The 55805-nt window shown below is 64.4% G+C and carries 51 protein-coding genes, 1 tRNA gene and 1 riboswitch (2 of these 53 running past the window's edge); of the genes, 24 read left to right on the top strand and 28 right to left on the bottom strand.

Annotated elements, in window-relative coordinates; genetic code table 11:
- On the top strand, positions 1 to 1126 hold the 3' portion of the coding sequence (locus tag DN388_RS06970; protein ID WP_058540628.1) for an amidase. It extends 230 nt beyond the left edge of the window; only the last 1126 of its 1356 coding nucleotides appear in the window; its start codon lies off the left edge, out of view; its stop codon occupies positions 1124 to 1126.
- Positions 1127 to 1133: 7 nt separating this feature from the next.
- On the opposite strand, the gene DN388_RS06965 is transcribed toward DN388_RS06970, so the two are convergent.
- The 5 genes from DN388_RS06965 to DN388_RS06945 all read right to left on the bottom strand — a co-directional run bounded on the left by DN388_RS06965 (position 1134) and on the right by DN388_RS06945 (position 7746).
- On the bottom strand, positions 1134 to 3524 hold the full coding sequence (locus DN388_RS06965; RefSeq protein WP_043864319.1) for a TonB-dependent receptor: 2391 nt from the start codon (positions 3522 to 3524) through the stop codon (positions 1134 to 1136).
- An 85-nt stretch (positions 3525 to 3609) separates the two neighbouring features.
- Positions 3610 to 4578 (bottom strand): FecR domain-containing protein, encoded by a 969-nt coding sequence (locus DN388_RS06960; RefSeq protein ID WP_235384416.1) that lies wholly within the window; start codon positions 4576 to 4578, stop codon positions 3610 to 3612.
- Positions 4575 to 5105, bottom strand: a complete 531-nt coding sequence (locus DN388_RS06955) for a sigma-70 family RNA polymerase sigma factor (RefSeq protein WP_043864320.1) — start codon at positions 5103 to 5105, stop codon at positions 4575 to 4577. The genes DN388_RS06960 and DN388_RS06955 overlap by 4 nt, the downstream gene beginning before the upstream one ends.
- A 101-nt stretch (positions 5106 to 5206) precedes the next feature.
- Positions 5207 to 6373, bottom strand: a complete 1167-nt coding sequence (locus DN388_RS06950; protein WP_254997960.1) for a PLP-dependent aspartate aminotransferase family protein — start codon at positions 6371 to 6373, stop codon at positions 5207 to 5209.
- Entirely contained in the window at positions 6370 to 7746 is a 1377-nt protein-coding gene (locus DN388_RS06945; protein WP_043864322.1) for a cystathionine beta-synthase, read from the bottom strand. Before DN388_RS06945 ends, DN388_RS06950 begins: the two co-directional genes overlap by 4 nt.
- A 208-nt stretch (positions 7747 to 7954) precedes the next feature.
- Between DN388_RS06945 and metE the strand changes: the two genes are divergently transcribed.
- Positions 7955 to 10243 carry a 5-methyltetrahydropteroyltriglutamate--homocysteine S-methyltransferase gene (gene metE / locus DN388_RS06940; protein WP_254997957.1) on the top strand — a complete coding sequence of 763 codons (2289 nt, stop codon included), beginning with the start codon at positions 7955 to 7957 and terminating at the stop codon, positions 10241 to 10243.
- A 99-nt stretch (positions 10244 to 10342) separates the two neighbouring features.
- Here metE and DN388_RS06935 read toward each other — a convergent pair whose 3' ends face one another.
- From DN388_RS06935 to DN388_RS06895, 9 genes are all read right to left on the bottom strand, one after another.
- Entirely contained in the window at positions 10343 to 12547 is a 2205-nt protein-coding gene (locus DN388_RS06935; RefSeq protein ID WP_058540633.1) for an OsmC domain/YcaO domain-containing protein, read from the bottom strand.
- A gap of 179 nt (positions 12548 to 12726) precedes the next feature.
- The gene (gene ychF, locus DN388_RS06930) at positions 12727 to 13827 is read right to left on the bottom strand and encodes a redox-regulated ATPase YchF (RefSeq protein ID WP_254997952.1); all 1101 of its coding nucleotides are present in this window, start codon (positions 13825 to 13827) and stop codon (positions 12727 to 12729) included.
- A 21-nt stretch (positions 13828 to 13848) separates the two neighbouring features.
- On the bottom strand, positions 13849 to 14433 hold the full coding sequence (gene pth, locus DN388_RS06925) for an aminoacyl-tRNA hydrolase (RefSeq protein WP_043864326.1): 585 nt from the start codon (positions 14431 to 14433) through the stop codon (positions 13849 to 13851).
- A gap of 75 nt (positions 14434 to 14508) precedes the next feature.
- A complete protein-coding gene (locus DN388_RS06920) occupies positions 14509 to 15105 on the bottom strand; it encodes a 50S ribosomal protein L25/general stress protein Ctc (protein ID WP_043864327.1) in 597 nt (198 codons plus the stop codon).
- A gap of 138 nt (positions 15106 to 15243) precedes the next feature.
- A complete protein-coding gene (locus tag DN388_RS06915) occupies positions 15244 to 16185 on the bottom strand; it encodes a ribose-phosphate pyrophosphokinase (RefSeq protein ID WP_010225730.1) in 942 nt (313 codons plus the stop codon).
- A gap of 47 nt (positions 16186 to 16232) precedes the next feature.
- Positions 16233 to 16307 (bottom strand) — tRNA-Gln (locus tag DN388_RS06910).
- A gap of 34 nt (positions 16308 to 16341) precedes the next feature.
- Positions 16342 to 17190, bottom strand: coding sequence for a 4-(cytidine 5'-diphospho)-2-C-methyl-D-erythritol kinase (ispE, locus tag DN388_RS06905; RefSeq protein WP_254998175.1), 849 nt, complete (start codon positions 17188 to 17190; stop codon positions 16342 to 16344).
- On the bottom strand, positions 17190 to 17807 hold the full coding sequence (gene lolB, locus DN388_RS06900) for a lipoprotein insertase outer membrane protein LolB (protein ID WP_043864329.1): 618 nt from the start codon (positions 17805 to 17807) through the stop codon (positions 17190 to 17192). Before lolB ends, ispE begins: the two co-directional genes overlap by 1 nt.
- Positions 17808 to 17811: 4 nt before the next feature.
- Positions 17812 to 19542, bottom strand: a complete 1731-nt coding sequence (locus DN388_RS06895) for a tetratricopeptide repeat protein (protein ID WP_054916245.1) — start codon at positions 19540 to 19542, stop codon at positions 17812 to 17814.
- Positions 19543 to 19719: 177 nt separating this feature from the next.
- Here DN388_RS06895 and hemA point away from each other — a divergent pair, with 177 nt between their 5' ends.
- From hemA to DN388_RS06865, 6 genes are all read left to right on the top strand, one after another.
- On the top strand, positions 19720 to 20997 hold the full coding sequence (gene hemA, locus DN388_RS06890; RefSeq protein ID WP_043864331.1) for a glutamyl-tRNA reductase: 1278 nt from the start codon (positions 19720 to 19722) through the stop codon (positions 20995 to 20997).
- Positions 20994 to 22076, top strand: a complete 1083-nt coding sequence (gene prfA, locus DN388_RS06885; protein ID WP_054916244.1) for a peptide chain release factor 1 — start codon at positions 20994 to 20996, stop codon at positions 22074 to 22076. Before hemA ends, prfA begins: the two co-directional genes overlap by 4 nt.
- Entirely contained in the window at positions 22077 to 22907 is an 831-nt protein-coding gene (gene prmC / locus DN388_RS06880) for a peptide chain release factor N(5)-glutamine methyltransferase (protein WP_254997931.1), read from the top strand.
- Positions 22901 to 23656, top strand: coding sequence for a molybdopterin-synthase adenylyltransferase MoeB (locus tag DN388_RS06875; RefSeq protein ID WP_078481516.1), 756 nt, complete (start codon positions 22901 to 22903; stop codon positions 23654 to 23656). The genes prmC and DN388_RS06875 overlap by 7 nt, the downstream gene beginning before the upstream one ends.
- Positions 23649 to 24440, top strand: coding sequence for a glutamate racemase (murI, locus tag DN388_RS06870; protein WP_043864474.1), 792 nt, complete (start codon positions 23649 to 23651; stop codon positions 24438 to 24440). The genes DN388_RS06875 and murI overlap by 8 nt, the downstream gene beginning before the upstream one ends.
- A gap of 114 nt (positions 24441 to 24554) precedes the next feature.
- Positions 24555 to 25073: an acyloxyacyl hydrolase gene (locus tag DN388_RS06865; protein WP_043864335.1), complete on the top strand. Its 519-nt coding sequence runs from the start codon at positions 24555 to 24557 to the stop codon at positions 25071 to 25073.
- A gap of 57 nt (positions 25074 to 25130) precedes the next feature.
- On the opposite strand, the gene DN388_RS06860 is transcribed toward DN388_RS06865, so the two are convergent.
- The 5 genes from DN388_RS06860 to DN388_RS06840 all read right to left on the bottom strand — a co-directional run bounded on the left by DN388_RS06860 (position 25131) and on the right by DN388_RS06840 (position 30234).
- Complete coding sequence (locus DN388_RS06860) at positions 25131 to 25832, bottom strand: SDR family oxidoreductase (RefSeq protein WP_160296671.1); 702 nt, start codon at positions 25830 to 25832, stop codon at positions 25131 to 25133.
- A 10-nt stretch (positions 25833 to 25842) separates the two neighbouring features.
- Positions 25843 to 27270 carry a deoxyribodipyrimidine photo-lyase gene (gene phrB / locus DN388_RS06855; protein WP_123752285.1) on the bottom strand — a complete coding sequence of 476 codons (1428 nt, stop codon included), beginning with the start codon at positions 27268 to 27270 and terminating at the stop codon, positions 25843 to 25845.
- A gap of 28 nt (positions 27271 to 27298) precedes the next feature.
- Positions 27299 to 28189, bottom strand: a complete 891-nt coding sequence (locus DN388_RS06850; protein ID WP_254997913.1) for a MerR family transcriptional regulator — start codon at positions 28187 to 28189, stop codon at positions 27299 to 27301.
- Positions 28179 to 29135 carry a DUF523 and DUF1722 domain-containing protein gene (locus DN388_RS06845; protein ID WP_054916238.1) on the bottom strand — a complete coding sequence of 319 codons (957 nt, stop codon included), beginning with the start codon at positions 29133 to 29135 and terminating at the stop codon, positions 28179 to 28181. Before DN388_RS06845 ends, DN388_RS06850 begins: the two co-directional genes overlap by 11 nt.
- 112 nt (positions 29136 to 29247) lie before the next feature.
- Positions 29248 to 30234 carry an NAD(P)/FAD-dependent oxidoreductase gene (locus DN388_RS06840; RefSeq protein WP_043864339.1) on the bottom strand — a complete coding sequence of 329 codons (987 nt, stop codon included), beginning with the start codon at positions 30232 to 30234 and terminating at the stop codon, positions 29248 to 29250.
- Positions 30235 to 30419: 185 nt separating this feature from the next.
- Here DN388_RS06840 and DN388_RS06835 point away from each other — a divergent pair, with 185 nt between their 5' ends.
- Both DN388_RS06835 and hemH read left to right on the top strand, forming a co-directional pair.
- Positions 30420 to 31322 (top strand): TIGR01777 family oxidoreductase, encoded by a 903-nt coding sequence (locus DN388_RS06835; RefSeq protein ID WP_043864340.1) that lies wholly within the window; start codon positions 30420 to 30422, stop codon positions 31320 to 31322.
- A gap of 12 nt (positions 31323 to 31334) precedes the next feature.
- Positions 31335 to 32351 (top strand): ferrochelatase, encoded by a 1017-nt coding sequence (gene hemH / locus DN388_RS06830; RefSeq protein ID WP_043864341.1) that lies wholly within the window; start codon positions 31335 to 31337, stop codon positions 32349 to 32351.
- An 87-nt stretch (positions 32352 to 32438) separates the two neighbouring features.
- Here hemH and DN388_RS06825 read toward each other — a convergent pair whose 3' ends face one another.
- Both DN388_RS06825 and upp read right to left on the bottom strand, forming a co-directional pair.
- A complete protein-coding gene (locus tag DN388_RS06825; RefSeq protein WP_043864342.1) occupies positions 32439 to 33713 on the bottom strand; it encodes a uracil-xanthine permease family protein in 1275 nt (424 codons plus the stop codon).
- A gap of 2 nt (positions 33714 to 33715) precedes the next feature.
- Entirely contained in the window at positions 33716 to 34354 is a 639-nt protein-coding gene (gene upp, locus DN388_RS06820) for a uracil phosphoribosyltransferase (RefSeq protein ID WP_054916236.1), read from the bottom strand.
- Positions 34355 to 34519: 165 nt separating this feature from the next.
- On the opposite strand from upp, the gene DN388_RS06815 reads away from it, so the two are divergent.
- The 3 genes from DN388_RS06815 to DN388_RS06805 all read left to right on the top strand — a co-directional run bounded on the left by DN388_RS06815 (position 34520) and on the right by DN388_RS06805 (position 36058).
- Entirely contained in the window at positions 34520 to 35077 is a 558-nt protein-coding gene (locus DN388_RS06815; protein ID WP_043864344.1) for a hypoxanthine-guanine phosphoribosyltransferase, read from the top strand.
- A 154-nt stretch (positions 35078 to 35231) separates the two neighbouring features.
- Positions 35232 to 35699: a hypothetical protein gene (locus DN388_RS06810; protein ID WP_054916235.1), complete on the top strand. Its 468-nt coding sequence runs from the start codon at positions 35232 to 35234 to the stop codon at positions 35697 to 35699.
- Positions 35700 to 35770: 71 nt separating this feature from the next.
- Positions 35771 to 36058, top strand: a complete 288-nt coding sequence (locus DN388_RS06805; RefSeq protein WP_054916234.1) for a PA4642 family protein — start codon at positions 35771 to 35773, stop codon at positions 36056 to 36058.
- 54 nt (positions 36059 to 36112) lie between these two features.
- Here the strand turns inward: DN388_RS06805 and mqo are convergent, their stop codons facing one another.
- Positions 36113 to 37618: a malate dehydrogenase (quinone) gene (gene mqo, locus DN388_RS06800; RefSeq protein WP_043864347.1), complete on the bottom strand. Its 1506-nt coding sequence runs from the start codon at positions 37616 to 37618 to the stop codon at positions 36113 to 36115.
- A 791-nt stretch (positions 37619 to 38409) separates the two neighbouring features.
- Here mqo and DN388_RS06795 point away from each other — a divergent pair.
- Positions 38410 to 38994: a YajG family lipoprotein gene (locus DN388_RS06795; protein ID WP_043864348.1), complete on the top strand. Its 585-nt coding sequence runs from the start codon at positions 38410 to 38412 to the stop codon at positions 38992 to 38994.
- Between the two features lie 72 nt (positions 38995 to 39066).
- On the opposite strand, the gene DN388_RS06790 is transcribed toward DN388_RS06795, so the two are convergent.
- Positions 39067 to 39273, bottom strand: coding sequence for a hypothetical protein (locus tag DN388_RS06790; protein WP_043864349.1), 207 nt, complete (start codon positions 39271 to 39273; stop codon positions 39067 to 39069).
- A 162-nt stretch (positions 39274 to 39435) separates the two neighbouring features.
- Here DN388_RS06790 and DN388_RS06785 point away from each other — a divergent pair, with 162 nt between their 5' ends.
- Entirely contained in the window at positions 39436 to 39696 is a 261-nt protein-coding gene (locus DN388_RS06785) for a hypothetical protein (protein WP_054916233.1), read from the top strand.
- Between the two features lie 107 nt (positions 39697 to 39803).
- Here the strand turns inward: DN388_RS06785 and DN388_RS06780 are convergent, their stop codons facing one another.
- Complete coding sequence (locus DN388_RS06780) at positions 39804 to 40967, bottom strand: 1-acyl-sn-glycerol-3-phosphate acyltransferase (protein WP_043864351.1); 1164 nt, start codon at positions 40965 to 40967, stop codon at positions 39804 to 39806.
- A gap of 123 nt (positions 40968 to 41090) precedes the next feature.
- Here DN388_RS06780 and DN388_RS06775 point away from each other — a divergent pair, with 123 nt between their 5' ends.
- The 3 genes from DN388_RS06775 to DN388_RS06765 are packed head-to-tail and all read left to right on the top strand — an operon-like array spanning position 41091 to position 42163.
- The gene (locus DN388_RS06775) at positions 41091 to 41273 is read left to right on the top strand and encodes a CPXCG motif-containing cysteine-rich protein (protein ID WP_043864352.1); all 183 of its coding nucleotides are present in this window, start codon (positions 41091 to 41093) and stop codon (positions 41271 to 41273) included.
- On the top strand, positions 41273 to 41533 hold the full coding sequence (locus DN388_RS06770) for a DUF2007 domain-containing protein (protein ID WP_043864353.1): 261 nt from the start codon (positions 41273 to 41275) through the stop codon (positions 41531 to 41533). The genes DN388_RS06775 and DN388_RS06770 overlap by 1 nt, the downstream gene beginning before the upstream one ends.
- Before the next feature lie 9 nt (positions 41534 to 41542).
- A complete protein-coding gene (locus DN388_RS06765) occupies positions 41543 to 42163 on the top strand; it encodes an SOS response-associated peptidase (protein WP_043864354.1) in 621 nt (206 codons plus the stop codon).
- An 85-nt stretch (positions 42164 to 42248) separates the two neighbouring features.
- Here DN388_RS06765 and DN388_RS06760 read toward each other — a convergent pair whose 3' ends face one another.
- Entirely contained in the window at positions 42249 to 44390 is a 2142-nt protein-coding gene (locus DN388_RS06760; RefSeq protein WP_254997878.1) for a methyl-accepting chemotaxis protein, read from the bottom strand.
- 154 nt (positions 44391 to 44544) lie between these two features.
- Here DN388_RS06760 and DN388_RS06755 point away from each other — a divergent pair, with 154 nt between their 5' ends.
- Positions 44545 to 45360 carry a M48 family metallopeptidase gene (locus tag DN388_RS06755; RefSeq protein WP_043864476.1) on the top strand — a complete coding sequence of 272 codons (816 nt, stop codon included), beginning with the start codon at positions 44545 to 44547 and terminating at the stop codon, positions 45358 to 45360.
- Between the two features lie 87 nt (positions 45361 to 45447).
- On the opposite strand, the gene DN388_RS06750 is transcribed toward DN388_RS06755, so the two are convergent.
- From DN388_RS06750 to DN388_RS06740, 3 genes are all read right to left on the bottom strand, one after another.
- The gene (locus DN388_RS06750; protein WP_043864356.1) at positions 45448 to 46035 is read right to left on the bottom strand and encodes a TMEM165/GDT1 family protein; all 588 of its coding nucleotides are present in this window, start codon (positions 46033 to 46035) and stop codon (positions 45448 to 45450) included.
- A gap of 88 nt (positions 46036 to 46123) precedes the next feature.
- A riboswitch (yybP-ykoY riboswitch) is annotated at positions 46124 to 46243 on the bottom strand.
- A 39-nt stretch (positions 46244 to 46282) separates the two neighbouring features.
- A complete protein-coding gene (locus tag DN388_RS06745) occupies positions 46283 to 47281 on the bottom strand; it encodes a class I SAM-dependent methyltransferase (RefSeq protein ID WP_236177027.1) in 999 nt (332 codons plus the stop codon).
- A 42-nt stretch (positions 47282 to 47323) separates the two neighbouring features.
- Positions 47324 to 48286 (bottom strand): 2-hydroxyacid dehydrogenase, encoded by a 963-nt coding sequence (locus DN388_RS06740; RefSeq protein WP_054916229.1) that lies wholly within the window; start codon positions 48284 to 48286, stop codon positions 47324 to 47326.
- 188 nt (positions 48287 to 48474) lie between these two features.
- Here DN388_RS06740 and DN388_RS06735 point away from each other — a divergent pair, with 188 nt between their 5' ends.
- From DN388_RS06735 to DN388_RS06715, 5 genes are all read left to right on the top strand, one after another.
- On the top strand, positions 48475 to 49104 hold the full coding sequence (locus DN388_RS06735; protein ID WP_043864359.1) for a LysE family transporter: 630 nt from the start codon (positions 48475 to 48477) through the stop codon (positions 49102 to 49104).
- A gap of 132 nt (positions 49105 to 49236) precedes the next feature.
- Complete coding sequence (locus tag DN388_RS06730; protein ID WP_254997870.1) at positions 49237 to 50919, top strand: fatty acid--CoA ligase; 1683 nt, start codon at positions 49237 to 49239, stop codon at positions 50917 to 50919.
- A 337-nt stretch (positions 50920 to 51256) separates the two neighbouring features.
- Positions 51257 to 53140: a DUF1302 domain-containing protein gene (locus DN388_RS06725; protein WP_088515274.1), complete on the top strand. Its 1884-nt coding sequence runs from the start codon at positions 51257 to 51259 to the stop codon at positions 53138 to 53140.
- A 25-nt stretch (positions 53141 to 53165) separates the two neighbouring features.
- Complete coding sequence (locus tag DN388_RS06720; RefSeq protein ID WP_043864362.1) at positions 53166 to 54530, top strand: DUF1329 domain-containing protein; 1365 nt, start codon at positions 53166 to 53168, stop codon at positions 54528 to 54530.
- 252 nt (positions 54531 to 54782) lie between these two features.
- Positions 54783 to 55805: the start of a LuxR C-terminal-related transcriptional regulator gene (locus DN388_RS06715; protein ID WP_054916227.1), read on the top strand. It continues 1698 nt past the right edge of the window; only the first 1023 of its 2721 coding nucleotides appear in the window; its start codon is at positions 54783 to 54785; the stop codon falls past the right edge of the window.

Here is a 55805-nt window from a genome sequence, read left to right as displayed (position 1 = left end):
GGGCCCGCTGCACGGCATACCGGTAGCGATCAAAGACAACATCGACACCTTCGACCACGTGACCACCTATGGTTCGGCGCACTTCGAAGGCTTTCGCCCCACGCAGGACGCCCTGTGCGTGCAGCGCCTGCGCGAGGGCGGCGCGGTAATCGTGGGCAAGACCCTGACCCACGAGTTTGCCTATGGCCCCACCGGCGACCGCTCGCTGCAGGGCGCGGCGCGCAACCCGTGGGATGCGCGCTGCATCACCGGCGGTTCGAGCGCCGGCAGTGCAGCGGCGGTGGCCAGCGGCATGGTGCCGCTGGCGCTGGGTACCGACACCGGCGGCTCGATCCGCATTCCGGCGGCGTTGTGCGGCGCGGTCGGCTTCAAGCCGTCGTTCGCTGCCGTGCCGCTGGACGGGGTGTTCCCGCTGTCGTCGAGCCTCGACCACGTGGGCCCGATTGCCAACCATGTGGACGATGCCCGGGTAGTGTTCGAAGTGATCGCCGCGCGTACCTGCGCGCCGGCCACGCTGCGTCGCCCGCTGCGTGTAGGCTGGATCGAGCCGGGCACTTTCGGGCCATTGGACGCCGACGTTCAGGGGCAGGTGTACCAGGCTGCGCAGCAGCTGTTTGGCGATGCACTGGAGCAGACCGGCGAGCTGGAACCGTTGGTGGCGCAGCTCAAGGACACCTTGCTCACCCTGCAGCGCGCCGAGGCCTACGACGTGCATGCCGAGCGCATGCAGACGGCGCCGCAGCTGTTCGAGCAGGAGGTGCGCGAACGCCTTGAGCTGTCACGCGAGGTCAGGGGCTGGCAGTACATTCGCGCCCAGGCCGGCCAGGCTCGGCTCAAGGCGGCGATGGCGCGGCTGTTCGAGCGTTATGACTTCCTGGTCTCGGCCAGCGTGCCGATCACCGCGACGCCGGTGGATGCGCGCGAGGTACAGGTGGGTGAGCAATGTATCGACGTGCGTGCTGCAGTGCTCAGTTACACCAGTGCCTGGAACCTCACCGGCCTGCCGGCCATCAGCCTGCCGGCAGGGCAGGTGCGGGGCATGCCGGTGGGGCTGCAGGTGATCGGTGCGGCGGGTGCCGACGATCAGCTGCTGCAGTTGCTGGCGCAGCGCTACGTTCGCACTTGATGCAGCCTCAGAACGTCCACTTGGCATTCACCATGGCATTGCGCGGTTCGCCGTAGGAGCCTGAGTTGAAGGTGCCCAGGCCGTCGTAGTAATGGGTGTCGAACAGGTTGTTGAGGTTCAGGCCGACCGTGAGGTGTTCATCCACCGCATAGTTGGCCAGCAACCCGACCACCCCGTAGTCACCCTGGTGTGCCTTGGTGCCGTAGGTGCCGTTGACCGCGTAGATGTCGCTCTGCCAGACCAGGTTGCCGCCCACGGTCAGGCGGTTCAGCTGCCCCGGCAGGCGGTAGGTGGTGCCGAGCTTGAACAGGTTCATCGGTTGGTTGGTTTCGACCCGATTGCCGTCCTTGTCGTGGGATTCACGGTAGGTATAGCCGCCGATGATGTTCCAGCCCGGCAGCACTTCGCCGGACACTTCGGTTTCGATGCCGCGCGTGGTGGTACCGGCAATGGCCCGGTAGATTTCGCGCCCTTGGGGCGACTCGCCAACGTACTGCGGGGTGTTCTTCTGCTGCACTTCGAACAGTGCCAGGCTCGCATTCAGCGCACCGTCGTAGAACTCGCCCTTGATGCCCAGTTCGTAGTTGTCGCCTTGCAGCGGCTCCAGCGAGGTGTTGCTGGCAGTCTTGTAGTAGGTCTGCGGCTGGAAGATGTTGGTGTAGCTGGCGTACACCGAGAAGGTGTCGTTCAGGTCCAGCACCACACCGGCATACGGGGTGACCACGCCGGATTTTCTGGTACGGTCGCGGCTGGTGCTGGCGCCGGTCAGTTCGTCGCTGCTGTCGTCTTTCTGATCCCACCAACTGACCCGGGTGCCGAGGATGATCGACAGCGGGTCATAGGGTTTGAGGCGCAGGGCCGTGTAGGTGCCCGACTGGCTCAGGCGGGTCAGGCTTTCTTCGGTCTTGGACAGGTGCGGCTTGCCGCCCGGGTTGCCATCCCACTGGTTGATATCGTCGACCGCCGGGTTGGCACGTTGATAGGTCGGGTAGTTGAGGTGGGTGTAGGCGATGTTGGCACCCACCACCAGTTCATGCTCGCGCCCACCCAGCTCGAACGGGCCGCTGGCGTACAGGTCGGCGTTGTCCTGGGTCTGGTAGCTGTCCAGGCGGTTGATGTACATCGACACGCCGGCGCCGGTCTGCGGGTCGGGCGCCCCGGCACTGGCCGAACCGGTCACGCCGCGGCGGTAGGCGTACTGGTGGCTGTAGGACGCCTTGAGGCTCCAGTCGTTGGCGAGTTTCTGCTCCAGCACGCTGGTGAAGTTGTACTGGGTGTTGTCCAGGTAGCTCCAGCGGGCTCCGGGGTTGAACGAGCGGGAAAAGTTCGTCGCGCTGCCATTGTTGTTGAACAGCGGAATGTGCCCGAAGCTGACCCCGTCGGAGTTGTTGTTCTGGTAGTCCAGGCTCACGCGCAGCAGGGTGCTTTCGCTCAGGTCGAAATCCAGTGCGCCGTAGATCACGCGCTTGTCGGTCTTGTACCAGTCGACGAACGAGTTGGCGGTTTCATAGGCGCTGACCAGGCGGCCGCGCACCGCACCCGAGTCGGTCAGCGGGCCGGCGACGTCGAATTCGCCCCGGTAGCGGTCCCAGGCCCCGGCCTCTCCCGAGACGTAGCCCTGGAAGTCCGCCGTGGGCCGCTTGCGCACCAGGTTCAGGGTGGCCGAGGGCGAGCCCGCACCGCTGAGCAGGCCGGTGGCACCGCGCACCACTTCGACACGGTCGTAGATCGCCATGTCCGACAGGGTGCTGGTGAATTGCTGCGACTCGTTGGCCACCTGGGTCGGGATGCCGTCGTACTGTATGTTCTGGATCTGGAAACCGCGCGAGTAGAAGGTATAGCGGTCGCTGTCGCGGTGGTTGCTCGACAGGCCGGGGGTGAACTTGACCACATCGTCGAGCGAGGCAAGCTTGTGGTCGTCCAGTACCTGGCGCGGGATCACGGTGACCGACTGCGGGGTTTGGCGCAATGACAGGCCGAGCTTGGTTGCGGTGCGGGTCTGGCCGGTGGTGTAGGCGCCGGTGTTCTCGGTGGTCTCGCCCAGGCCTGCGCCGTTGATGCTGGTGGCGCCCAGTTCCACGGCGTTGCCGGTGGGGGCGGTGATCAGCTGGTAGCGGTTTTCGCCAGTGCGCACCACGCTCAGGCCCGTGCCGGCAAGCATGCCGTGCAGGGCCTGCTCAGGGGTACTTGCACCGGTCACGGGCCGGCTCTGTTTGCCGGCGGTCAGGGCGGCGTCGCTGGCCAGGTAGATACCGGCCTGGCTTGCCAGCTGGTTCAACTGGCTGGCCAGGGGGCCGGCGGGGATGTCCAGTGGCGCGGCGGTGGCGGCGCCGCTGGCGAGTGCAATGAGCAGGGCCAGGGGGCGTTTCAACAGGGCAGGGGCAGAGGCGAGTGGCATGCAGAATCCTTCGGGCGCGCAGGGGTGAAAGGGTGTTCTCCTCTAATTCGAATGAGCCGCAAAAACCGGAAGCACCTGACGCTTTTTATTTTTCGGCAGGCTCCAGGGTCACCCACCAGTCGAAGCGTCGCGACACTCGCACCGGCAAGGCGCTTTCGAGCATGGCAAGCACCTGGTCGGTATCGTTGAGCGGGTAGGTGCCCATGACCCTTAACGATGCGATCAGCGGGTTCACCGCCAGGTGCCCGCGTCGATGGTCGGCCAGCTCTGCAATGAAATCCCCCAGTGGCATGTCCTGCGCCACCAGCAGGCCTTGGCTCCAGGCCTGGCGTTGGGCGCAGGCCGGCGTGGTGGCGGCCATGGTGCTGGCATCGAAGCCCAGGCCCTGCCCCGCATTGGCCACCCGCTGAATTGCGCTGGCGGCACAGGTGGCGCGTACCGCGCCGTCGTACACGTTGAGCAGGGTGCGGGCGCCCTGCTGGCGCACACTGAAGCGCGTACCCAGGGGCACCAGGCTGCCGGCCCGGGTCTGCACCTGGAAGGGCCGCGCCTCAGCGGCGGTCTCGATCAGCACTTCACCGCTGTACAGGGTCAGCAGCCGGCGCTGCCCGTCCAGTTGTACATCCAGGGCGGTGGCGCTGTTGAGCCACAGGAGGGTGCCGTCGGCCAGCACCTGGCGACGTACCTCGCCCACTGCGGTGGTGGTGCTGGCAGTGAGCGCTTGCAGGTCGTCCACCCAGTGGCGTTGCCAGCCCAGCCAGCCCAGCGTCGCCCCACCGCTGAGCACGCACAGGCTGCTTAGCACCTGGCGGCGGGAGCGTTGCATGCGCCGCAGGCTGGCGAGCGTCTGATGCGCCGCCCCGGCTTGCGGTTGCAGGCTGTCGAAGCGCTGGCTGATGCGCTCCACGTAGGTCCAGGCGATACGGTGCTGTTCCTGTTGTTCCAGCCACTGTTGCCACTGGCCCCGCAAGGCCGCATCGGCTGGCGCGGCGCGCAGGCGTGCGAACCAGTCGGCGGCCTGCTCCAGGGTGGCAGAGTCCAGGGCCGCGCTCACAGCAAGGCCCCGTCCAGTTCCACTTCCAGCAGCAGGCACTGGAGCATGGCCTGGGCCATGTACTTGGTGACCGTGCGTTCGCTTACACCCAGCTGCGTGGCGATCTGGCGATAGTTCAGGCCCTGCAGTTGCGCCAGGCAAAAGGCTTCGGCCACAGGTGCCGGCAAGCGTTCGAGCATGGCCTGCAATTGGCCCAGGGTCTCCAGGATCAACGCCTGGTGCTCTTCGGAGGGGGCGATGCGTTGCGGCTGGTTGGCCAGCGTCTGCTGCCACGCACGCTCGACCTGCTTGCGGCGCTGGAAATCCACATACAGGTGTTTGGACACCGTACTCAGGTAGGCCCGCGCATGCCCGTCGCTACTGAACTCGCGCGGTTGCGCGAGCAGGCGCAGGAATACGTCGTGGGCCAGCTCTGCGGCATCGTGCACGTTGCCCAGACGCCGCGCCAGCCACTGCTGGATCCAGCCGTGATTGTCGCTGTAGAGGCTGGCCACGTTGGTACGGTAGCCGCAAGGAGGGGAGGTCATCGTGTGGCGCCCGTACCGAATGAGAATAGTTATCAAGTATATTCAGCCGGCGGGCATTGAGCAATCAGCGCAAGCAAGGGGCTGGCTTGCGCTGATGGGGGTCAGATACGTGCGAGTGCCTGGGCCAGGTCTGCGCGCAGGTCATCGAGGTCTTCCACGCCTACCGACAGGCGCACCAGGGCGTCGCCAATGCCCAGTTGCGCGCGCGTCTGCTCGGGGATGGTGGCATGGGTCATGATCGCCGGGTGCTCGATCAGGCTTTCCACACCGCCCAGGCTTTCGGCCAGGGCAAAGATCTGTACCTGCTCCAGGAAGCGTCGGGCACCGGCCAGGTCGGTAGCCAGGTCGAGCGAGATCATCCCGCCAAAACCGTGCATCTGCTGGCGCGCCAGGGCGTGCTGCGGGTGCGAGGGCAAGCCGGGGTAGTACACACGCGCCACCTGCGGTTGCTGTTCGAGCCACTGCGCCAGCGCCAGGGCATTGCTGCAGTGGCGCTCCATGCGCAGGGCCAGGGTCTTGACCCCGCGCAAGGTGAGGAAGGCATCGAACGGGCCGGCGATGGCGCCCACCGCGTTCTGTATGAAGCCCAGGTGCTCGGCCAGCTCGGCGTTGTCACCCACCACGGCAATGCCGCCGATCACGTCCGAATGCCCGTTGAGGTACTTGGTGCTCGAGTGCACCACGATGTCGAAACCCAGTTCCAGCGGGCGCTGGATCCATGGGCTGGCAAAGGTGTTGTCGGCCACGCAGAGGATGCCGCGTGCGCGGCAGAGGCGTGCGATGGCCGCCAGGTCGCTCAGGCGCAGCAGCGGGTTGCTCGGGGTTTCGATGCACACCATGCGCGTGTCGTCCTGCAACGCTGCCTCGAACGCGGCAAGGTCGGACAGGTCGACGAAGCTGAAGCGGTGCCCGGCGCTGCGCCGACGCACCCGTTCGAACAGGCGGAAGGTGCCGCCGTACAGGTCATTGCCCGAAACGATGTGGGAGCCGGCATCCAGCAGTTCGAGCACCGCCGAGATCGCCGCCAGCCCGGAGGCGAAGGCGAACGCCTGGGTGCCGCCCTCCAGATCGGCCACGCAGCGCTCCAGTGCCCAGCGCGTGGGGTTGTGCGAGCGCCCGTAGTCCAGGCCCTTGTGCACGCCGGGGCTCTGCTGGATGTAGGTGGAGTTGGCATAGATCGGCGGCATCAGCGCGCCGGTGGACGGGTCGGGCGATTGCCCTGCATGGATCACGCGGGTGGCGAAGGCGGTCTTGTCGTGCTGGGTCATGGGAGTGCTCTGCGCAAGTGGTTAAGCATATCGACACGGGTGATCAGGCCGTGAAAGCCCGAGGCGTCGGCAATGATCGCCACCAGGCCACGGTCCAGTTCGGCCTGCAGCGCCGCCAGGCTGGCAGACGGCGGCAGGGTTTCCAGCTGGTCGGTCATGGCGCTGGCCACGCTCAGGGAGAAGTGCGACGGGTCTTCGTGCATGCCCAGCAGGATGTCGGATTCATCGATCACGCCCACCAGGCGCTGGCCGTCGACCAGCACCGGCAATTGCGACACGTCGGCCAGGCGCATGCGCTGGAAGGCAGTGAGCAGGGTGTCGTCGGGGCGCACGCTGATCACCCGGCCATCCTCGAAGCGCCGCGCGATGAGGTCGCGCAGGTCGCCGTAGCGGGTGCGCTGCAGCAGGCCCTGGTCGGTCATCCACTGGTCGTTGTAGACCTTGGACAGGTAGCGCGTGCCGGTGTCGCACACAAAGCTGACCACCCGCTTGGGTTCGGTCTGCTCGCGGCAGTAGCGCAGCGCGGCGGCCAGCAGGGTGCCGGTGGAGGAGCCGCCCGGAATGCCTTCGGCGCGCAGCAGCTGACGCGCATGCTCGAAGCTTTCTTCGTCGCTGATCGAGTAGGCCTGGCGCACGCTGGAGAGGTCGGCGATCGAGGGCACGAAGTCCTCGCCGATGCCTTCCACTGCCCACGCCCCAGGCGTGATCAGGGTGCCGCTGCGGCTGTACTCGGCCATCACCGAGCCCACCGGGTCGGCCAGCACCATGGCCAGGCCCGGCTGCACGCGCTTGAAGAAACGGGTCAGCCCGGTAAGGGTGCCGGCCGAGCCCACGCCGACCACGATGGCGTCCACATCGTGCTGGGTCTGCGCCCAGATTTCCGGGGCGGTGCTGGTCTCGTGGGCCAGCGGGTTGGCGGGGTTGTTGAACTGGTCGGCGAAGAACGCATCGGGGATGTCCGCCGCCAGCCGTGCGGCCACGTCCTGGTAATAGTCGGGGTGGCCCTTGCCGACGTCGGAGCGGGTGATGTGCACCTCGGCGCCCATGGCCTTGAGGTGCAGCACCTTCTCGGTGGACATCTTGTCGGGCACCACCAGCACCACCCGGTAGCCCTTGGCCCGCCCGACCAGCGCCAGGCCCAGGCCGGTGTTGCCGGCGGTGGCCTCGACGATGGTGCCGCCGGGGCGCAGGCGCCCGTCGCGCTCGGCGGCATCGATCATGGCCAGGCCGATGCGGTCCTTGATCGAGCCGCCGGGGTTCTGTGATTCGAGTTTGAGGAACAATGTGCAGGGGCCGGTATCGAAGCGGCTCACCTGCACCATCGGGGTGTTGCCGATCAGGGCAAGTACGGCGGGGTTCGAGGCGTTGGGCATGACGTCATCTCGCTTCGGGGTCGTTTGACCTTAGGCGCAGATCAGGGGCCTCGCAACCCTGGCCGGCCAGCCGGTTGCGCCTCCAGGCGCAGCGCTGTCGATGTCTTTACATGAGCAGAACTTGATTTGATGTGAAATTAAATGAGTTTGTCTCATTCTGCGGCCCTGCCGACAATGGCTGGCATCACCCCCTAAGGAGAGCATTGTCATGGCATTGGCCCACTCACTCGGATTCCCCCGTATCGGTCGCGACCGCGAACTGAAAAAGGCGCAGGAAGCGTTCTGGAAAGGCGAGCTGGACGAGGCGGGCCTGCGTGCTGTGGGCAGCGAACTGCGCAAGGCCCACTGGGCCCTGCAGCGCCAGGCCGGCATCCAGTTGCTGCCGGTGGGCGATTTTGCCTGGTACGACCAGGTACTGACCCATTCGCTGATGTTCGGCGTGGTGCCCGAGCGCTTTCGCCCGCAGCACGGCAAGGCCACCCTGCAGACCCTGTTCGGCATGGCGCGTGGCGTCAGCGAAAGCTGTTGTGGTGGTGCGCATGCCCAGGAGATGACCAAGTGGTTCGACACCAACTACCACTACCTGGTGCCTGAATTCAGCGCCGACCAGCAGTTCGGCCTGGGCTGGGAACAATTGTTCGAGGAAGTGGCCGAGGCCAGGGCCCTGGGCCACGACGTCAAGCCGGTGGTGATCGGCCCGCTGACCTACCTGTGGCTGGGCAAGACCAAGGGCGGCGACTTCGACAAGCTCGAGCTGCTCGAGCGCCTGCTGCCGCTGTACGGCGAGATTTTCCAGCGCCTGGCGGCACAGGGTGTGGAGTGGGTGCAGATCGACGAGCCGATCCTGGCGCTGGACCTGCCGCAGGCGTGGAAGAACGCCTTCGAGCGTGCCTACAACCTGATCCAGCGCGACCCGCTGAAAAAGCTGGTTGCCACCTACTTCGGTGGCCTGGAGGAGAACCTGGGGCTGGCGGCCAACCTGCCGGTCGACGGATTGCACATCGACCTGGTGCGCGCCCCCGAGCAGTACCCGACCATTCTCGACCGCCTGCCGGCCTACAAGGTGCTGTCGCTGGGTGTGGTCAACGGCCGCAACGTGTGGCGCTGCGACCTGGACAAGGCCCTGGCCGTGCTGCAGCACGCCCATGAACGCCTGGGCGAGCGTCTGTGGGTGGCGCCGTCGTGCTCGCTGCTGCACAGCCCGGTAGACCTGGGCCGTGAAGACGCCCTCGATGCCGAGCTCAAGAGCTGGCTGGCCTTTGCCGTGCAGAAGTGCGAGGAAGTCGCGCTCCTGGCCCATGCCCTCGACCAGCCCGAGGCGGCCCCGGTGGTGCAGGCCCTGGCCCGCAGCCGTGCAGTGCAGGCCAGCCGCGCTGCCTCCACGCGCATCCACAAGCCGGCGGTGCAGGCCCGTGTGGCAGCCATCAGCGAGAAGGACAGCCAGCGCCACTCGCCCTTTGCCACGCGCATTGCCCGCCAGCGTGCCCGCCTGAACCTGCCGCTGTTGCCGACCACCACTATCGGTTCGTTCCCGCAGACCGGTTCCATTCGCCTGGCACGCCAGTCGTTCAGGCAGGGCAAGCTGAGCGAGGGCCAATACGTGGAGGCGATGCACAGCGAGATTCGCCACGCCGTGCAGGTGCAGGAGCGCCTGGGCCTGGACGTGCTGGTGCACGGTGAAGCCGAGCGCAACGACATGGTCGAGTACTTTGCCGAGCAGCTCGATGGGTACGTGTTCACCCGCTTCGGCTGGGTGCAGAGCTACGGTTCGCGCTGTGTGAAACCGGCGGTGATCTTCGGCGACCTGAGTCGACCGCATGCCATGACGGTGGAGTGGATCCGCTACGCACAGGGCCTGACCGACAAGGTGATGAAGGGCATGCTGACAGGGCCGGTGACCCTGCTGATGTGGTCGTTCCCGCGTGAAGATGTGTCGCGCGAGGTGCAGGCGCGACAACTGGCGCTGGCCATCCGCGATGAAGTGGTGGACCTGGAGGCGGCCGGCATCAAGATCGTGCAGATCGACGAGGCGGCGTTTCGCGAGGGCCTGCCGCTGCGCCGGGCGCAGTGGCAGCAGTACCTGGACTGGGCTACCGAAGTGTTTCGCCTGTGCGCCTCGGGCGTGCGCGACGAAACCCAGATCCACACCCACATGTGCTACAGCGAGTTCAACGATGTGATCGAATCGATTGCCGCCATGGATGCCGACGTGATCACCCTCGAAACCTCGCGTTCGGACATGGAACTGCTGGAGGCATTCGAAGCCTTCCACTACCCGAACGAGATCGGCCCGGGGGTTTACGACATCCACTCGCCCCGGGTGCCGGAGGCTTCGGAAATGGCCGAGCTGCTGCGCCAGGCTGCCCGGCGCATTCCGGTCGAGCGCCTGTGGGTCAACCCGGACTGCGGCCTGAAGACCCGCGGCTGGCCGGAAACCGAGGCGGCGCTGGCGAACATGGTGAGTGCTGCCCGCTTGTTGCGCAACGAGCTGGGGTGATCGCTTGAGGCTTGTTGGCCGCCACCACGACCTGTTGGCGAACGAACAAGCCTGGCAATGCCGATCCTGCAGGCCATGGCCTGCAGGATCGGCGTTGTATCAGCGTGTGCCCGCTACCGCACGGGCACGTGCCGCGTGCAGCTTCTTGTAGCTGTCGATCAGGCGCAGGTGACGGTCCAGACCTTCGAGCTTCATGCTGGTGGGGGTCAGGCCGTAGAAACGCACGCTGCCATCCACCGAGCCCAGTACGGCATCCATGCGCTCGTCCCCGAACATGCGCCGGAAGTTGACGGCGTAGTCTTCAAGCGCCATCTCGTCGTCCAGCACCACCTCCAGCACCACGTTCAACGCCTGGTAGAACAACCCGCGCTCGACGGTGTTGTCGTTGTACTGCAGGAAGGTCTCCACCAGCTCCTTGGCCTCCTCGAAACGCTCCAGCGCCAGGTGAATCAGCAGCTTGAGCTCCAGGATGGTCAACTGACCCCACACCGTGTTGTCGTCGAACTCGATGCCGATCAGCGTGGTGATGTCGGTGTAGTCGTCCAGTTCGCTGTCTTCTAGGCGCTCGACCAGCGCTTGCAGGGCGTCATCGTCCAGGCGGTGCAGGTTGAGGATGTCGGCACGGAACAGCAGCGCCTTGTTGGTGTTGTCCCACACCAGGTCGTCGACCGGGTAGATCTCCGAGTAGCCCGGTACCAGGATGCGGCAGGCGGTGGCACCCAGGTGCTCGTACACCGCCATGTACACTTCCTTGTCCATGCCTTCGAGGATGCCGAACAGGGTGGCAGCTTCTTCGGCGTTGGAGTTTTCACCCTGGCCGGAGAAGTCCCACTCGACGAACTCGAAGTCGGCCCTGGCACTGAAGAAGCGCCACGACACCACGCCGCTGGAGTCGATGAAGTGCTCGACGAAGTTGTTCGGCTCGGTCACCGCCTGGCTTTCGAAGGTCGGCTGCGGCAGGTCATTCAGACCCTCGAAGCTGCGCCCTTGCAGCAGCTCGGTGAGGCTGCGCTCCAGCGCCACTTCAAGGCTTGGGTGCGCGCCGAACGAGGCGAACACGCCGCCGGTGCGCGGGTTCATCAGGGTCACGCACATTACCGGGAACTCACCGCCCAGCGACGCATCCTTGACCAGCACCGGGAAGCCCTGGGCCTCCAGGCCCTGGATGCCGGCGAGGATGCCGGGGTACTTGGCGATGACGTCCTGCGGCACGTCGGGCAGGGCCAGCTCGCCTTCGAGGATCTCGCGCTTGACCGCGCGCTCGAAGATCTCCGACAGGCACTGCACCTGCGCCTCGGCCAGCGTGTTGCCGGCGCTCATGCCGTTGCTCAGGTACAGGTTTTCGATCAGGTTGGACGGGAAGTACACCACCTCGCCATCGGACTGGCGCACGAAGGGCAGGGCGCAGATGCCACGCTCGGTGTTGCCCGAGTTGGTGTCGTACAGGTGCGAGCCACGCAGTTCGCCGTCGGGGTTGTAGATGTCGCGGCAGTGGGCGTCGAGGATTTCGGCCGGCAGCGCGTCCTTGCGGCCCGGCTTGAACCAGCGCTCGTCGGGGTAGTGCACGAAGTCGGCGTTGGCAATGTCTTCGCCCCAGAACTGGTCGTTGTAGAAGAAGTTGCAGTTCAGGCGTTCGATGAACTCGCCCAGTGCCGAGGCCAGTGCGCCTTCCTTGGTTGCGCCCTTGCCGTTGGTGAAGCACATGGGCGAATGCGCATCGCGGATGTGCAGCGACCAGACGTTGGGCACGATGTTGCGCCACGAGGCGATCTCGATCTTCATCCCCAGCCTGGCGAGGATGCCCGACATGTTGGCGATGGTCTGTTCCAGCGGCAGGTCCTTGCCGGCGATCACGGTGCGCGTCTGCGCCTGGGCGTCCAGCATCAGCAGGGCCTGGGCGTCGGCATCGAGGTTGTCGACTTCCTCGATCACGAACTCGGGACCGGTCTGCACCACCTTCTTCACGGTGCAGCGGTCGATGGAACGCAGGATGCCCTGGCGGTCCTTGGCCGAGATGTCGGCCGGCAGCTCGACCTGGATCTTGAAGATCTGGTTGTAGCGGTTTTCCGGGTCGACGATGTTGTTCTGCGACAGGCGAATGTTGTCGGTGGGGATGTTGCGCGTTTCGCAGTACAGCTTGACGAAGTAGGCCGCGCACAGGGCCGAAGAGGCCAGGAAATAGTCGAACGGGCCGGGTGCCGAACCATCGCCCTTGTAGCGGATGGGTTGGTCGGCCACCACCGTGAAGTCATCGAACTTGGCTTCAAGTCGAAGGTTGTCGAGAAAATTGACCTTGATTTCCATGCGGGAATACCGTGCTGAAAGTGCGAAACGAATTGGCCGCCATTATCCGGCTTTTTGCCTGGAAGTCTTGGCATGTCACCCGAAGGCGTGACCGACACCGGTAAAAACAAAACCCCCTGAGGCGTAAACGCTCAAGGGGTTTGGTGTGCGTCGGGCGTCGTGGCGACCCGGCTCGGGGCTTAGACGTTGAAGCGGAAGTGCATCACGTCGCCATCCTTGACGATGTAGTCCTTGCCTTCCAGACGCCATTTGCCGGCTTCCTTCGCGCCGCTTTCACCGTTGTACTGGATGAAGTCGTCGTAGGCGACCACTTCGGCACGGATGAAGCCCTTTTCGAAGTCGGTGTGGATCACGCCGGCCGCCTGAGGCGCGGTGGCACCCACGCGAACGGTCCAGGCCCGCACTTCCTGCACGCCGGCCGTGAAGTAGGTCTGCAGGTTGAGCAGCGAGTAACCGGCACGGATCACGCGGTTCAGGCCTGGCTCTTCGAGGCCCAGGGCTTCGAGGAACATGTCCTTCTCTTCACCGTCGTCCAGCTCGGCGATCTCGGCTTCGATCTTGTTGCAGACCGGTACCACGATCGCGCCCTCTTCCTCGGCAATGGCCTTGACCACGTCCAGGTGCGGGTTGTCTTCGAAGCCGTCTTCGGCAACGTTGGCGATGTACATCACCGGCTTGCTGGTCAGCAGGTGGAAACCGCGTACCAGCGCCTTCTCGTCGTCGGCCATGGTCTTCATCAGGCTGCGCGCCGGCTTGCCTTCAGTGAAGTGCGCAATCAACTTCTCGAGGATGGCCTTTTGTGCCAGGGCATCCTTGTCGCCGCCCTTGGCGTTGCGCGCGACCTTCTGCAGTTGCTTCTCGCAGCTGTCCAGGTCGGCGAAGATCAGTTCCAGGTCGATGATCTCGATGTCGCGCTTGGGGTCGACGCTGTTGGAGACGTGAATCACGTTCTCGTCTTCGAAGCAGCGGACCACGTGGGCGATGGCATCGGTTTCACGGATGTTGGCCAGGAACTTGTTGCCCAGGCCTTCACCCTTGGACGCACCTGCCACCAGGCCGGCGATGTCGACGAACTCCATGGTGGTCGGCAGCACGCGGTTGGGCTTGACGATCGCAGCCAGGGCATCCAGACGTGGGTCGGGCATCGGCACGATGCCGCTGTTCGGCTCGATGGTGCAGAAGGGGAAGTTTTCTGCCGCGATGCCGGATTTGGTCAAGGCGTTGAACAGGGTGGACTTGCCGACGTTGGGCAGGCCGACGATGCCGCAATTGAAACCCATGGTGAATCCCTCTTCGTGGAGTCAGGCCTTTTGGCTGTGCAGCTCTCTCATCGCACGCGTCCAATCGCCGGCGAGGATGTCCGGCAGCACGCCGAGGGCAAAATCGATACTGGCATCGAGTTTTTCCTGCTCGGCGCGGGGCGCCTTGCCAAGGACAAAACCGGACACCTTGGTGCTGTCACCCGGGTGGCCGATGCCAAGCCGCAGACGGTGAAAGTCTTTGTTGTTGCCCAGCTGCGCGATGATGTCGCGCAGGCCGTTGTGCCCGCCATGGCCGCCGCCTTTCTTGAGCTTGGCGACGCCGGGGGGCAGGTCGAGTTCGTCGTGGGCCACCAGGATGGCATCTGGCGGGATGCGGAAGAAGTTCGCCAGTGCAGCAACGGCCTGGCCGCTGCGGTTCATGTAGGTGGTGGGGATCAGCAGACGAACGTCCTGGCCCTGATGGCTGAATTTAGCCGTCAGGCCGAAATACTTGCGGTCAGCGGTCAGGTTGACGCGCTGGGCGCTGGCAATGCGTTCCACGAAAAGAGCCCCTGCGTTATGCCGGGTCTGTTCGTATTCGGGGCCGGGGTTTCCCAGGCCGACGATCAGTTGGATGGCGGTCACGTCAGGGGCTCTTCCTTGGAGTTGTGGGTTGCAGCGCGGGGCTGCAACCCGGTCAACGCCGGCGTGTCGAGTGGATTACTCGGCAGCGCCTTCTGCTTCAGGCGCAACACGCGGAGCGTGAACGTTTGCAACAGCCTTGTCATCACCGTGGGCCAGAGCGACGAACTCTACGCCTTTCGGAGCTTTGAGGTCCGACAGGTGGATGATGGTGCCGATTTCGGCCTTGGCCAGGTCGACTTCGATGAACTCAGGCAGGTCTTTGGCTTCGCAGGAAACTTCGATCTCCGACACTACGTGGGAGATTTCGCCGCCTTTCTTGACCGGTGCTTCTTCGTTGACGAAGTGCACAGGAACGATAGCGGTCAGTTTCTGGCCAGCAACAACGCGCACGAAGTCGGCGTGCATGATGAACTGCTTGGCTGGGTGACGCTGCAGGGCCTTGACGATGACGTTCTGCTTGGTGCCGTCAACGTTCAGTTCGATCACGTGGCTGAAGGCAGCTTCGTTTTCGAACAGCTTGGCAATTTCCTTGGCCACGATGGTCAGGGATTGCGCTTCTTTATCGCCACCGTAGACAACGGCAGGGATTTGGGCGGCGAGACGACGCAGGCGGCGGCTCGCACCTTTCCCCAGGTCGGTACGCGCTTGGGCGTTCAGAGTGAAATCAGTCATGTTGTTTCTCCAAAATAGCCAGACCCCGGCGGCGTTTGCGACCAGCGCCAAACCGGGGAGGGCAAAAAAGCCCCGCCCCAACAACCAGTGCTGGGGCGGGGCGCTTTACGTCAACGTGATCTCGCGAGGGCCAGGCCCTCAGCGGAACATCGCGCTGATCGATTCTTCGTTGCTGATGCGGCGAACCGCTTCGGCCACGACCGGTGCGATATCCAGTTGACGGATACGGTCACAGGCTTGTGCTGCAGCGGACAGCGGGATGGTGTTGGTCACCACCAGTGCGTCCAGCACGGAGTTTTCGATATTCTCGATCGCGCGACCCGACAGGACAGGGTGCGTGCAGTAGGCGTAAACCTTTGCCGCGCCGTGTTCTTTCAGGGCCTTGGCCGCGTGGCACAGGGTGCCGGCGGTGTCGACCATGTCGTCGACGAGAATACACGTACGTCCTTCGACGTCGCCGATGATGTGCATCACTTCGGAGTGATTGGCCTTCTCGCGGCGTTTGTCGATGATACCCAGATCGACGCCCAGGGACTTGGCAACAGCACGTGCACGCACGACGCCGCCGATGTCCGGGGACACGATCATGAGGTTCTCGAAACGCTGGTCTTCGATGTCATCCACCAGAACGGGGGAGCCGTAGATGTTATCTACCGGAATATCGAAGAAACCCTGGATCTGGTCAGCGTGCAGGTCGACGGTGAGAACACGGTCGATCCCGACGACGGTGAGCATGTCGGCAACCACTTTGGCGCTGATAGCTACACGCGCCGAACGCGGACGGCGATCCTGGCGGGCATATCCGAAGTAAGGAATCACGGCAGTGATTCGAGACGCTGAGGAGCGGCGGAAGGCATCGGCCATCACTACCAGTTCCATCAGGTTATCGTTGGTTGGCGCGCAAGTCGGCTGAATAATGAAAACGTCTTTACCACGAACATTTTCATTTATCTCAGTGCTGATTTCGCCGTCGGAAAACTTACCGACAGAGACGTCACCGAGAGGGATATGCAGCTGACGTACGACACGCCGAGCCAGATCGGGGTTAGCGTTCCCCGTAAAGACCATCATCTTGGACACGCGCAGTACCTGAAGGCTGAGGGTATACCTGGATGAGTATAGGAAAATGGCAGGGGCGGCTGGATTCGAACCAACGCATGGCAGGATCAAAACCTGCTGCCTTACCGCTTGGCGACGCCCCTGTATCTGTTGCTGCGAGTACCTGATACTCGATTCCTAGAGCAGACCTTGCAGCGTGCGATGCAACATTGAGATGTTGCTTCCTTTAGCCACAAACCCTGTTTGGGTCTCTGTAAGAAGGGCCAAAACTTTATCAGCTTCAGCTTTGCTTGGGAAGGCCCCAAACACACAACTTCCAGTTCCGGTTAGCCTAGCATCCGTGAATTTACCTAGTAAATTCAGTGAGTTACGTACTTCCGGGTAACTCTGCTCTACTACCGGTTGGCAGTCATTACGACTGTTTCCCTTGGGAACGGGGCGCATCTTAATGGGCGGTGAATTACGTGTCAACAACGGATGCGAAAAAATTTCTGCTGTACTTACAAATACTTGCGGTACCAGCACGACGTACCAGGGTTCCTCGGGGTCGACGGGGGTGAGCTTCTCGCCCACGCCTTCGGCAAACGCCGCGTGCCCGCGCACGAAAACCGGCACGTCGGCGCCCAGTGTCAGGCCCAGCTCGGCCAGCTGGTCTTCGCTGCAGCCAAGCTGCCAGAGGTGGTTGAGACCGAGCAGGGTGGTGGCGGCATCCGAACTGCCACCGCCGATGCCTCCGCCCATGGGCAGTACCTTCTTCAGGTAGATGTCCACGCCCAGGGGGCAGCCGGTCAGTTGCTGCAGCTTGCGCGCCGCGCGCACGATCAGGTTGCTCTCGTGGGGCACATCCTTGAGGTGGCTGTGCAGGATGACCTGGCCGTCGTCGCGCAGGTCGAAACTCAGTTCGTCGGCATGGTCCAGAAACTGGAACAGCGTCTGCAGCTCGTGGTAGCCGTCGTCGCGGCGGCCGAGAATGTGCAGCATCAGGTTGAGCTTGGCCGGGGCCGGCAGGGTCAATCGGCTCATCATCAATGCCCCAGCTGGCGCGGTTGCCATTCCTTGACCACCACGGTCACGTCGAGGTCCTGGCCGTGCAGCTTGAGGCGCTCGGGCAGCCAGTAGCCGTTCTGTTCGGTGTAGCTCAGGTACTCGACGCTCCAGCCGTCCTGCTTGAGGCTGGCCAGGCGGCTGTCGCCGTCCAGGGTCAGCTGGCTCTTGCTGTCGGGGGCGGGCAGGCCGCGTACCCACCACACCAGGTGCGATACCGGCAGTTCCCAGCCCAGTTGCTCGGCCAGCAGGCTTTCCGGGCTTTGTGCCTCGAAACGGCCCTGGTTGGCCACTTCCAGCACCACCTGGCCCGGACGGCCGGTAAGCCGTGCGGCGCCGCGACCCAGCGGGCCGGACAGGCGAATGTCGTAGTAGTCCTGGCGTTGCAGCCAGAAGAGGGTGCCACTGCCGGAGTCTTTCGGTGCGCGGATGCCCACCTTGCCGTTGATCTGCCAGCCGTCGAGGGTGCTCAACTGCTGTTTGTGTTCACGCCACAGTTGCGCGTTGCCCTGGCCCTGCACGGCCTCGCGGGAGCCGAAGCTGGAACAGCCGGCAAGCACGGCGATCAGGCTGAAGGTGATGAAATGGCGCAGTAACATAAGCTTATAGAGTCTCGGATCCGGTCAGGCGCAAGACGGTCTTGCGCAGAATAGGGCTGTCGGGCTGGCCTTCGAAGGCCTTGGCCCAAACCTGGCGGGCTTCACGACGCTTGCCGTTGGCCCACAGCACTTCGCCCAGGTGCGCCGCGACCTCGTGGTCGGGGAAGCGCTCCAGGGCCTGGCGCAGCAGGCGCTCGGCCTCGTCCAGGTTGCCCATGCGGTAGTTGACCCAGCCCAGGCTGTCGAGCACGGCCGGGTCTTCGGGGTTGATCTGCAGGGCTTTCTCGATCAGGCCCTTGGCTTCGGCATAGCGGGTGGTACGGTCGGCCAGGGTGTAGCCCAGCGCATTGAGCGCCATGGCGTTTTCCGGTTCGCGTTGCAGGATGCTGCGCAGGTCCCTTTCCATCTGGGCCAGGTCGTCGCGCTTCTCGGCGAGCATGGCACGGCTGTACAGCAGGCTCAGGTCGTCCGGGTACTGCCGGATCGCTGCCTGCAACACCTGCATGGCCTGGGCGTCCTTGTCATTGTTGCCAAGGGTTTCGGCCTCGATCAGGTACAGCTGGATCGCGTAGTCCGGCTGCGCCTCGCGGGCTTCGGCAAGGCGCCGGCTGGCCTCGTCGGTGCGCCCGTTGGCAATCAGGATGTCGGCCTGGCGCAGTTGCGCGGGCAGGTAGTCGTTGCCAGGGCCGACCAGGGCGTACTCGGTCAGGGCCGCTTCCGAATCGTTGCGCTCTTCGAAGATGCGTCCCAGGTTCAGGTGCGCCGCATCCACGTGGCTGTCGCGCTCGATCAGTTCCTGCAGGTAGCTGGTGGCTTCGTCGAGCGCCTTGGCCTCGATGCTCACCAGCGCCAGCGAATAGCGCAGTTCGTCGTCTTCGGGGTATTGCTGCAGCAGGTTGGCGAACTCGACCTTGGCGTCGTCGATGCGGTCCTGCTCCACCAGGGTGCGTGCGTAAGTCAGGCGCAGGCGCTTGTCGTCGGGGTTGCGGGCGATGGCCTTGCGCAGCAGCGGCAGGGCTTCGGGGCCACGGTCGAGCGATTGCAGCAGGCGCGCACGCAACAGGATCGGGGCAATTTCACCGTCGGCCGGCGGGTGGGCTTCGAGCAGCGCCAGGGCGGCCTCGGACTTGCCGTCCTGCTGTAGCAGCAGGGCCTTGCCGAACACCAGCTGGCTGTTGTCGGGGTACTTTACCAGCAGGCGGTCGAAACTTTTCTGCAGGCCGTCGCGGGTGTCCTGGTCGGTTTCGGCCGCCGACAGCGCGAGAAAGTCGAAATGCGTGTCGCCCTGACCCTGCAGCACCTTCTCCATGAACACCATCGAATCGTCATAGCGTCCGCTGCGCGCCAGCTGGATGGCGGCGGCGCGTTGTGCGTCGAGGTTCTCGGGGTCGTTCCTGGCCCATATCAGTGCGGTATCGAGGGCGGCCTGATCGGCGCCCAGGTACTCGGCAATGCGAAATGCCCGCTCGGAAATGCCCGCGTCCTGGGTCTTGATCGCCTGGGTGACGTAGTTGTCCAGGGCGATATCGAAGCGGTTGCGCTGCCCGGCGAGCTCGGCGGTCAACAGGCTGTACACCGTGTCCTGGGTGAACGAGCCGTACACCGTGGGCTTCTTGGCCTCGGCGACCGTGGCCGCATCGTCGGCAGGCGCCGTGGCGTCCCGGGCGCCCGGGGTCAGCGTCTGGCAACCCTGGAGCAAGGCAAAGGCGAGGAATAACGCGGAAGATCTATTCATAGGGAGGATTTGGGCGGCTTACCTGCGGTCGGATCATCATGACACAAGGATCATGGCAAACCCATCGTCGATGGGGCTTTTGGATACAGACTATAAGAGACAATAACGAGCGGTGGTTGTTCTCTATCCGGCGAAGTAGGACAATTATCGGCTTCTCGTCACAATCAGCGACCTTGAATGGCCTTTCTTGCCCTCGGTATCAACCATAAGACTGCCTCGGTAGACGTACGCGAGCGCGTGGCGTTTACGCCCGAGCAGCTGGTCGAAGCCTTGCAGCAGCTGTGTCGACTGACCGCCAGCCGCGAAGCTGCGATCCTTTCGACCTGCAATCGCAGCGAACTGTACATCGAACAGGATCACCTGGCGGCGGACAGCGTACTGCGCTGGCTGGCCGATTATCACAAGCTGAGCCTGGATGAACTGCGCGCCTGCGCCTATATCCATGAAGATGATGGCGCCGTGCGGCACATGATGCGGGTGGCCTCCGGGCTCGACTCGCTGGTGCTGGGCGAGCCGCAGATCCTCGGCCAGATGAAATCGGCCTATGCCGTGGCGCGCGAGGCCGGCACCATCGGCCCGCTGCTGGGGCGCCTGTTCCAGGCGACCTTCAGCGCCGCCAAGCAGGTGCGTACCGATACCGCCATCGGTGAAAACCCGGTGTCGGTGGCATTTGCCGCCGTGAGCCTGGCCAAGCAGATCTTCAGCGACCTGGGCCGCAGCCAGGCCCTGCTGATCGGTGCCGGCGAAACCATCACGCTGGTGGCGCGACACCTGCACGAGCAGGGCGTGCGCCGCATCGTGGTGGCCAACCGCACGCTGGAGCGCGCCAGCACCCTGGCCGAGCAGTTCGGTGCCCATGCGGTGCTGCTGTCGGACATCCCGCAGGAGCTGGTCAACAGCGATATCGTGATCAGTTCCACCGCCAGCCAGTTGCCGATCCTGGGCAAGGGCGCGGTCGAGAGTGCGCTCAAGCAGCGTCGGCACAAGCCGATCTTCATGGTCGACATCGCCGTGCCCCGCGACATCGAGGCGCAGGTGGGCGAGCTGGACGACGTGTACCTGTACACCGTCGACGACCTGCACGATGTGGTGGCCGAAAACCTCAAGAGCCGCCAGGGCGCCGCCCAGGCCGCCGAAGAGCTGGTCACCGTGGGCGCCGAGGACTTCATGCTGCGCCTGCGCGAGCTGGCTGCGGTGGATGTGCTCAAGGCCTACCGCCAGCAGAGCGAGCGCCTGCGCGACGAAGAGCTGCAAAAGGCCCAGCGCCTGCTGGCCAACGGCAGCAACGCCGAAGAGGTGCTGGCGCAGCTGGCCCGCGGGCTGACCAACAAGTTGCTGCACGCGCCGAGCGTGCAACTGAAAAAGCTGTCTGCCGAAGGCCGCCTCGATGCGCTGGCCATGGCCCAGGAACTCTTTGCCCTCAACGAGGGCTCCACGGATAAAACCCCGCAATGAAAGCGTCGCTGCTGAATAAACTGGACACGCTCCAGGACCGTTTCGAGGAATTGACCGCCCTGCTGGGTGACGCCGAAGTGATTTCGGACCAGACGCGCTTTCGTGCCTACTCGCGCGAATATGCCGAGGTCGAGCCCGTGGCACAGACCTACGCGCAGTGGCGCAAGGTGCAGGCTGACCTGGAGGGCGCCCAGGCCTTGCTCAAGGACAGCGACCCGGACCTGCGCGAAATGGCGGTCGAGGAAGTGCGCGAGGCCAAGGAGCAACTGGCCGCTATCGAAGGGCAACTGCAACGCATGCTGCTGCCCAAGGACCCCAACGACGGGCGCAACGTGTTCCTCGAGATCCGTGCCGGCACGGGTGGCGACGAGGCGGCGATCTTCTCCGGCGACCTGTTCCGCATGTACTCGCGTTATGCCGAGCGTCGCGGCTGGCGCCTGGAAATCCTCTCCGAGAACGAGGGCGAGCACGGCGGCTACAAGGAAATCATCGCCCGCGTCGAGGGCGACAGCGTGTACGGCAAGCTCAAGTTCGAGTCTGGCGCACACCGCGTGCAGCGGGTGCCGGAAACCGAGTCCCAGGGCCGCATCCACACCTCCGCGTGCACCGTGGCGGTGCTGCCCGAGCCCGACGAGCAGGTGGCCATCGAGATCAACCCGGCCGACCTGCGGGTGGACACCTACCGCTCCTCCGGCGCGGGCGGCCAGCACGTGAACAAGACCGACTCGGCCATCCGCATCACCCACTTGCCCACCGGCATCGTGGTCGAATGCCAGGAAGAGCGCTCGCAGCACAAGAACCGCGCCCGTGCGATGTCCTGGCTGTCGGCCAGGCTCAACGACATGCAGACCAGTGCCGCGCAGAACGCGATCGCCAGCGAGCGCAAGCTGCTGGTGGGCTCGGGTGACCGCTCCGAGCGTATCCGTACCTACAACTATCCACAGGGCCGGGTGACCGATCACCGCATCAACCTGACCCTGTATTCGCTGGATGAAGTACTGGCGGGCGGCGTCGATGCGATCATCGAGCCGCTGCTGTCCGAATACCAGGCCGATCAACTGGCCGCACTGGGTGAGTAAATGACCATCATTGCCAGCCTGCTGCGCGGGGCGCAGCTACCCGACTCGCCCACCGCGCGCCTGGATATCGAGCTGCTGCTGGCTGCGGCCATCGGCAAATCGCGCAGCTACCTGCACACCTGGCCCGAGCGCATCGTCAGCAGCGAAGCGGCCGCGACCTTCGCCACCTACCTGCAGCGGCGCAGCCAAGGCGAGCCGGTGGCCTATATCCTCGGCCAGCAGGGCTTCTGGAAGCTTGACCTGGAAGTGGCCCCGCACACGCTGATCCCGCGGCCGGACACCGAGCTGCTGGTGGAGGTCGCCCTTGAGCTGCTACCGGCAACGCCATTGCAGGTGCTCGACCTGGGCACCGGCAGCGGCGCCATCGCCCTGGCCCTGGCCAGCGAGCGCGGCGGCTGGCAGGTGACGGCCGTCGACCGGGTGCCAGAAGCCGTGGCCCTGGCCGAGCGCAACCGCCAGCGTTTGCAGCTGGACAACGCCAAGGTGCTTGCCAGCCACTGGTTCGACGCCCTGCCAGGGCAGCGCTTTGCGCTGATCGTCAGCAATCCGCCCTACATCGCCGAGCAGGACCCGCACCTGGCGGCCGGCGACTTGCGCTTCGAGCCCAGCAGTGCGCTGGTGGCCGGCAGCGACGGGCTCGACGACCTGCGCCAGATCATCACACAGGCCCCGCAGCACCTGCTGCCCGGCGGCTGGCTGCTGCTGGAACATGGCTATGACCAGGCTGCAGCGGTGCGCGAACTGCTGGCGCGACACGGGTTCGAGCAGATCCAGAGCCGCACCGACCTTGGCGGCCATGAGCGCATCAGCCTCGGGCGCCTGGCATGCTGAACGACGAGGAGCTGTTGCGCTACAGCCGGCAGATCCTGTTGGCCCAGGTGGATATCGACGGGCAGTTGCGTCTCAAGGGCAGCCGGGCACTGATCGTCGGCCTGGGCGGCCTGGGTTCGCCGGTGGCGCTGTACCTGGCGGCGGCCGGTGTCGGCGAGCTGCACCTGGCCGACTTCGACACGGTCGACCTGACCAACCTGCAACGCCAGGTGATGCACGACACGGCCGCCGTGGGCCTGAGCAAGGTCGATTCGGCCATGGCCCGGCTGCAGGCGATCAACCCGCAGGTCGCCCTGGTTGCCCATCGCCAGGCCCTGGATGAAGATTCCCTGGCCCAGGCGGTGGGGGCGGTCGACCTGGTACTGGACTGCTGTGACAACTTTGCCACCCGCGAGGCGGTGAACGCAGCCTGCGTCGCGGCCGGCAAGCCGCTGGTCAGCGGTGCGGCCATTCGCCTGGAAGGCCAGCTGTCGGTGTTCGACCCGCGCAACCCGCTCAGCCCCTGCTACCACTGCCTGTACGGGCATGGCAGCGAAGCCGAGCTGACCTGCAGCGAAGCCGGTGTGCTCGGCCCGCTGGTAGGCCTGGTGGGCAGCCTGCAGGCGCTGGAGGCCTTGAAGCTGCTGGCCGGGTTTGGCGAGCCGCTGGTGGGTCGCCTGCTGCTCGTCGATGCCCTGGGAACGCGGTTTCGCGAGCTGCGGGTCAAGCGCGACCCGGCCTGCAGCGTGTGTGGCGCCGGCCATGCGTGAAGCGCCGGTCGGGGTGTTCGATTCCGGCGTGGGCGGGCTGTCGGTGCTGGCGGAAATCAGCCGCCTGCTGCCCGACGAGTCGCTGCTGTATGTGGCGGACTGTGGGCATATTCCCTATGGCGAGAAGTCGCCCGAGTTCATCCGCCAGCGCTGCCGCCTGGTAGCCGAATTCTTTCAGCAGCAGGGCGCCAAGGCCATGGTGCTGGCCTGCAACACCGCCACCGTGGCGGCGGTGGCCGATCTGCGCGAGCGCTACCCGCACTGGCCGCTGGTGGGCATGGAGCCGGCGGTAAAGCCGGCGGCAGCGGCCACCCGCAGTGGCGTGGTAGGGGTGCTGGCAACCACCGGCACCCTGCAGAGCGCCAAGTTCGCCGCGTTGCTGGATCGCTTTGCCAGCGACGTTCGTGTAGTTACCCAGCCGTGCCCGGGGCTGGTGGAACTGATCGAGGCGGGCGACCTGGACAGCCCCGCGCTGCGCCAGTTGCTGCAGGGCTATGTCGAGCCGCTGCTGGCCGCCGGCTGCGACACCCTGATCCTGGGCTGCACCCATTACCCCTTCCTGAAACCGCTGCTGGCGCACATGGTGCCGCCGGCCGTGGCCATCATCGATACCGGCGCTGCCGTGGCCCGGCAACTCCAGCGTTTGCTGGGTGAACGGGACCTGCTGGCCCACGGCCCGGCGCAGCCTGCACAGTTCTGGACCAGCGGCAGTCCGGCACATTTAGTAAAGATTCTGCCGATGTTGTGGAATAAATCTGACAGTGTGCGAAGCTTCGACTTGTAAAAAAACTGTGAAAAATGCATTTTTTTCCTGAACTATCGTACTACTGCCGATTTCTATTCAATCGTCTGATGAGACACAAAACCACAACAGCATTTAGGAAAAGGGACGTTTCTCATGAAGAAACTGCTTTGCTTGGCTGCGATTGCAGCCGTTACCCTGGGGCACTCTTTCACCGCAAACGCCGCTGACGCCTCGTTTTCCGTAGGGCAGACCGGTGACTCGACCATGGTCTATCGCCTTGGGCTGCAGTCCAACTGGGACGCCAGCTGGTGGCAGACCAGCGTCGGCCGCGTGACCGGCTACTGGGACGGTGCCTACACCTACTGGGACGGCGACAAGACTTCCAGCAACCACAGCCTCTCGTTCGCGCCCGTGTTCGTCTACGAGTTCGCCGGTGAGTCGGTCAAACCCTACATCGAGGCGGGTATCGGTGTAGCGGCCTTCTCCAGCACCAAGCTTGAAACCAACAAGCTCGGCTCGTCGTTCCAGTTCGAAGACCGCATCGGGTTCGGCTTGCGCTTCGCGGGCGGACACGAGGTAGGCGTGCGCGCCATCCACTATTCGAACGCGGGCCTGCAAAGCCCCAACGATGGCGTGGAAAGCTATTCGCTGCACTACCGCATGCCGCTCTGACGGTCGGCCGGTACCCTGCACCACGAAAAAGGCCCTGACTTGCGTCAGGGCCTTTTTTCATTTTGGCAGCGGCCACAGCTCATTGACCGCCAGCGCCTGCAGGGTCAACTGCTGCGGGCGTTCGCCCAGGCGTTGCAGGATGGCGCTGGCAGCCGAACTGGCGTCCCACTCATCCGGGATGGCAGTGGGTGTGTTCATGGCCTGTGCAGGTGTCTGAGGGGCCACGATGGTCAGGTCGATGCCGTGTGCGACCAGCAGGGGGCGGGCGTCTTCGAACAGTGACGCGATGCTGTTGGCAGGGCGCCGCGGCTGGCCGGGCTCGCCCAGCTGCAGGGCAGAGTACGCACTGAGAATCCCCACCACCTGCGGGGCGCGCCCCTTGTCCAGAAGGGGGAGCGCGCCTTCGAGGCAGTGCGAGGCGGCGGCCAGGTTGCTTCGCACCACGTCCTGCAGCAGTGTCTGGGTAATCGGCAACGGCAGGTAGTCGCAGGTGCCGGCGTTGACGATCAGGCCGTCGATGGCCTGCCATTGCTCGGTCAGGGTGGCGCAGGCGCGCCTGGCCTGCGGCAACTGGTGCAGGTCGCCGGCAAGCACAAGGACCCTACCGGGATAGTCGGTCTCAAGGGGGTGTGCATCGTCGCGATTGCGAACACTGAGCGCCACCTTGCAGCCCTGTTCAAGCAGCGCCTCTGCCAAGGCATGCCCAAGTCCGTTGCTGGCACCGGTAATCCAGATGCGCCGAGGTCGATCACTGCTCAAGATCCTTTCCTCAATCGTTGCGTTTAGGTAAGTGTTTGAACGCATCCAGTGCGCGTTGGCGACTAGAACTTAAGTCTACAATTGCATGAGGATAGACATCTATTGCAAACAAATCGTTCTGGACATTGGGTAAATGGACGGCCTTGTGGTCCAGGTTGCCGCGTTCAGGCAGCCAGTGCTTCAGAAATCGCCCTGCAGGGTCGAAGCGTTGCGACTGGCTCACCGGATTGAAGATCCGAAAGTAGGGCACGGCGTCGGTACCGGTCGAGGCGCTCCACTGCCAGCCGCCGTTGTTGGCGGCCAGGTCGCCGTCGATCAGGTGGCGCATGAAGAAGCGTTCGCCTTCACGCCAGTCGATCAGTAGGTTCTTGGTCAGAAACATGGCCGTGACCATGCGCAGGCGATTGTGCATCCAGCCTGTGGCGAGCAACTGGCGCATGGCCGCATCCACGATAGGGATGCCGGTGCAGCCCTGTTGCCAGGCCAGCAGGTCCTGTGGCGCGTTGCGCCAGGGCAGGGCTTCGGTATGTGACCTGAAGGCACGGTGGCGGGAAACCTGCGGGTAGCCCACCAGAATGTGCTTGTAGAACTCGCGCCACAGCAGTTCGTTGATCCAGGTGATGGCGCCGGCATTCCCGCTGTCGAATTCGCCGAAGTTGCAGGCCAAGGCGGCATGCAGGCACTGGCGGGGGGAGATCACCCCGGCGGCGAGGTAGGCCGACAGCTGGCTGGTGCCAGGCACGGCAGGAAGGTCGCGCTGTACCGGATAATCCTCGATGGCCTCGTCGACAAAGCGCGCCAGGCGGCGCGCGGCTTCATCCTCGCCTGCCGGCCACAGCGTGCGCAACGCGTCGGGCGGCGTCTCGAAGCCGGCCACCTGGGTGGGGACGGTGTCGCTGGCAATGGCCAGCCGGGCCTGGGCTGCCGGCGCCGATACCCGTGAGGGAAGCCCCAGGTGAAGGCGTTCGTAGCACACCTTGCGAAACTGGCTGAACACCTGGAAGTAACCGCCGCTGCGGGTCAGGATGCTGCCGGGCTTGAACAGCAACTGGTCCAGGTAGCTGTGCACCTGGATGTCGGCCTGGCGCAATGCCTGCTGCACGGCCTGATCGCGACGTTGTTCGTGTACCCCGTATTCCTCGTTCAGGTGCACGGCACTGACCGCATGTTGCCTGCACAGCGCGAGCAGCACCCGAGGCGCATCGGCCCACTGGTCGGCATGCACAATCAGCAGGGGGATGTTCAGGGCGTCCAGTGACTGGCGCAGGCTGTGCAGGTTGCGCAGCCAGAAGTCCACCTTGCACGGGGCGTCGTCGTGGGCGAGCCACTGCCCGGGGCTTACCAGCCACACCGCCAGGGTGGGGCCGCGCGAGCAGGCAGCGGCCAGCGCAGTGTTGTCGTGAACGCGCAAGTCGTTGCGCAGCCAGATCAGTTGCATACGAAATCCTGTGAATGTGGGGGAGACGTCAGGTGGCCAGCAGGCCCAGCAACAGGGCGGGCAGCGCCACCACAGAGGACGGCAGATGCACGTTGCCTGCCTGCAGGCCCGCCGCCTCGGCATGCTCCTTGTAGAGCGCGGCCATGCTGCCCAGCAGCAGGGTCGGCAGATCGATCGCATTGAGGCTGCGCTGCAGTTCACGCGGATCGAGCGCCGCGTTCAGGCACATCACCAACGCACAGGGTTTGAGCTGCTGCACGGCAAACGCCAACTCTCGAGGTGGCAGCGGCCAGTCGAATACCTCGACCGCGCAGCCGGCATCACTGAGCAGCCAGGCGCACAGCCACAGCTGCGGGTCGAATGGCAGGGCCGAGGCGTTGACCAGCAGGGCGGGCGGGGCGTTCAGCTGACGGTTGTTGTGATACACCCGCACGCCAAGTTTGCTGCGCAGCCAGGTATGGAAGAACACCTGCTCCATGCGGGCGGCAAAGTGCCCGTGCCAGCGGGTGTCGAGTTCTTGCAGCAACGGCAGCAACAGTTGCTCGCACAGGGTGGCGGCGGGGTAGAGGGCCATGGCCTGGTTGAACAGCTGGTCGAGTCGGCGTTCGGCCAGTTGCGCGATGCAGTCGACCAGTTGCAGGCGCAGGGTGTGCCAGTCGTCGTTGCCGGGTGCGGGTTGCATTGCTGGGGAGGTGTCGAGCAGCGGCTTGACCTGGCCCACCGCGATTCCGCGGTTGAGCCATTGCAGAATCTGCTGGATGCGCTGCACGTGTGCGGCGCTGTAGAGCCGGTGACCCTTGCCGGTGCGCTGCGGCACGATCAGCCCGTAGCGGCGCTCCCACGCGCGCAGGGTCACGGGGTTGACCCCGGTCAGGCGGGTGACTTCACGAATGGGCAGCAGGTCGTCTTCAGATGGCATTGCGCAGGCTCAGGTTTTCCGGGTGCGGTTGCAGATAGACCTGCTGCATGAGGTAGGGGTCGGGGTGGCGGCGCAGGTGGTGCTTGAGCAGGGTCAGCGGCACCACCAGCGGGACGATGCCGGCCTGGTACTGCTCGATCAGGGCGCGGATTTCCTGTTTGTCGCGGGGGTCGAGAAACCGGCGCAGGTAGCCGCTCAGGTGCATCAGCACGTTGCCGTGGGTGCCGCGACTGGCGCAGCGGCTCAGGGCGCTCATCAGCTGGCTGAAATACCGTGGGCCGATCTGGGTGGGGTCGTCCTGGCGCTGCATGCTGCCCAGCAACTTGCCGAGCACCTTGTACTGCTGGGGGTTGTGCGCCATCAACTGGTACTTGTAACGCGAGTGGAAGGCGATGAGGGCATGCCGACTGAGCCCGCCTGCCAGCAGTTGCTGCCAGTCGGCGTAGGCATACACGCGGGTGATGAAGTTTTCCCGCAGTACCGGATCGCACAGCCGGCCATCCTCTTCGACCGGCAGGTCGGGGCGCTGGGCGCAGAACCGTGCGGCATACAGGCCGCGACCGCCTTCGGTGGCCGGGTAGCCGTTGGCCTGGTACACCTTGACCCGTTCCAGGCCGCAGGATGGCGATTTCTGCATGAAGATGTAGCCGCAGATGTCGGTCAGTTGCCCGGCCATTTCTGCGCCGTAGGCATCCAGTGCCTGGCTGACGTCCAGGCTGGCATCGCGGCTGCCCACGGCCCTGGGGTTGGCCGGGTCACCGGTCAGGCGGATGGCCTGGCGAGGTGTGCCCAGGCCGATGGCAACCTCGGGGCAGATGCCGATGAAGTCGAAGTGCTCGGCCAGCACTTCATTGCACAGGCGCGAGGCCTTGTGCCCGCCGTTGTAGCGGACCTCTTCGCCGGTCAGGCATGCACTGATGGCAATCTTTGGTCTGGTGGCCGCCATGGTCGCTCTCGACTGAAATTTGTACAGAAACAAAATTATGTACAGCTTCGCTCATCATAGATAACGCGTTGTACAAGTCAAATGTTCTGTACAGCTTCAGCCGGTGCAGGGGTCATTCCAGGTGTTCGAGCAGGCGCCGCGCCGCTTCCTGGCCGCTGAGCCATGCGCCCTCGACGCGCCCCGACATGCACCAGTCGCCGCAGGCGTACAGGCCCAGGTCGGCATCGGCCAGCGCGCCCCATTCATGGCTGCTGCTCGGGCGGGCATACAACCAGCGATGGGCCAGGGTGAAGGTGGGGGCCGGCACGGCGCAGCCCACCAGTTCGGCGAAGTTGCCCAGCAGGTGCTCGATCACGGCCTCGCGCGACAGGTCGATGTGTTGCTTGCTCCAGCTGGCGGTGGCGTGCAGAACCCAGGTGTCGAGTTTTTCGTCACGCCCGGGCTTGCTGCGGTTGCGCGCCAGCCAGTCGAGGTCGCAGCCCTGCACGAAGCAGCCCTGCATGGGGGTGTCCAGGGGCGTATCGAAGCCCAGCGCAATGGCCCAGGTGGGCTCCATCTGCACGCTGGCGGCCATGCCGGCCAGCTTGGTGGTGGCGCTGAGCAGCTGCGTGGCCTGGGGCGCCGGCACCGCAATGATGACGCGACTGAACGGCCCGTGGCTGCCGCCCTCGGTGTCCTGCAGGTGCCAGTACTGCTTGCCGCGGAACACCTCGGCAATGCGGCAATTGAAGTTGACGGTGACATCCTTGAGCAGGCCGCGGGTGATGGCGCTCATGCGCGGTACACCCACCCAGCGGATCTGCTCATCCGGCGAGGGGGTCAGCTGACCTTCGCGGTAGTTGTACAGTTGCGGCTTCCATTCGGCCGCCCAGCCCTTGGCCTGCCAGGCCTGGACCTGTTCGACGAAACGTCGGTCGCGGGCCGTGAAGTACTGCGCGCCCAGGTCCAGGGCGCCGGCTTCGCTGCGTTTGCTGGCCATGCGTCCGCCACTGCCGTGGCCCTTGTCGAACAGGTGCACGGTGTGCCCGGCCTTCTGCAGGGCCTGGGCGGCGGACAGGCCGGCGATGCCGGCACCGATGATTGCGATAGGAACAGTCATGATGGCCTCTTCGAACCTTTTGGAAACAGCCTACGCTGCCCGACAAGCCTGTACAATATCTCCAGCTTGTATAAGATGATTCCGCTCGACGTTGCAGGTTGGCCTATGTTTATCCGAGAGCGTTCGGTCAAAAAAGTGCCTTGAACTTAAAAATAGACCAGCGCGCGCCATGTGAGGACACAGCCATGCATATATTGCTGACCGGTGGTACGGGCCTGATCGGCAGACACCTTTGCCGCTTCTGGCTGGACAAGGGTTACCGCCTGACGGTGTGGAGCCGGCGTCCGGCGCAGGTCGCTCAGGTGTGCGGGGCAGGGGTGCGCGGCATTGCCCGGCTCGACGAACTGGGCGAGGAGCCGGTGGACGCCGTGGTCAACCTGGCCGGTGCGCCGATTGCCGATCGCCCCTGGACGTCGCACCGACGCGCGCTGCTATGGGCTAGCCGTATTACCCTCACCGAGCAGTTGATTGCCTGGCTGCAAGGCCGGCAGCAGCGCCCTGCGGTGCTGATCTCGGGGTCGGCGGTGGGGTGGTATGGCGATGGTGGTGAGCGCGAGCTGACCGAGCTGTCGCAGCCGGTCAAGGAGGACTTTGCCAGCCAGCTGTGCATTGCCTGGGAAGAAACCGCGCTGCGCGCCGAGGCCCTGGGCATGCGGGTGGTGCTGGTGCGTACCGGGCTGGTGCTGGCGGCCGAGGGCGGCTTTTTGTCGCGCCTGCGCCTGCCGTTCAAGCTCGGGCTGGGCGGGCCGATTGGCAGTGGTCGCCAGTGGATGCCGTGGGTCCATCTGGACGACCAAATCGCCCTGATTGATTTTCTGTTGCAGCGCGAGGATGCCAGCGGTCCTTATAATGCCTGCGCGCCGGAGCCGGTGCGCAACCGCGAGTTTGCCCGACGCCTGGGGCGCGCGCTGCACCGCCCGGCGTTCATGCCGTTGCCGGCGCTGGTGCTGCGCGCCGGGCTCGGCGAACTGTCGGTATTGCTGCTGGGTGGCCAGCGGGCGCGCCCGGTGCGCTTGCTGGCGGCAGGCTTCACGTTCCGTTACAACGATGTGCAATCGGCGCTGGATGACTTGTCCGCGCGCCTCTGAAAAGGATGTTGCATGACCGATCATGCTCTGCTGCTGGTCAACCTGGGTTCACCGGCTTCCACTTCCGTCGCCGACGTGCGTCGTTACCTCAACCAGTTTCTGATGGACCCGTATGTGATCGACCTGCCGTGGCCGGTGCGTCGCCTGCTGGTCTCGCTGATCCTGATCAAGCGTCCGGAGCAGTCGGCCCACGCCTATGCTTCCATCTGGTGGGAGGAAGGCTCGCCGCTGGTGGTGCTGACCCGGCGCCTGCAGCAGGCCATGGGCGCGCACTGGGCCCACGGGCCTGTGGAAATCGCCATGCGCTATGGCGAGCCTTCGCTGTCCACGGTGTTGCAGCGTCTGGCCGGCCAGGGCGTCACCAAGGTGACCCTGGCGCCGTTGTACCCGCAGTTTGCCGACAGCACCGTGACCACCGTAATCGAGCAGGCCAAGGCCGTGGTGGCCGAGCACAAGCTGGCATTGCAGATGCCGGTGCTGCGTCCGTTCTATGACCAGCCGCTGTACATCGACGCGCTGGTGGCCAGTGCCAGGCCGTACCTGGAGCAGGGCTTCGATCACCTGCTGCTGAGCTTTCACGGTTTGCCCGAGCGGCACCTGAAGAAACTCGACCCTACCGGTTCGCATTGTTTCCAGAATGCCGACTGCTGTCGCAACGCTTCGCCCGAGGTGCTGGCGGTGTGTTATCGCGCGCAGTGCCTGCGTTCAGCACAGTTGTTCGCGCAGAAGATGGGCCTGGCCGAGGGCCAATGGTCGGTGTCGTTCCAGTCGCGGCTGGGCCGGGCCAAGTGGATCGAACCCTACACCGAGGCGCGCCTGGACGAGCTGGGCAAGGCAGGCGTCAAGAAGCTGCTGGTGATGTGCCCGGCGTTCGTGGCCGACTGCATCGAGACGCTGGAAGAAATCGGCGATCGCGGGCGCGAGCAGTTTGTCGAGGCGGGCGGGCAAGAGCTGGTGCTGGTGCCGTGCCTGAATGATCACCCGCAGTGGGTGGAGGCGCTTACGCAGTTGTGTGAGCAGGCGGGTTAGGTAGTGCAGCGTTCGCCGGCAAGGCCGGCTCCTACAGGTTTGCGCGAACCCCTGTAGGAGCCGGCCTTGCCGGCGAAGCGTTTCAGATCAAGGCAAATGGTCGTCCAGCACCTTGTTCTTCCAGCCGTCATTGCCCGGCAGCAGCAGGTTGAGCGCAATGGCCACCACGGCGCACAAAGCGATACCCTTCAGGCCCCAGTCGTCCGGGCCGGTACCGGTGCCGACCAGCACACCGCCAATCCCGAACACCAGGGTCACCGAGACGATCACCAGGTTGCGTGCTTCGCTCAGGTCGATCTTGTGGCGGATCATGGTGTTCATGCCCACTGCCGCGATCGAGCCGAACAGCAGGCACAGGATGCCGCCCATCACCGGCACCGGAATGCTCTGCAGCAACGCGCCGAACTTGCCGACGAAGGCCAGGCTGATGGCGAACACCGCCGCCCAGGTCATGATCTTGGGGTTGTAGTTCTTGGTCAGCATCACCGCGCCGGTCACTTCGGCGTAGGTGGTGTTGGGCGGGCCGCCGAACAGGCCGGCGGTGGTGGTGGCGATGCCGTCACCCAGCAGGGTACGGTGCAGGCCGGGCTTTTTCAGGTAGTCGCGACCGGTCACGCTGCCCACTGCAATCACGCCGCCGATATGCTCGATCGCCGGGGCCAGGGCCACCGGTACGATGAACAGGATCGCCTGCCAGTTGAAGGCCGGCGCGGTAAAGTGCGGCAGGGCCAGCCAGGGGGCGGCGGCGATCTTGGCGGTGTCGACCACACCGAAGTAGAACGACAGGCCAAAGCCCACCAGCACCCCGGCAATGATCGGCACCAGGCGGAAGATGCCCTTGCCGAACACCGCCACGATGAGGGTGGTGAGCAGCGCCGGCATCGAGATCATCATTGCGGTGCTGTAGGGCAGCAGTTCGGCGCCGTCACCGGCCTTGCCCATGGCCATGTTGGCGGCAATCGGCGCCATCGCCAGGCCGATCGAGATGATCACCGGGCCGATCACCACCGGCGGCAGCAGGCGGTCGATGAAGCCGGTGCCCTTGATCTTCACGGCCAGGCCCAGGAAGGTGTAGACGAACCCGGCCGCCATTACCCCGCCCATGGTCTCGGCCAGGCCGAACTGGCCCTTGGCGAGAATGATGGGGGTGATGAAGGCAAAACTGGAGGCGAGGAACACCGGCACCTGACGGCCAGTGACCACCTGGAACAGCAGAGTCCCCAGGCCCGCAGTGAACAGCGCAACGTTGGGGTCGAGGCCGGTAATCAGCGGCATCAGCACCAGCGCGCCGAATGCCACGAAGAGCATCTGCGCGCCGGAGACGACCTGGCGCCAGAGCGGGTCGTTGAACTCGTCCTGCATGTTCAGGTGTCCTTCTGCTTGGTGCCGAAGATCTTGTCGCCTGCATCGCCCAGGCCGGGAATGATGTAGCCGTGTTCGTTCAGGCGTTCATCGATCGAGGCGGTGTAGATGTGCACGTCGGGGTGTGCACCCTCGACCGCCGCGATGCCTTCGGGCGCTGCCACCAGCACCATGGCGCGGATGTCCTTGCAGCCGGCCTTCTTCAGCAGGTCGATGGTGGCGATCATGGAGCTGCCGGTGGCCAGCATCGGGTCGATGATCATGGCCAGGCGCTCGTCGATCTCGGGTACCAGTTTTTCCAGGTAGGTGTGCGCTTCGAGGGTTTCCTCGTTGCGGGCAACGCCCACGGCGCTGACCTTGGCGCCCGGGATCAGGCTGAGCACGCCGTCGAGCATGCCGATACCGGCGCGCAGGATCGGCACCACGGTGATCTTCTTGCCGGCGATCTTCTCGACCTGTACGGTGCCGCACCAGCCTTGAATGTCGTAGCTTTCCAGCGGCAGATCCTTGGTTGCCTCGTACGTCAGGAGCGCGCCGACTTCCTGGGCGAGTTCGCGAAAATTCTTCGTGCTGATATCGGCGCGGCGCATCAGGCCGAGCTTGTGACGGATCAGCGGATGGCGGATCTCACGGGTTGGCATAGGGAAAGGCTCCGGGGGGCGGGCAAAAAAACCGCGCTAGAGTAATCTATTCGGCCGCAGGTGTCCTATAGGCATTGTGCACGTTAGTCCATAAATGCTTGATCTGATGCGTGAGGGTGCGTACCTTTGCCCGCTTTTCTCAACCGCAGCCCCCTGGAGAGCGTCATGTCCGCTGATCTCGAGCATATCCGTCAAGTCATGCGTGAAGCAGACTGCCTGCACAGCGAAGCCGAAGTCGAAGCGGCGATTGCCCGTGTGGGCGCGCAGATCACCGCCGACCTGGCCGACCGCAACCCGGTGGTGTTCTGCGTGATGAACGGTGGCCTGATCTTCTCCGGCAAGCTGCTGACCCATTTGCAGTTCCCGCTGGAGGCGTCCTACCTGCATGCCACGCGCTACCGCAACCAGACCAGCGGCGGTGATCTGTTCTGGAAGGCCAAGCCCGAAGTGTCGTTCATCGATCGCGAAGTGCTGATCATCGACGACATCCTCGACGAAGGGCACACCCTCAGCGCCATCATCGACTTCTGCAAGCATGCCGGTGCCAAGGCGGTGTACAGCGCGGTGCTGGTGGACAAGGACCACGACCGCAAGGCCAGCCCTGACCTGAAGGCCGACTATTGCGGTTTGAGCTGCGTTGACCGCTATGTGTTCGGCTACGGCATGGACTACAAGGGCTACTGGCGCAATGCGGCGGGTATCTATGCCGTGAAGGGCATGTAAAACCGGGTGGGAGCTGACTTGGCCCGCGAAAGGGTCGATGCGGGATCAGCTATTTGCGGTGCCTGCATCGCGGGTCAGGCCCGCTCCCACAAGAGGCCATCAGCTTCGTACATTTCTCATGCTAGAGTGCCAGGCCGCCCCCAAGGAGCCTGCCATGCGCGCCATCCTCGCCCTCCTGCTGCTGACCAGCCTGCCCCTGGCCGCCGCGCCGCTGCACAGCCAGTTCCTGCCGCCCGACGACCTTACCCTGCGCCAGGAAACCCCCGAAGCCCAGCAACTGCTGCAGGTGACCCAGTATTCGGTGGTGGTCGGCAACCAGCGACAGTCCAACCAGCAACCGATACCGGTCACGGCACCGGTGCTGATGCGCCTCAAGGGCAAGCCCCTGAACAAGGGCGCCACCATCAGCGAGGTGCTGATCAGCTTCGACGGCGAAGGCAAGAGCCTGCGCAAGCCGGCGTTCGACGCCAAGAGCCGCACCCTGACCCTCAACTATCCCGCCAGCCAGTACCGGGTGATTCTCGACCTGCTGCGCAACGACACCCTGTACGTGCAGTTCCTCAGCTATGCCAACGGTCATATCTGGGCCGATGTGCACACCGGCACCCTACGCGCGCGTTGAGCCACAGCGCTGCCGGGGGGTAAACTGCCGGCCCGTGAAAAATGTCCGTGATGGTTCAGTTGGAGTCGGCAATGCGTAAAGACAAGAAGCAAGTGATTGGTGATGAGATCAGCGACGACTACATCAAGTCGTTTCTCCAGTTCGAACCGGCCGATGCCAGCTCGCCCTCGCACCACAAACTGATCAAGGCCTATCGCGGCCTGCGCATCGATGACTTCGAACGTTTCGTCGGCTTCTTCGTCGAGGCCGGATACGATGTGGACGGCAAGGACGAGCACGGCAACACCTTCGCCCAGGTGATCGGCGACCAGCGCAATGCGCCCGAGTACATCGAGATCATCGACAGCGCCCGCAAGTGAGTACATCGCAGCCATGAAAAAACGCCCCGAGGGGCGTTTTTTCATGCATCACGCTTACGCGTAGCTTTGCGTCGGCTGGTTCTCGACCAGGCCCAGGGCCTCGTCGTTCTGCGCGCTGATCTTGTGGTACAGCGCAGCGTCGGTCGCCAGGACTTTCTCCCGTGCCGGGAAGATCTCGTTGAGCTTGGCCGCCCAGGCGCCCTTGGCCTGCTCGGGGAAGCAGCGTTCGATCAGTTCCAGCATGATCGACACGGTGACCGAAGCACCCGGCGAGGCGCCCAGCAGGGCGGCCAGCGAGCCGTCCTTGGCCGCCACCAGTTCGGTTCCGAACTGCAGGATGCCGCCTTTTTTCGGGTCTTTCTTGATGATCTGCACCCGTTGCCCGGCCACTTCCAGGCGCCAGTCTTCGGCCTTGGCTTCAGGGTAGAAGCGACGCAGCGATTCCAGGCGCTGTTCCATCGACTGCATCACCTCGCTGACCAGGTACTTGGTCAGGTCGAAGTTGTCGCGGGCCACGGCCAGCATCGGCCCGATATTGCCCAGGCGCACCGACAGCGGCAGGTCGAGGAACGAGCCGTGCTTGAGGAACTTGGTGGTGAAGCCGGCGTACGGGCCGAACAGCAGCGAGGTCTTGCCGTCGACGACGCGGGTATCCAGGTGCGGTACCGACATCGGCGGCGAACCCACGGCGGCCTGGCTGTAGACCTTGGCCTGGTGGCGCTTGACCACCTCGGGGTTGTCGCAGCGCAGCCACTGGCCGCTGACCGGGAAACCGCCGAAGCCCTTGCTCTCCTCGATGCCCGACAGCTGCAGCAGCGGCAGGGCCGCGCCACCGGCGCCGAGGAACACGAAGCGGGCATCGACGTCGCGGCTGCTGCCGCTGTTGACGTCCTTGATGGTGACGGTCCAGCCGCTGCCGTTACGGCGCAGGCCGGTGACCTTCTTGCTGTACTTGACCTGCGACTCGGGGGTGTCGGCCAGGTGCTTGAGCAGCTTGTTGGTCAGGGCGCCGAAGTTGACGTCGGTGCCTTTCATCACGCGGGTGGCGGCGATGTGCTGGTCGGCGGGGCGGCCCGGCATCATCAGCGGCATCCACTCGTTCATCAGCGCCTTGTCTTCGGTGTATTCCATCTCGGCGAAGGCGTGGTGAGGCTTGAGCGATTCAAACCGCTTTTTCAGGAACGCGACGCCCTTGTCACCTTCGACGTAGCTCAGGTGCGGGATCGGGTTGATGAAGGCACGCGGGTTCTTGAAGGCGCCCTTTTTGCTCAGGTAGGCCCAGAACTGCCGGGATACCTCGAACTGGGTATTGATGTGCACCGCTTTCTTGATGTCGATGCTGCCGTCGGCGGCCTGCGGCGTGTAGTTCAGCTCACACAGCCCGGCATGGCCGGTCCCGGCGTTGTTCCACGGGTTGGAACTTTCCGCGGCACCCGAATCCATCAACTCGACGACTTCCAGCTTCATCGCCGGGTCGAGTTCCTTGAGCAGTACGGCCAGGGTGGCACTCATGATGCCGGCCCCTACCAGTACTACATCGACTGCTTCGTTCTGCGCCATTAACGCGTCTCCAAAAATCTTCAGCACCAAATTGACAGCATGGCTCCCAGGCTTGGCCGGGATTTCCATGTCCGCTACTTCGCAGGTTTTTCAACTTCCGCGGACACCACCAACCGGGCTTTGCGTTGCCTATGAACGCATTTTACCGCCCGTGCGGCAATTCGACTTATGGTCAAGGTGTCCATCGTGCGCTATGGACCGGCCTTAGTCACCCATCGCAGATGAGTGCTGTTGCCAGCTGTTTGGGGCTTTCAGGGACGCAGTTGCTGCTTTTACACATGCCAGACTGTTCATTGCTCGCCACACTCTCGTGAAGTTGTGAAAACCGTTTTTTCACGCTCTTTTGGAGTCGTGAACCTCAAAAAGGGTGTGCACGATGGCAAACCCGGCAGGTTCAGGCAGAGCAGAGCGCCGAAGGAACGCGGGCACACCAGCTTGGCAAGACCTGTGTGGGCGGCTCTCTGTGGGCGATTCGGGGATGCCGATGCAATGGCATTGGCGGTGCTGCGAGGCCCGATCAGGAGACGTCCTTATAATCGGGGGGAGATTATAACGAGGTCGCGGGCAGAAACGATCTTTATTAACGACTTTTGTTGCGCTTTGCTTCGCCGGCCACGCCGTGGCGGGCTGGCCTGCAGGGGGCAGGCGGCTGAACAGAGCGTTCACCGGCGCAGGTGGGCAGTCTACGCGGTCGATGATGAAACGATTGTGACAGTGGCTGGCCCCGATGGCTGGGGTGGTCCCGGGTGGTTATACTGGCGACCTTTGCTGCTATTCCTGGAGAGATGAGCATGTTGCAACGTTTGTTGTTCGGTTTGATCGCTGTCACCAGCCTGACCCTGGTCGGTTGTGCCCACAGCCCGCAACAACTCAGCCCGCAACCCAAACTCACTGCCCAGCTCGCGCCCGTGGGTCGTGGCCAGCCGGTGGTGGTCAAGGTGGTCGATGGTCGTCCTTCGCAAACCCTGGGTACCCGCGGCGGGCTGTACCCGGAAACCAGCGCCATCACCGTGAACGGCAATGACATCGTGCCCAAGCTGCAGGCCCAGGCCGAGGCAGCGGTGCGCCTGCTGGGCTTCACGCCCACGGCGAACGCCTACAACGCCCCGCAGCTGACCGTGACCCTGGCCGAGCTGAAGTACCAGTCGCCCAAGGAAGGCCTGTACGTGACCGAGGCCACCATCGGCGCCACCTTCCGTGCCGACGTGTCCAATGCCAACCGCCGCTACAGCGGTCGCTACGGCGCCTCGCTGGACCAGCGCTTCGGCATGGCGCCCAACCAGGAAACCAACACCAAGCTGGTGGGTGACGTGCTCAGCGACGCCCTGACCCGCCTGTTCAAGGACCCGACGGTCGGTCAGGTACTGGGCGAGTAAACCCGCTGACGGCAAACGAAAAAGCCCGATGCCTCGTTGCAGGCATCGGGCTTTTTAGTGGGCGTGACCTGCTCAGGCGGCTTCGACGTAGAAGTCCAGCAGGCTGATGCCGGTGCCCTGGTCGACCTCCGGCAGGTCATGGTGGGCATGCCCGCCAAGTGCGCAGTACACCAGCCACTGGCGGTCCTGGACGTTGAACGCCAGGCCGTCGATCAAGGCCTGTTGTTCATCGCTGGGGGCGATCAGATAGAGGCGGTCCTGGTTTTCGGCGTGCAGCATGACAAGCTCCCTGAGTGTTGAAGGGCAATAGAGTGGCTTGTCGGGATGACGAACGTGTGACGGCCGGATTTATTGTCATCGGTCGCAAAGTACGAGAGAGCCGCTGGCGCTTGGGTAGAATGCGCGGCGTGTCGAGGTCTGGTTTTTAATCGAGGTTGTGCGATGTCGTTGCAAGTGATGTGGGGGCTGCTGGCGGCCCACCCGGCCAAGCTGATCAATGTGCTGGCCTTGTTGATTACCTGCCCTGGCGGGTTGCTGTTGCAAGCGGCGCGGCGTCGTGGCGCGCAGGCGCTGGCGGGGCTGGCGCGTGATGAGGTGATGGTGGAGGGGATGAACCTGCGGGTGAACCGGTTCTACTACATCCTGGGGTTTTCGTGCCTGGCGATGGCGCTGCTGCTGTCGTGGTTCAGTACCTGGATCTGAGGTGAAGCCATCGCGGGTCAAGCCCGCTCCCACATGTTCTGCACTGTACTCAAGGCCAGTGATATCCCTGTGGGAGCGGGCTTGACCCGCGATACGGGCGACGCGGTCTAGAGCGCCAACCCCGCCTTGACGCGGTACTGGTTGCGCACCGGCATCGCATACTGCAGCACCAGGTACGGCTGGTGTTCCACCGGGCAGGCATCCAGGCGCCGCTGCCACTCGGCCTGGGCTCGGGCCAGCTCATCGGCCGGGAACACCTCGGCGGCCCTGGGCACCTGCAACTGCGGGTCGGCATCGGCCCACTGTGCATACGCCAGGTAATGCACCGGGAACAACCGGTAGCCACCCAGTATCTGCCGATCGATTTCCGCCGCCAGCTGCTTGGTGTCTTCGAAGTACTCGCTCACCGGCGGGGCGAAGTTGATGTGCACGCGGCCTTTGTAGCCGGTGATGCCCTGGGCGATGCTCACGTCATCCTCGCCAGGCGCCTTGCTGTAGGTGCCGGTGGTGGCGCGTATGTACAGCTCGCGGGCCTTGGCCTGGTCGCACGGGTCGTACTCGTAGCTGATCGACACCGGGCTCAGGTTCAGCGACTGGATCACCGCGCCGAACGGTTCGTCCTTGCGGCTCATGTGGAACATCTTGAGGATCGCCGAATCGGTGCGGTCGTCACCATCCTTGGCGCGGCCCTCGGCCTGGGCGATCCAGATCGAGGCGCAGTCGTTGCGGATCGAGTGGTTGATGTAGGCCGACAGCAGCTGATAGGCCGCCAGCTTTTCGCGCCGCCCGGTGATCGAGCGGTGCACGATGAAGCTCTTGTTCAGGCGCATCATGTCGCTGACGAACGGCTTTTGCAGCAGGTTGTCGCCGATCGCGATGCGCGGGGTCGGCAGGCCGGCGTGGTACACCGCATAGTTGACGAAGGCCGGGTCCATCACGATGTCGCGGTGGTTGGCCAGGAACAGGTAGGCACTGCCGGACTTGAACTGCTCGACACCGGTGTAGGTCACCCCGTCGGTGGCGCGGTCGATGGTGTGGTCGACGTAGTATTCGACCTTGTCCTGCAGGGTCGATACGCAACTGACCCCGGCAAATTCCTTGCGCAGGCGCCGAGCGATCAGCGGCTTGAGCAGCCAGCCGAAAGCCCCGGCCATGCGCGGGAAGCGAAAGTGGGTGAGGATATCCAGAAATGCCGGGTCGCTGAGCAGGCGCGCCAGCACGGCGGGCACCTCGGCGTCGTTGTACGGTCGGATGGCATCGAATTCGCCCATCATGCTCTCTTGTTGGAAACGGCTAGGGTAATAGTAGGGCTGCGGACTGAAAAACGGCTCAGACACCGGCAAGGCCTGTAAATAGACCGGCAATTATACGCACAAGTCACCTGGGAGACTGCGATGGTGGAATCTGCTTTCTATGATTGTCCTTACTGCGGTGAGCAAGTGGAAACCACCGTTGACCTGTCCGGTGGCGACCAGGTCTATATCGAGGACTGCCAGGTCTGTTGCCGGCCGATCGTGTTCGTGCTGCAGGTGCATGGCGAGGAGTGGATGCTGGACGTCAAGCGCGAGGACGAGTGATGCAGCGTATCTACGAGCCGGAAAGTCTGCTGGAGGCCGAGCTTCTGATCGGCATGCTGCGCAGCGAAGGGATCCAGGCGCACCTGAGTGGGCGCGACCTGATGGGCGCTGTGGGCGAGCTGCCGATGCAGGGGCTGCTGGGCCTGGCGGTGCCCGATGCGCAGGCCGAATACGCACGCCAGCTGATCGCCGCGTACAATGGCGCCCAGCCGCTTCCTGGCGACGAGCCGGAGAGCCTTCCGGGAATACTGATTTGCTAGGTTTTGCTCATGTGTGGACGTTACGCCCTGTTTCGCTGGTCTTCGGCGTTTGCCGCGCTGCCCGGGTTCCCACCTGACCAGCAGGCGCAATGGAACATCTCGCCCGGCGCCTCGGTGCTGATCCAGCGTCAGCGCGAAGGCCAGCTGGAGCTGGCGCGGGCGCGCTGGGGGCTGACCCCGGCGTGGCTGACCGACCTGTCGCGCACCCCGGCCCAGGCGCGCGCCGAGACCCTGGCCGAGCAACCGATGTTTCGCGAAGCGTTTCGCCTGCGCCGTTGCCTGCTGCCGGCCAACGGCTTCTACGAGTGGCGTGGCACCGCGCGCAAGCGGCCTTACTGGCTGACGCCGGGCGAGGGGTCTTCGCTGTTCTTTGCCGGCGTGTGGGAGGCCTACCCGGTGCAGGACCAGGTGTGGCTGAGCACGGCGGTGGTGACCCAGGCCGCGGTCAACCAGCGCCGGCCGCTGATTCTGGATGCGGCAGGGCAGGCCGCGTGGCTGGACCCGCAGACGCCGCTGGTGAAGTTGCAGGAATTGCTCGCTGGCCCGCAGGCCGCCTTGCGCGAGCGGGTGCTGGCGAACCTGGTGAATGATCCGAAGTTGAATGCGCCGGAGTGCCTGACCCCGGCGTAAGTGGTGAGCCCTTCGCCGGCAAGGCCGGCTCCTACAGGCACTGCATGCCCCTGTAGGAGCCGGCCTTGCCGGCGAAGCTTCTGGCTCAGACGCGAAACTGATTGATCAACCGGCGCTGCTGCTCCGCCAGCTTGGTCAGCTCCGCGCTCGCCGTGCTTGACTCATCCGCCCCGCCAGCCACTTCATTGGCCACCTGACCGATATTGATCACGTTGCGGTTGATGTCCTCGGCCACTGCGCTCTGCTCCTCCGCCGCGCTGGCGATCTGGGTGTTCATGTCGTTGATCACCGACACCGCCCGGGTGATGCTCTCCAGAGCCTGGGCCGCCTGCGCCGCCTGTTGCACGCTGACTTCGGTCTTGCCCTGACTGTCCTCCATTACCTGCACCACATCCCGCGTGCCCTGCTGCAGCTGCTGGATCATCTGCTGGATCTCTTCGGTAGCCTGCTGGGTCTTCTGCGCCAGGTTGCGCACTTCATCGGCCACCACGGCAAACCCGCGTCCCTGTTCACCGGCTCGCGCCGCCTCGATGGCCGCGTTGAGCGCCAGCAGGTTGGTCTGTTCGGCAATTGCACGAATCGCCACCAGGATCGCGTTGATGTTCTCGCTGTCGCGCGCCAGAGCCTGTACCACACCCACCGCACGGCCGATCTCCTCGGCCAGGGCGCTGATCGAGGTGGAGGTGTTGCGCACGATCTCCAGGCCCTGGTTGGCGGCCTGGTCGGCATTGCTGGCCGCTTGCGCCGCATGGGTGGCATTGCGCGCCACGTCCTGGGCGGTCGCGGTCATTTCATGCACCGCAGTGGCCACCAGGTCGATCTCGGCCATCTGCTTGTGCACGCCCTGGTTGGTGCGAATGGCGATGTCGGCGGTGTGCTCGGACGAGTCGCTGACCTTCTGCACCGACACCACCACCTGGCTGATCATTGCCTGCAGCTTGCTCAGGAATGTATTGAAGCCACGGGCGATGGCGCCCAGTTCGTCGGCGCGATCACTGCTCACGCGCCGGGTCAGGTCACCTTCGCCCTGGGCGATGTCGTCCAGCATGCCGACCATCTGGCGCAGCGGCCGGGCGATGCCGTGGGCCAGCAGCCAGATCACCAGCAGGCCAAGCCCGGCGATGCCCAGGCCGACCACGATCATGCCGGTGAGGTCGGTGCTGCGCTGGGCGCTCATTTCGCGCTGCAGCGCGTCAAGGTCGGCCATCACCGCGCTGACCGGCAGTTGCAGCAGCAAGGTCCAGCGCGAGGCGGTGTTGCCCACGGCAAATGGCACGAACAGCTCGATCTGTCCGCTGGCATGGTCGATTTCGTAGTGCAGCGCCTTGCCCGACAGGTTGCCGAGCACCGCCACTTCATCGGGTTGCAGCACATCGCTGGCTTTTTTGCCGAACGTGCTCGCATCCTTGGTGTAGGCCACCACGCGTCCGTTGTTGGACAGCAGCGCCATCTCGCCCGCACCGTCATACAGCTGGGCGTCGGCGGCCTTGAGCATGTCCTGGATGAAGTTCAGCGACAGGTCGGCGGCGGCGATGCCCTGGAACTGTCCGTTGACCATGATCGGCTCGACGAACGAGGCCAGCATCACGGTCTTGTTGCCCACCTGGTACGGGGCCGGGTCGATGGCGCAGGCCTTGCCGGTCTCCTTGGAACACAGGTAGTACTCGCTGGTGCGCACGCCTGTGGGCAGCAGGGTACGGTCGTCCACATCCTGGAGTTTGTCGAGGGTCAGGCTACCGTCGTCGTTACGGTACCACCACGGCAGAAAGCGCCCGCTCTGCGGGTTGACGCCCACCAGCGTGCTGCCTGCATAGCGGGCATCGTCGTGGTCCAGCGCATTGGGCTCCCAGCCCACGTAAACGCCCAGCAACAGCGGGTTGTCCAGGGCGGTCTGCCTGAGCAGGGCGATCATCTGTTCGCGTTCGAGCTTGAGCTGCGGGTTGCCGGCAGCATCCTGCATGCCGATCAGGGCATTGGTGGTGGCCAGGCCGCGGGCGATCAGCAGCGGCGCCTCGAGGCTGCGCTGGATCTGGCTGACCTGGGTCTGGGCCAGGGCCGTCAGGCGTTGCTCGATCACTGCCTCGAACTGTTGCTGGGTGCGGTTGTGCACCAGCGTCTGGGTGCGGGCACCGGAATACACTGCGTATAGCACCAGTGCTGCAACGATGCTCAGCACGATGGCACCGGCCAGCGCGGCCACGGAAAACTGGATCGACTTGAACTTCATGGGAGCTCCGAGCGCAAAGAGGGTCGCCTGTCTGGGCGTTATCGGCGCGCCGGGGGCAAAGCATGAGTGTGGCGATGCAATTCTTCGCGAACGGCTGTAGCGCGTTTATGATGCGCGGCCTAGGATACGCCGCATGTTCGAAGGGAGTGTTTTCATGCGTAGATCAGTTGTTATCGGTGCCCTGAGCGCCAGTGTGCTGCTGGCCGGTTGCCAGGCCGTGAACACCACCAGTGGTGGAGCGGTGGGCGTGGAGCGCAAGCAGTACATGTTCAGCATGCTGTCGACCGATGAGGTCAACCAGATGTACGCGCAGTCGTACCAGCAGACCCTGGGCGAGGCATCCACCAAGGGTATGCTCGACAAGACCAGTGCCACCGCCAAGCGGGTGCAGGCCATTGCCGATCGGCTGATCGTGCAGGCGCCGAAGTTCCGCCCCGATGCGGCGCAGTGGAAATGGGAAGTCAACCTGATCAAGAGCGACGAGCTCAATGCCAACTGCGGCCCGGGTGGCAAGATCATTTTCTATACCGGCCTGATCGACAAGCTCAAGCTGACCGACGACGAGATCGCGGCGGTGATGGGCCACGAGATCGCCCACGCCCTGCGCGAGCATGGTCGCGAGGCGATGTCCAAGGCCTATGGTGTGGAGATGGCGCGCCAGGGCGCAGGTGCCTTGTTCGGCCTGGGCCAGGACAGCCTGGCGCTGGCCGACACCGTGGTGCAGTACAGCATGACCTTGCCCAACAGCCGCAGCAACGAAAACGAAGCCGACCTGATCGGCCTGGAGCTGGCGGCGCGTGCGGGCTACAACCCGAATGCGGCGATCAGCCTGTGGAACAAGATGACCGAAGCGTCGGGTGGTTCGCAGCCTGAGTTCATGAGCACTCACCCGGCTTCGAGCAGCCGTATCGCGTCGTTGCAGGCGGCGATTCCCAAGGTGATGCCGTTGTACGAGCAAGCCAGAAAATAGCGCCGTGACCTTCGCCGGCACTGTCGGCTCCTACCTGAACCTGTAGGGGCCGGCCTTGCCGGCGAATGCTTCACACACTAGCCGGTATCAGCCCACCCACCCGCTGACCTTCATCGCCGAATACACCGCCACCAGCGCCAGCACCACGAATGCCGTGGCCGCCAGGCGACGGATCAGAGTCAACGGCAGCTTCTCGGCGGCAAAATTGCCCGCCAGCACCACCGGTACGTTGGCAATCAGCATGCCCAGGGTGGTGCCGATGATCACCATGATCAGGTGCGGGTACTGCGCCGCCAGCATCACCGTGGCCACCTGCGTCTTGTCGCCGATCTCGGCAATGAAGAACGCGATCAGCGTGGTCAGGAACGGGCCGAAGCGCCGCGCCGTACTGGCTTCATCGTCATCCATCTTGTCCGGCACCAGGGTCCACAGGGCCGTGGCGGCAAAGCTTGCGGCCAGGATCCAGTGCAACGTGGCCTCCGAGAAGAAACTGCCGAACCACGCACCCACCGCACCGGCCGCCGCATGGTTGGCCAGGGTCGCGGCAACGATACCGGCGATGATCGGCCAGGGTTTGCGAAAGCGTGCAGCGAGGATGAGCGCGAGCAGTTGCGTCTTGTCGCCGATTTCGGCGAGCGCAACGATGGCGGTGGGGACCAGCAATGATTCCAGCATCAGGATTCCTACGGGGGCGGGTCGACACGGCTATGACACGTACAGCCTTCCCGCCCCGGGTAAGGTGTGCGTGTCATAGGTCTTGTCAAACCCTGGATCCGTCTGTGCGGACCGTGGGTCGTACGCGCCATGGTCTGAGGACCAAGTATGTTGACGCGTACCGGGCGAGCTGGGTGCTCGCGGGAGACTACTCCCCTAGGACGGAGCGGATTCTGCCTAGGCAAAACCGTTTGGGCAAGCGAAGTTTTTAAGTTCGTGTGGCCTGGTAGATCCGAAAGCCTTGTCCCTCGTCGCGAATCAGGCAGTTGCCCAAGGCGCCTTCGATGAGCGGTTGGTACCGCAGGAAGCTGTTGGCCACAAGCCGAAGTTCGCCGCCTTTTTTCAGATGATCGGCCGATTTTTTCAGCAAGGTTTCCGAGGCGTGGTAATTGGTGTGAACCCCGGTGTGAAACGGCGGATTGCTCAGGATCACGTTCAGCTCGCGGGGCGCGGCATCGATGCCGTCGCCGGCGATGACCTCCCCCTCCAGGCCATTGGCGGCCAGGGTCAGGCGGCTGCTGGCCACGGCGAAGGCATCCACGTCCAGCAGCGTTACCCGGCTTTGTGGGTAGCGGCGCTTGATCGCCGCGCCGAGCACGCCCGCACCGCAGCCAAAGTCCAGCACATGGCCCACGGGCAGTTGCTCGAGGTTGTCCAGCAGCAGCGCGCTGCCGCGGTCCAGCCGGCCATGGCTGAAGACCCCGGGCAGGCTCACGATCTGCAGCGGGCCTTCGGCCAGTGGCAGTTCGAATCGTTGCGCCAGGCTTTCCAGCGGCTGCGCCTCTGGCGGTGTGTCCACCGTGACCTGCCACAGCTGGCAATGGCGTGCACTGTCGAGCTTGCGCGGCTTGCCGAAGGCGTGCAGCTGCTTGGCCGCACCCTCGATACCCCCGCGCTTTTCACCCACCAGGTACAGCTGGCGCCCACCCAGGCGCGAGGCCAGGGCATTGAGCAGGTAGTTGGCCAGATCGCGGGACTTGGGCAGAAACAGCACGGCGCCGTCGAAAGCCACCGTCGGCACCTCCACGCCATAGTGACTGCGCCCGGCAAATCGCGCCTCGAGCGCGGCCTGGTCGCCGGCGTGCCAGCTCCAGGCGCGGGCATCGGGCAGGCTGCCCAGCAGGTCGTCGGCGGGCAGGCCGGCCAGCAACACGGGGCCTTTGAACAGCTCGGCCTGACGGAGCAACACTTCACTACGCGGGTCCATGGTCGGCGCCCCTCTGCAAAAAGTCGCGAATTCTAGCAGAACTCAGCTGACCACTCGGCGCGGGTTGCCCTGCAGGAAGGCTTCGGCGTTCTCGGCCAGTTGGCCGACGATGCGCTGGCGCGCCTCGACCGCGCCCCAGGCACTGTGCGGGGTGACCACAAGGCGCGGGATATCGCCTGCCAGCAGGGGGTTGCCATTGACCGGAGGCTCCACGCTGAGCACGTCGGTGGCGGCGCCACCCAGGTGCCCGCTGCGTAGTGCGTCGGCCAGCGCCTGCTCGTCGATCAGCCCGCCACGGGCGGTGTTGACCACGAACGCGCCGGGCTTGAGCAGGGCCAGCTCGGCGGCGCCGATCATGTTGCGGGTGCTGTCGTTGAGCGGGCAGTGCAGGGTCAGCGCATCCACCTGCGGCAGCAGCTCGGCCAGGCTCAGGCGATCATCGCGGGCCGGGCGGCCGGGCAACTGGCCGGACAGCACGCGCATGCCGAAGGCTTCGGCCAGGCGCGCCACCGCACCGCCAAGTTCGCCGTGGCCGAGCAGGCCGAGGGTCTTGCCCTCCAGTTCGACGATGGGAAAGTCGAGCAGGCAGAACTGCCTGGCCTGGGCCCATTTGCCGTCGGCCACCGCCTGCTGGTAATCGGGCAGGCGAGTGGCCAGCGCCAGCAGCAGGGCCAGGGTGTGCTGCGCCACCGAGGGCGTGCCGTAGCCCTGGCAGTTGCTGACCACGATGCCCTGGGCACGCGCGGCCTGCAGGTCGACGTTGTTGGTGCCGGTGGCCGACACCAGGATCAGCCTGAGGTCGGGGCAGGCGGCGAGGGCGGCGGCGTCCAGGTGCACCTTGTTGGTGATCGCCACGCTCGCGCCCTGCAGACGCTCGGCCACCTCGTGGGGGGCAGTGGCCGGGTGCAACTGCAGTTCATCGAAGCAGCCGCGCAGGCGGCTCAGGTCGAGGTCGCCCAGGTCCAGGGAGCTGTGGTCGAGGAATACAGCGCGGCGCAAGGTCATGGGGCAGGCTCCTGGGGTGTGGTTTGGGCAGGTAGTGGGGCATTAGAGCCTGCATCGCCGTGGGCGTAAAGCCAGGCATCCGGCTGCACGGGAGGTGACTGTGCCGATTCACTTGTAACTGTATCTTTCAGAACTGCCAGGCAGTGGGTAAGGTACGCCACCCGATCGTTTGCCAGGAGCGTCACCCCATGTACTGGGCAGAATTTCTCACCGTTGCGCTGATCCACCTGCTGGCCGTGGCCAGCCCCGGCCCGGACTTTGCGGTGGTGGTGCGCGAAAGTGTTACCCACGGTCGGCGCGCCGGTACCTGGACCGCCTTCGGCGTGGGCACGGCGATCTTCCTGCATGTGGGCTATTCGCTGCTGGGCATCGGCCTGATCGTGTCGCAGTCGATCATGCTGTTCAACGTGCTCAAGTGGCTGGCTGCGGCCTACCTGGTGTACATCGGCATCAAGGCCCTGCGTGCCCGCCCGGCGCCTGCCGGCAGCGAGAGCGTGCAGGTCTCGACCGTGGCGCGCACCCCGCGTGCCGCCTTTGTGGCAGGGTTCATGACCAATGGCCTGAACCCCAAGGCCACGCTGTTCTTCCTGTCGCTGTTCACGGTGGTGATCAACCCGCACACGCCGCTGCTGATACAGGCCGGCTATGGGGCCTACCTGGCGCTGGCCACCGGCCTGTGGTTCTGCCTGGTGGCCCTGCTGTTCAGCCACGCCCGCGTCCGTTCCGGCTTTGCGCGCATGGGCCACTGGTTCGATCGCGGCATGGGCGCGGTGCTGGTGGCGCTGGGTATCAAGATCGCCTTCACCGAGATGCACTGAGGCGGTTGATGGCCATTGGCCTGTCATCCCTGCGGGCGCGCAAATCATTCCTTTGGCTGATTTGAGCGCCCCCGTCCCGTTCTAGAGTAAGCGCCGTATTGCCATGCCTGCGTACTCGAAAAAGGGACTCCCATGCTGCAAACCAGGATTATCGCCCCCGCTGCGGGCGCTTACGAATACCCGCTGCTGATCAAGCGCCTGCTGATGTCGGGCAGCCGCTACGAGAAAACCCGCGAGATCGTGTACCGCGATCAGCTGCGCTACAACTACCTGACCCTGAGCGAGCGCATCGCGCGCCTGGCCAACGTGCTCACCGCAGCCGGGGTCAAGGCCGGCGACACCGTGGCGGTGATGGACTGGGACAGCCATCGCTACCTGGAGTGCATGTTCGCCATCCCGATGATCGGCGCGGTGGCCCACACCATCAACGTGCGCCTGTCGCCCGAGCAGATCCTCTACACCATGAACCACGCCGAAGACCGCTTCGTACTGGTCAACAGCGATTTCATCGGGCTGTATCAGTCCATCGCGCCGCAACTGACCACGGTCGAGAAGACCCTGCTGCTCACCGACGGCCCCGACAAGCATGCCGAACTGCCGAACCTGGTGGGCGAGTACGAGCACTTGCTGGCCGGCGCGGCCACTACCTACGACTTCCCCGACTTCGACGAGAACTCGGTGGCCACCACCTTCTACACCACCGGTACCACCGGCAACCCCAAGGGCGTGTATTTCACCCACCGCCAGCTGGTGCTGCACACCCTGGGCGTGGCTACCGTGACCGGCAGCATCGACAGCATCCGCCTGCTGGGCACCGATGATGTGTACATGCCCATCACCCCGATGTTCCACGTGCACGCCTGGGGCATCCCCTACGTGGCCACCATGCTCGGGCTCAAGCAGGTCTACCCGGGGCGCTACGAGCCGGAGATGCTGTGTCAGCTGTGGCGGGACGAAAAGGTCACCTTCTCGCACTGCGTACCGACCATCCTGCAGATGCTGCTCAACGCCAAGGGCGCGCAGGGCCAGGATTTCGGCGGCTGGAAGATCATCATCGGCGGCAGCTCGCTCAACCGCGCCCTGTATGAGTCGGCCAAGGCCCAGGGCATCCAGCTCACGGCGGCCTATGGCATGTCGGAAACCTGCCCGCTGGTGGCCTGTGCCCACCTCAACGAAGAGCTGCTGGCCGGCAGCGACGACGAATGCATCAGCTACCGCATCAAGGCCGGCGTGCCGGTGCCGCTGGTGGAGGCCGCGGTGATGGATGCCGACGGCGGCTTCCTGCCGGCTGACGGCGAGTCCCAGGGCGAACTGGTGCTGCGCGCGCCGTGGCTGAGCATGGGGTATTTCCGCGAACCGGAGAAAGGCGCCGAGCTGTGGCAGGGCGGCTGGCTGCACACCGGGGATGTGGCGACCATCGACAGCATGGGCGTGGTCGATATCCGCGATCGCATCAAGGACGTGATCAAGACCGGCGGGGAGTGGGTGTCGTCGCTGGCCCTCGAAGACCTCGTCAGCCGCCACCCCTCGGTGCGCGAAGTGGCGGTGGTGGGTGTACCCGATCCGCAGTGGGGCGAGCGTCCGTTTGCCCTGCTGGTGGTGCGTGACGGCACCAGCATCGACGCCCGCGAGCTCAAGGAGCACCTCAAGCCCTACGTGGAGCTGGGCATGATCAACAAGTGGGCAATCCCCAGCCAGATCGCCCTTGTTACCGAAATTCCCAAGACCAGCGTGGGCAAGCTGGACAAGAAGCGCATCCGCGTCGACATCAGCCACTGGCAGGCCAGCAACAGCGCATTTCTGTCCACCCTCTGAAGGCAGGCCGGTCGCGCCCTGGCGGGTGCGACCCTCGCGCCAGACACCTGCGCGCCTTGTCAAAGCGAAAAAATAGGCCATCCTTGCCGCTGCCCGCGCAGTTGGCGAGCGAATCAGCTCTTTGGGTGTAGTACCAACGTGCAAATCACACTTTAGAGGGATCAAGCACAGGTACCTGCTGGCTATAGTCGGGTCAGGGGATTTTTAGGGACGGGGGCCCGCGCAAATGACTGCGCACTGCCACGTTGGTCGACCAGCAGGCGTATTCACGTCGGTCGTTCGATGCGTTTCTCAAAGGACTCACTGCCATAAAAATAAAGTACATGGAGTAGCGTCGATGACATCAGTAAATCTGTTCTGGCGCCGGGCGAAATTGCCATTGGCCGTCAGCCTCGCTTCTACGCTCGCCGGCCCTGCATTCGGCGTCAGTTTCAACATCGGTGAAATCGAAGGTCAGTTCGACTCGTCGCTGTCCGTGGGGGCCAGCTGGTCGACGGCCAAGCCGAACCAGAACCTGATCGGCGTCAACAACGGCGGCAAGGGGCTGTCGCAGACCTCCGACGACGGCCACCTGAACTTCAAGCGCGGCGAGACCTTCTCGAAGATCTTCAAGGGCATCCACGACCTGGAGCTCAAGTACGGCGACACCGGCGTGTTCGTGCGTGGCAAGTATTGGTACGACTTCGAACTCAAGGACGAACACCGCCAGTTCAAGGACATCAGCGACTCCAACCGCAAAGAGGGCGCCAAGTCGTCCGGTGCCGAGCTGCTCGACGCCTTCGTCTACCACAACTACTCGATTGGCGAACTGCCGGGTTCGGTGCGTTTCGGCAAGCAGGTGGTGAGCTGGGGTGAAAGTACCTTCATCGGTGGTGGCATCAACTCGATCAACCCCATCGACGTTTCCGCGTTCCGCCGCCCGGGTGCCGAGATCAAGGAAGGCCTGATCCCGGTCAACATGTTCTACATCTCCCAGAGCCTGACCGACAACCTGTCGGCCGAAGCCTTCTACCAGCTGGAATGGGACCAGACCGTCGTCGACAACTGCGGCACCTTCTTCTCCCAGCCGGACATCATCGCCGACGGTTGCACCGACAACCTGCGCGTATTGTCCAGCAGCCGCACCATGACCCCGGCACAGATCGCCGGCCTGGCCAACTTCGGCGTGGACGTGAACGAGGAAGGCATCAAGGTGGCGCGCGGCCCCGACCGCGATGCCCGTGACAGCGGCCAGTTCGGTGTTGCCCTGCGCTACATGTTCGAACCGCTCAATACCGAGTTCGGCGCCTACGCCATGAACTACCACAGCCGTGCGCCGATCTTCAGCGCCACGGGGGCTTCTGCACAGGCCTACGCCATTGCCGGCATGGTCGACCCGCGCACCGGCGCCGCCATCGTGGCGGGCAACTCCAAGTACTTCGTCGAGTATCCCGAAGACATCCGGCTGTACGGCCTGAGCTTCTCCACCACCCTGCCTACCGGCACCGCGTGGAGCGGTGAAATCAGCTACCGGCCGAACGCACCGGTGCAGCTGAACACCACCGACATCCTGTACGCCGGGGTCACCCAGCTGGGCGGCACGTTCGGCAATGCCTCGCTGCTCAAGGGCCAGGCCGATACCGACCTGCACGGCTACAAGCGCAAGGAAATCACCCAGTTCCAGACCACCCTGACGCACTTCTTCGACCAGGTGATGGGCGCCAGCCGCATGACCGTGGTAGGTGAAGTGGGCGTGACCCACGTGGGCGGCCTGGAAAGCGCCGACAAGCTGCGCTACGGCCGCGATCCGGTGTATGGCCCTGGCCCGCTGCCGGATACCTTCGGCCTCAACACCTGCACGGACATCCTCAACGCCGGCACCATCGGTGGCGCCGCGCCTGGCGGTGGTTCCTCCGCCAACCGCAGCCGCAAGTGCGAAAAGGACGGCTACACCACCAGCACCTCGTGGGGCTACCGTGGCCGCGTGATCTGGGACTACAACGATGTGTTCGCCGGGGTCAACCTCAAGCCGAGCGTGGCCTGGTCGCATGACGTGTCCGGCTACTCGCCAGGCCCGGGCGGCAACTTCGAGGAAGGGCGCAAGGCGGTCAGCCTGGGCCTGGACGCCGAATACCAGAACACCTACACCGCGAGCCTGTCGTACACCAACTTCTTCGATGGCAAGTACACCACCGTGGATGACCGCGACTTCATCGCCCTCAGCTTCGGCGTGAACTTCTAAGCACTGATCCGGGAAGACCAAGATCATGAAAGCAACCAAGAGTCTGTTGAAAATCGGTGTGCTGAGCCTGTCGCTGCTCGCCACCGGCGTGATGGCGGCGGTGTCCGCCGACGAAGCCGCCAAACTGGGCACCAGCCTGACCCCGATGGGCGCCGAGAAGGCCGGCAATGCCGACGGTTCGATCACCGCCTGGCAGCCCCTGAGCACCACGGCCGGTTCGGTCGATGCCAAGGGCTTCCTGTCCGACCCGTACGGCAACGACAAGCCCAAGTTCACCATCACCGCGCAGAACGTCGACCAGTACAAGGACAAGCTGTCCCCTGGCCAGTTGGCCATGTTCAAGCGCTATCCGGACACCTTCAAGCTGCCGGTGTACCCGACCCAGCGTGGCTCCACGGTGCCGGACTCGGTGTTCGCCGCCATAAAGAAGAACGCCACCACCACCAACCTGGTAGCTGGCGGCAACGGGCTGGAGAACTTCCAGATCGCGATTCCGTTCCCGATCCCGAAAAGCGGTGTGGAGGTGATCTGGAACCACATCACTCGCTACCGTGGCGGTGGCGTCACGCGTGTGGTGAACCAGGCCACGCCGCAGCAGAACGGCAGCTACAGCATGGTGAAGCTCGAGGAACAGTTCATGTTCCGCGATCGCCTGAAGGATTTCGATCCGGCCAACCCTGGCAACGTGCTGTTCTACTTCAAGCAGAAAGTGACCGCCCCGCCGCGCCTGGCCGGTACCGTGCTGCTGGTTCACGAGACCCTCGACCAGGTCAAGGAGCCGCGCAAGGCCTGGATGTACAACGCTGGCCAGCGCCGCGTGCGCCAGGCCCCGCAAGTGTCGTATGACGGCCCGGGTACCGCCGCTGACGGCCTGCGTACCTCCGACAACCTGGACATGTTCAACGGTGCGCCGGACCGCTACGACTGGAAGCTGGAAGGCAAGAAGGAGATGTACATTGCCTCCAACAGCTACAAGCTCGATTCGACGAGCCTCAAGTATGCCGACATCATCAAGCCGGGGCATATCAACCAGGACCTGACCCGTTACGAGCTGCGTCGCGTGTGGCATGTGGTGGGCACCCTGAAGCCGGGCCAGCGGCATATCTATGCCAAGCGTGACTTCTACATCGACGAAGACACCTGGCAAGCGGCCGTGATCGACCAGTACGACGGCCGCGGCCAGCTGTGGCGGGTATCCGAGGCACATGCCCAGGACTACTACAACAAGCAGGTGCCGTGGTACACCCTGGAAGCCATCTACGACCTGCAGTCGGGCCGTTACCTGGCGCTGGGCATGAAGAACGAAGAGCAGAAGGCCTACAACTTCGACTTCACTGCCAGCAAGGCCGACTTCCAGCCGGCAGCGCTGCGCCAGGATGGTGTGCGCTGAGTTAGAACCTCCTCCGTGTGATCCCCAGAACGCCCCGGCTTGCCCGGGGCGTTTCTGTGTGTGGCCCGACAACAGGCCGTGAGGGGCAATGCGGGATGAAGTGCGCGCAATGCCGCGCTTCGTGAGTTTTTGTCGCTTTTTGTTGTAGTCTTTTTTCCGACCTCTGCGCCAATCATCTTCAAATGTGCCGTTTAAAGCGCTAGTCTCGGCGGGTCTGTTCTGCCGAAGACTTCCAACTAAAACGAGCCGGCCATGACTGATCTGTCGCGTATGCAAGGGTTCGCCAGCCAGGCCATCAGCGCTGTGGAGGGCCGCTTCTACCGTCCACCACTGCCCGAGGGGCACGTGCCGCGCCCGCGGCTATGCCAGCGCCTGCACGCCGGCCTGAGCGGTCGACTGCTGCTGGTTTCGGCGCCCGCCGGTTTCGGCAAGAGCTCGCTGGCCGTGGAGTTCTGCCAGAGCCTGCCCGCCTCGTGGGGCAGCCTGTGGCTGGGGCTGAGCCAGCGCGACAGCGACCCCGGGCGCTTTCTGGAACGCCTGCTCGAAGGGCTGCAGCAGTTCTGCCCGGACCTGGGCAACCAGGCCCTGGGCCTGCTCAAGATGCGCCAGCGGCACCAGCCTTTTGCCTTCGAGGAGTGGCTCGACAGCCTGCTCGACGAACTGGCCCTGCACCTGCACCCGCAGAACCCGCTGCTGCTGGTGCTCGATGACTACCATCTGGCCCAGGGCCCGGTGCTCGACCGCTGCCTGCAGTTCTTCCTCAATCATTTGCCGCCTGGCCTGGTGCTGCTGGTCACCAGCCGCCAGCGTCCCGACTGGCACCTGGCGCGCCTGCGCCTGTCGCAGCAGTTGCTCGAACTCACCGAACAGGACCTGCGCCTGAGCCCCGAGGAATCCCTGGCCGTGCTCGACCAGCACCCCACCACGCTGCGTGGCCAGGCCCTGGACAACCTGATTCAACGCAGCGATGGCTGGGTCGCCGGCCTGCGCTTCTGGCTGCTGGCCGCCTCCGAGGCGGGGGTCGACAGCGCCTTGCCCCACGCCCTGCATGGCGGCGAAGGGCTGATCCGCGACTACCTGCTCGAAGAAGTCATCGACTGCCTGCCGCCCGAGGTGCAGGCGTTTCTCTACGACACCGCCTGCCAGGAGCGTTTTTGCGCCGACCTGTGCGATGCCCTGCGCGAAAGCCACGACAGCGCGCAGATACTGCGTTACCTGAAGGCACACCAGGTGTTTCTGGTACCGCTGGACGAGCAGGGTCAATGGCTGCGTTAT

It is taken from the genome of Pseudomonas sp. S12(2018), from assembly GCF_024355235.1.
GTDB lineage: Bacteria > Pseudomonadota > Gammaproteobacteria > Pseudomonadales > Pseudomonadaceae > Aquipseudomonas > Aquipseudomonas palmensis.
The sequence above is the reverse complement of the archived record's forward strand: the minus strand, read 5'-3'. Positions and strand labels throughout refer to the sequence as shown.

Excerpts from the sequence above, each read along its gene's own strand:
- DN388_RS06965 (WP_043864319.1), bottom strand. The coding sequence starts at position 3,524 with ATGCCACTCGCCTCTGCCCCTGCCCTGTTGAAACGCCCCCTGGCCCTG.
- DN388_RS06955 (WP_043864320.1), bottom strand. The coding sequence starts at position 5,105 with ATGACCTCCCCTCCTTGCGGCTACCGTACCAACGTGGCCAGCCTCTAC.
- DN388_RS06950 (WP_254997960.1), bottom strand. The coding sequence starts at position 6,373 with ATGACCCAGCACGACAAGACCGCCTTCGCCACCCGCGTGATCCATGCA.
- DN388_RS06945 (WP_043864322.1), bottom strand. The coding sequence starts at position 7,746 with ATGCCCAACGCCTCGAACCCCGCCGTACTTGCCCTGATCGGCAACACC.
- metE (WP_254997957.1), top strand. The coding sequence starts at position 7,955 with ATGGCATTGGCCCACTCACTCGGATTCCCCCGTATCGGTCGCGACCGC.
- DN388_RS06935 (WP_058540633.1), bottom strand. The coding sequence starts at position 12,547 with ATGGAAATCAAGGTCAATTTTCTCGACAACCTTCGACTTGAAGCCAAG.
- ychF (WP_254997952.1), bottom strand. The coding sequence starts at position 13,827 with ATGGGTTTCAATTGCGGCATCGTCGGCCTGCCCAACGTCGGCAAGTCC.
- DN388_RS06920 (WP_043864327.1), bottom strand. The coding sequence starts at position 15,105 with ATGACTGATTTCACTCTGAACGCCCAAGCGCGTACCGACCTGGGGAAA.
- ispE (WP_254998175.1), bottom strand. The coding sequence starts at position 17,190 with ATGATGAGCCGATTGACCCTGCCGGCCCCGGCCAAGCTCAACCTGATG.
- lolB (WP_043864329.1), bottom strand. The coding sequence starts at position 17,807 with ATGTTACTGCGCCATTTCATCACCTTCAGCCTGATCGCCGTGCTTGCC.
- DN388_RS06895 (WP_054916245.1), bottom strand. The coding sequence starts at position 19,542 with ATGAATAGATCTTCCGCGTTATTCCTCGCCTTTGCCTTGCTCCAGGGT.
- hemA (WP_043864331.1), top strand. The coding sequence starts at position 19,720 with ATGGCCTTTCTTGCCCTCGGTATCAACCATAAGACTGCCTCGGTAGAC.
- prfA (WP_054916244.1), top strand. The coding sequence starts at position 20,994 with ATGAAAGCGTCGCTGCTGAATAAACTGGACACGCTCCAGGACCGTTTC.
- prmC (WP_254997931.1), top strand. The coding sequence starts at position 22,077 with ATGACCATCATTGCCAGCCTGCTGCGCGGGGCGCAGCTACCCGACTCG.
- DN388_RS06875 (WP_078481516.1), top strand. The coding sequence starts at position 22,901 with ATGCTGAACGACGAGGAGCTGTTGCGCTACAGCCGGCAGATCCTGTTG.
- murI (WP_043864474.1), top strand. The coding sequence starts at position 23,649 with ATGCGTGAAGCGCCGGTCGGGGTGTTCGATTCCGGCGTGGGCGGGCTG.
- DN388_RS06865 (WP_043864335.1), top strand. The coding sequence starts at position 24,555 with ATGAAGAAACTGCTTTGCTTGGCTGCGATTGCAGCCGTTACCCTGGGG.
- phrB (WP_123752285.1), bottom strand. The coding sequence starts at position 27,270 with ATGCAACTGATCTGGCTGCGCAACGACTTGCGCGTTCACGACAACACT.
- DN388_RS06850 (WP_254997913.1), bottom strand. The coding sequence starts at position 28,189 with ATGCCATCTGAAGACGACCTGCTGCCCATTCGTGAAGTCACCCGCCTG.
- DN388_RS06845 (WP_054916238.1), bottom strand. The coding sequence starts at position 29,135 with ATGGCGGCCACCAGACCAAAGATTGCCATCAGTGCATGCCTGACCGGC.
- DN388_RS06840 (WP_043864339.1), bottom strand. The coding sequence starts at position 30,234 with ATGACTGTTCCTATCGCAATCATCGGTGCCGGCATCGCCGGCCTGTCC.
- DN388_RS06835 (WP_043864340.1), top strand. The coding sequence starts at position 30,420 with ATGCATATATTGCTGACCGGTGGTACGGGCCTGATCGGCAGACACCTT.
- hemH (WP_043864341.1), top strand. The coding sequence starts at position 31,335 with ATGACCGATCATGCTCTGCTGCTGGTCAACCTGGGTTCACCGGCTTCC.
- DN388_RS06825 (WP_043864342.1), bottom strand. The coding sequence starts at position 33,713 with ATGCAGGACGAGTTCAACGACCCGCTCTGGCGCCAGGTCGTCTCCGGC.
- upp (WP_054916236.1), bottom strand. The coding sequence starts at position 34,354 with ATGCCAACCCGTGAGATCCGCCATCCGCTGATCCGTCACAAGCTCGGC.
- DN388_RS06815 (WP_043864344.1), top strand. The coding sequence starts at position 34,520 with ATGTCCGCTGATCTCGAGCATATCCGTCAAGTCATGCGTGAAGCAGAC.
- DN388_RS06810 (WP_054916235.1), top strand. The coding sequence starts at position 35,232 with ATGCGCGCCATCCTCGCCCTCCTGCTGCTGACCAGCCTGCCCCTGGCC.
- DN388_RS06805 (WP_054916234.1), top strand. The coding sequence starts at position 35,771 with ATGCGTAAAGACAAGAAGCAAGTGATTGGTGATGAGATCAGCGACGAC.
- mqo (WP_043864347.1), bottom strand. The coding sequence starts at position 37,618 with ATGGCGCAGAACGAAGCAGTCGATGTAGTACTGGTAGGGGCCGGCATC.
- DN388_RS06795 (WP_043864348.1), top strand. The coding sequence starts at position 38,410 with ATGTTGCAACGTTTGTTGTTCGGTTTGATCGCTGTCACCAGCCTGACC.
- DN388_RS06790 (WP_043864349.1), bottom strand. The coding sequence starts at position 39,273 with ATGCTGCACGCCGAAAACCAGGACCGCCTCTATCTGATCGCCCCCAGC.
- DN388_RS06785 (WP_054916233.1), top strand. The coding sequence starts at position 39,436 with ATGTCGTTGCAAGTGATGTGGGGGCTGCTGGCGGCCCACCCGGCCAAG.
- DN388_RS06780 (WP_043864351.1), bottom strand. The coding sequence starts at position 40,967 with ATGGGCGAATTCGATGCCATCCGACCGTACAACGACGCCGAGGTGCCC.
- DN388_RS06775 (WP_043864352.1), top strand. The coding sequence starts at position 41,091 with ATGGTGGAATCTGCTTTCTATGATTGTCCTTACTGCGGTGAGCAAGTG.
- DN388_RS06770 (WP_043864353.1), top strand. The coding sequence starts at position 41,273 with ATGCAGCGTATCTACGAGCCGGAAAGTCTGCTGGAGGCCGAGCTTCTG.
- DN388_RS06765 (WP_043864354.1), top strand. The coding sequence starts at position 41,543 with ATGTGTGGACGTTACGCCCTGTTTCGCTGGTCTTCGGCGTTTGCCGCG.
- DN388_RS06760 (WP_254997878.1), bottom strand. The coding sequence starts at position 44,390 with ATGAAGTTCAAGTCGATCCAGTTTTCCGTGGCCGCGCTGGCCGGTGCC.
- DN388_RS06755 (WP_043864476.1), top strand. The coding sequence starts at position 44,545 with ATGCGTAGATCAGTTGTTATCGGTGCCCTGAGCGCCAGTGTGCTGCTG.
- DN388_RS06750 (WP_043864356.1), bottom strand. The coding sequence starts at position 46,035 with ATGCTGGAATCATTGCTGGTCCCCACCGCCATCGTTGCGCTCGCCGAA.
- DN388_RS06745 (WP_236177027.1), bottom strand. The coding sequence starts at position 47,281 with ATGGACCCGCGTAGTGAAGTGTTGCTCCGTCAGGCCGAGCTGTTCAAA.
- DN388_RS06740 (WP_054916229.1), bottom strand. The coding sequence starts at position 48,286 with ATGACCTTGCGCCGCGCTGTATTCCTCGACCACAGCTCCCTGGACCTG.
- DN388_RS06735 (WP_043864359.1), top strand. The coding sequence starts at position 48,475 with ATGTACTGGGCAGAATTTCTCACCGTTGCGCTGATCCACCTGCTGGCC.
- DN388_RS06730 (WP_254997870.1), top strand. The coding sequence starts at position 49,237 with ATGCTGCAAACCAGGATTATCGCCCCCGCTGCGGGCGCTTACGAATAC.
- DN388_RS06725 (WP_088515274.1), top strand. The coding sequence starts at position 51,257 with ATGACATCAGTAAATCTGTTCTGGCGCCGGGCGAAATTGCCATTGGCC.
- DN388_RS06720 (WP_043864362.1), top strand. The coding sequence starts at position 53,166 with ATGAAAGCAACCAAGAGTCTGTTGAAAATCGGTGTGCTGAGCCTGTCG.